Origin of the sequence: Pseudomonas sp. 2,4-D, assembly GCF_030418155.1 — a bacterium.
GTDB classification, from domain to species: domain Bacteria; phylum Pseudomonadota; class Gammaproteobacteria; order Pseudomonadales; family Pseudomonadaceae; genus Aquipseudomonas; species Aquipseudomonas alloputida.
Map to the genome: position 1 here is coordinate 56206 of NZ_JAUHUI010000001.1, position 56960 is coordinate 113165.

Here is a 56960-nt window from a genome sequence, read left to right on the forward strand (position 1 = left end):
TCATCGCATGCAGACGACCACCCTGGAGGGTAAGGCCCTGGATGCTGGTGTTCTCAACGGTCACACCGCGGAAACTCTCTGGCAGCAGGCGAGAGTCACCCGATGCGACGACCGGGGTCGATGGGAAGACATCACCCACTTTCACGATGGTATCGAACAAGCGGACTTTGGCTGCGCCGCCGACCTTGGTGTATTCGTCGCGAGCTTCACCCTTGTTATCAACGGGCAGCACGTCGAAGGAGCTACGGCCGCCGTTGCGCCCATCACCGGTGTCGAGCTTGAGGCCGATCATGGCAAAGGCATCAACGCCAAAGCCAACGGTACCTTGGGTAAACCCGGAGTTGAATTTGCTGATGATCGCGTGCGCCCAGGCTTCGGAGTAGCCGTTCGTATTGCCCTTGCCACTGTTGTAAGTGGGGGCGGTGCTGTCGCGGTTATCACGGTTGAAGTAGAAGTTACGGTTCAACACTGTAAGGCTGCTGCCTTCAATGAAGCCTTCTGGCTTGTCTTCAGCTTGTGCCGAAATAGCATAGCTTCCAGACAGCGCAGAAACTGCCGCCAAATACAGTGGTACTTTGATTTTCATCCGATGCTCCTTTGATTCACGGCAGTTTTTATTATGTTTACCGGCGCGGGTGTCGTTAATTGTTCTGACCAGGCGGCGCGCCTAGCGTAGCGCGAGCTCATATTTGCAGGCCGAAGATAACGGGGGGGTGATAGGAAAATTACAATTTCGTCATCTACCTGTTGTTCGGGCCTTCGCACCGCGTGTTTGCCATCTCCGTTGCTTGTAACGAAATCATCGTGTCGGGTTTGGTTTCCCAGTATTTTCGGGCATTACAGGACATTCTTACGGAATTGTAATTTTCTAGCCACCCCTCTGATAGCTACCGCTCATTAGAGTGCCATCACCTAATCAAGTGGGGCTTGGCAGCTGTTTCGGCGTTCTCGCCAAGCTTTATCGAAGTTTGTGCACGAGGACCATCAAAGTGCCCCGGTATAACCGCAATGTCTTACCCAAGACCCCCGTCTCGCCCTGGAAGATCGCTGCACTCTGTGCAGTCATCTCTGGGTTGATGGCGCCTGCAGCCCTTGCCCAAAGCATCAGCTTGCCCCAGGCGCTTTCGACGGCCATGGATGCCAACCCAGACCTGGCCGCGGCCAGGCAAGAAATTGGGATCGCTGATGGTGCTCGCAAGCAGGCCGGGCTTATCCCCAACCCCACAATCTCGTATGACGTGGAAGACACCCGTCGTAACACCAGCCAGACGACTGTCTCTCTCAGCCAGACCCTTGAGCTGGGCGGTAAGCGGGGGGCTCGTGTTGACGTCGCCACATACGGGCAGACCGCCGCACAGCTTGAGTTAGACCGTCGCGTTAACGGCCTGCGTGCAGATGTCGTCCAAGCCTTTTACGCCGCGTTGCGGGCCCAGACAGGTCTCGACCTGGCCAAGCAATCTCTCGAACTGACTGAGCGCGGTCTTCGCATCGTCGATGGCCGTGTTCGCGCAGGTAAGTCGTCCCCAGTGGAGGCGACCCGCGCTCAAGTGCAACTGGCCGAAGCCCAGCTGCAAGTTCGACGTGCAGAAACGGAAAAAGCGACCGCTTACCAACAGCTCGCTCAAATTACCGGGAGCTCAGTCACCGTGTTTGATCGACTCGAATCGCCAACCCTCTCCCCGGGCTTGCCACCTCGCACTGAAGATCTGCTGGCTAAGCTCGACCAAACAGCAGAAATGCGTCAGGCCGTGGTGCAGATAGACAAGAGCGATGCCTCGCTCGGCTCAGAGAAAGCTCAGCGTATCCCGAACCTTACTGTCAGTGTAGGTAGCCAGTACGACCGCTCTGTGCGCGAGCGGGTCAACACTGTGGGCCTGTCTATGCCTTTGCCGCTGTTCGATCGTAACCAGGGCAACATTCTTTCCGCTTCTCGTCGTGCAGATCAGGCCCGGGACCAGCGCAATGCTGTTGAGCTGCGCCTGCGCACCGAAACCCAAACCGCGTTGAACCAATGGTCCACCGCCATGCAGGAGGTCGAGTCCTACGACAAGACCATTCTGCCTTCAGCCCAACAAGCCGTAGAGACCGCAACCCGCGGCTTCGAGATGGGCAAATTCGGTTTCATCGAAGTGCTGGATGCCCAGCGCACCTTGATCGTCGCTCGTGGCCAATACCTCGAATCGTTGGCAGCGGCGACCAATGCGCGTGCGCAGGTGGAAAGGGTTTATGGCGAAGTCGGCTCAACCGCCGGCACTCGCTGAACGGGCCAAACATTTTCTTCGGCACACAGCCTTGAACAAGCCGGTGCCTACGATCAGCAGGAGTAGCAATGGATAACAAACGCAAGATCGCCCTCGCGGTAGCCGCTGTGGCAGCCCTCGGATTTGGCAGCCTTGCCTGGAACAACAGTTCCGGACAGCAGGCCGCCAGTACTGCCGAGCATGGCGCTAACGATGGCCATGGCGACGAAAAGAAAGCCGCATCTGCCGCCAAAGAGGAAGGTGATGAGGGCCATGGTGAAGAAGGCCACAGCGAAGAGGGCGGTGAAGAAGAGGGCAAGCTGACGCTCAGCGCTGAACAGATCAAGGCCGCTGGTGTTGCCCTGGAAGCTGCAGCGCCTCGTGACCTCGGTACCGTCGTGAGCTTCCCTGGCGAAATTCGCTTCGACGAAGATCGTACTGCCCACGTGGTTCCTCGTGTTCCTGGCGTTGTTGAGGCTGTCCAGGCCAACCTGGGCGAGACGGTCAAGAAAGGGCAAGTCCTCGCGGTAATCGCCAGCCAGCAGATCTCTGACCTGCGCAGCGAACAACAGGCCGCACAGCGTCGCGTCGAACTGGCGCGTGTGACCTTCGAACGTGAGAAGCAACTGTGGCAGGACAAGATCTCTGCAGAGCAAGACTACCTCCAAGCACGCCAAGCGCTGCAAGAAGCGGAGATCTCCTTGGCCAACGCCAAGCAGAAGGTCGGCGCAATCGGTGCCTCGGTTAACTCCGTTGGCGGTAATCGTTACGAGCTCCGCGCTCCCTTCGACGCCGTGGTAGTGGAGAAACACCTGACCGTCGGCGAAGTCGTCAGCGAGGCGACCAACGCCTTCATCCTTTCCGACCTGAATCAGGTCTGGGCGACCTTCGCAGTTCCGCCGACAGATCTGGGCAAGGTCACGACTGGCCGTGCAGTGAAAGTCTCTTCGCCTGACATGAACGTCGAGGTCGAAGGGAAGGTGGGTTATGTCGGCAGCCTGCTGGGCGAGCAAAACCGTGCAGCTACTGTCCGCGTCACCTTGACCAACCCCAACGGCGCCTGGCGTCCAGGCCTGTTCGTAAACATTGCGGTCACCTTCCAGACCGATCGAGTTGCCGTAGCGGTCCCTGAGCACGCTGTGCAGACCGTTGAAGACAAACCTTCGGTATTCGTACGCACCCCAGATGGCTTTGACACCCGCCCGGTAAAACTGGGTCGCCGCGACAATGGGTACGTGGAAATCATCGACGGTATTGAAGCCGGCGCCCAGGTAGCAACCAGTGGCAGCTTCACACTCAAGTCCGAGCTCGGCAAAGCTTCTGCCGAACACGGTCACTGATGCGAACTGACAGGATGATTTCTCATGTTTGAACGTATCATCAGATTCGCCATCGAGCAGCGCATCGTAGTAATGATCGCCGTTCTGATCATGGCGGGTATCGGTATCTACAGCTATCAAAAGCTGCCCATCGATGCGGTACCCGATATCACCAACGTCCAGGTGCAGATCAACACTGCAGCGCCTGGTTACTCGCCCTTGGAAACCGAACAACGGATCACGTTTCCAGTTGAAACGGCCATGGCCGGTCTCCCGGGCCTTCAGCAGACCCGTTCCCTGTCTCGCTCTGGCCTGTCTCAGGTCACCGTGATCTTCAAGGATGGCACTGACATCTTCTTTGCCCGCCAGTTGATCAACGAGCGGCTGCAGGTTGCGAAGGAACAGCTGCCAGAAGGTGTAGAGGCCGTCATGGGTCCGGTATCTACCGGCCTCGGCGAGATCTTCCTGTGGACTGTTGAAGCCGAAGATGGCGCGGTCAAAGAGGACGGTACGCCGTACACCCCGACCGACCTGCGCGTGATCCAGGACTGGATCATCAAGCCTCAGCTGCGTAACGTCCCGGGTGTGGCCGAGATCAATACCATCGGCGGTTATGCCAAGCAGTTCCTGGTTGCGCCGGATCCAAAGCGCCTGGCTACCTACAAGCTGACACTCAATGACCTGGTCGCAGCGTTGGAAAGTAACAACGCCAACGTCGGTGCCGGCTACATCGAGCGTAATGGTGAACAGTTGCTCATCCGTGCACCGGGTCAGGTAGGCAATATCGAAGACATCGCCAACATCGTGATCACCAGTGTGGATGGTGCACCGATTCGCATCAGCAGCGTTGCTGACGTCAGCATCGGTAAAGAGCTCCGTACAGGTGCTGCTACTGAGAACGGCCGCGAAGTCGTGCTCGGTACCGTGTTCATGCTGATTGGTGAAAACAGCCGCACCGTATCTCAAGCTGTCGCCGCCAAATTGGCGGACATCAACCGCACCCTGCCAAAGGGCGTGGTGGCTGTGACTGTTTACGACCGTACCAACCTGGTTGAAAAAGCCATCGCGACGGTGAAGAAGAACCTGGTGGAAGGCGCGATCCTGGTTATCGCCATTCTGTTCCTGTTCCTCGGCAACATCCGTGCGGCTCTGATCACCGCGATGGTGATTCCGCTGTCCATGCTGTTCACCTTCACAGGCATGTTCAACAACAAGGTCAGTGCCAACTTAATGAGTTTGGGGGCACTCGACTTCGGCATCATCGTCGACGGTGCCGTGGTTATTGTAGAAAACGCGATCCGTCGACTGGCTCATGCGCAACATAAGCATGGCCGCATGCTCACCAAAACCGAACGCTTCCACGAGGTCTTTGCCGCGGCGCGAGAAGCTCGCCGGCCGCTGATCTTCGGTCAGCTGATCATCATGGTGGTGTACCTGCCGATCTTCGCCCTCACCGGCGTCGAAGGCAAAATGTTCCACCCGATGGCCTTCACCGTTGTGATGGCGCTGCTGGGTGCAATGGTCCTGTCCGTTACCTTTGTTCCTGCAGCTATTGCCATGTTCGTCACTGGCAAGGTGAAGGAAGAGGAAGGCGTGGTCATGCGCACAGCTCGACTGCGCTATGAACCGGTTCTGCAATGGGTGCTGGGACATCGGAACATCGCTTTCTCGGCCGCAGTAGCCTTGGTCGTGCTCAGTGGTTTGCTGGCAAGTCGTATGGGTAGCGAGTTCATCCCAAGCCTCAGTGAGGGTGACTTTGCGATGCAGGCCATGCGTGTGCCTGGAACGAGCCTCACTCAATCTGTCGAGATGCAGCAGCGTCTGGAGAAAGCGGTGATTGCGCAGGTGCCTGAAGTTGAGCGGATGTTCGCACGCTCGGGTACCGCAGAAATTGCATCTGACCCGATGCCGCCGAACGCCTCTGACGCCTACATCATGCTCAAGCCTCAGGATCAGTGGCCTAACCCGAAGAAGCCTCGTGATGAGCTGATTGCTGAAGTGCAGAAGGCCGCAGCGGGTGTTCCAGGAAGCAACTACGAGTTGTCGCAGCCAATCCAACTGCGTTTCAACGAGCTGATTTCGGGCGTGCGTAGTGACGTCGCTGTGAAAGTCTTCGGCGATGACATGGACGTGCTCAACAACACCGCCAACAAGATCGCGGCAGCGCTCAAAGCGGTCCCGGGCTCATCGGAAGTGAAAGTTGAGCAGACATCCGGCCTGCCGGTGCTGACCATCAACATTGACCGCGAAAAAGCAGCACGCTACGGCCTGAACATCGCGGATGTTCAGAACTCGATCGCTATCGCCGTGGGTGGCCGTCAGGCCGGCACGCTGTATGAGGGCGACCGTCGGTTCGACATGGTAGTACGCCTACCAGAGACCGTTCGCACCGACGTAGCGGGTATGTCCAGCTTGCTGATCCCGGTACCTGCCAATGCGGCACAGGGTGCCAATCAGATCGGCTTCATCCCGCTGTCCCAGGTCGCCAATCTGGACCTGCAACTGGGCCCGAACCAAATCAGCCGCGAGAACGGCAAACGTCTGGTTATCGTCAGCGCCAACGTTCGAGGCCGCGATCTGGGGTCCTTCGTTGAGGAGGCGACCGCATCGCTGGACAAGAAGGTGCAAATCCCTGCGGGCTACTGGACGACTTGGGGGGGCCAGTTCGAGCAGCTGCAGTCGGCTGCCAAACGCCTGCAGATCGTTGTTCCAGTCGCCTTGCTGCTGGTCATGACCTTGTTGTTCCTGATGTTCAACAACCTGAAGGACGGCATGCTGGTCTTCACCGGTATTCCATTCGCACTCACCGGTGGTGTTGTGGCGTTGTGGCTGCGGGACATCCCACTGTCGATCTCGGCAGGTGTCGGCTTCATTGCACTGTCCGGCGTTGCAGTACTGAACGGCCTGGTGATGATTGCCTTCATCCGCGGGCTAAGGGAGGAGGGACGAACGCTCAGACAGGCAGTCGATGAAGGTGCATTGACCCGTCTGCGACCTGTTCTGATGACAGCCTTGGTAGCGTCCCTGGGCTTCATCCCGATGGCTTTGGCCACCGGCACCGGTGCCGAAGTTCAGCGGCCATTGGCGACGGTGGTGATTGGCGGGATCCTGTCCTCCACCGCACTGACCTTGCTGGTACTGCCTGCCCTGTATCACTGGGCACACCGCAAGGATGAAGACGGCGACGAGGCCGAAGTGGTTAGCTAACAGCCTCCGCTAAAGAGAAGCCCACAACACGTGTTGTGGGCTTTTTTGTTTAAAGTGAAGTAGATGCACTTACCTTTCAAAATTGTAAGTTTCTCGTCATGCCGGTGATGCCTATGCATTGCTAAGGTTACGCCCGAGAAGTTTTGAAATTGAGAGGGTTTTATGAAAAAGCTAATTATCGCTGCTGCACTTGTTGTTTTCTCGGTGGCTTCGCAGGCCAACACTTTCTCCGAGAGCAAGCAGCTTCAATACACCAAGGAACACCAGACCGCAGTGGCCAAGTACGCGGAGAAAAATGGCAAGCCAATGCCAGAGATTCAGGATTACAAATATGGCATGAAGATAGACGTTGCGAAATTCGTACGTCAGTCGCAGGACCCCCGTACCTGCCAGGTCTATCCACGGTTGATGACCTTCGAGGACTCCCAGGGCACGCTCAAGACTGTTCGTTACTCGATGTATTCGCAATGCATCAACAACAAGTAGTAAACGATTTGAACAGAACAATTAGAGAATTCATAAATGCCAGGCAGTGCCTGGCATTTTTTATTACGCCCGATACCCCATAGCTTCGAAATGTTAACGCCTGGGCTCGGGCAAACCGTGCAATAGATCTTAGCCAACCAACAGAGACGGCTCCCCAACTGCAGAGGGCAATTGGAAGCCTTGACCCCAGAAGGGACGAGTTATGAAGAGTTTGCTTGAACGCCCTGATGACCAAGCCGGGCATGAAGGTCATAGCCATGAGCATGGCGGCATTTTTGGAATGAACACAGAGCTGATTTTCGCGCTGATCTGTGGTGCTCTCCTGGGTGCCGGAGCTCTCGCAGGAAAACTTGGCCTGATTGATCGTCTGCCTCTGATTCTGTACGTGTCGGCCTACGTGTTCGGTGGATGGTTCACCACTAAGGAAGCGGTTACCAACATCCGTCAGAAACGCTTCGAGATCGACTCGCTGATGCTTCTCGCCGCAGTCGGTGCCGCGAGCATCGGCGCCTGGGCGGAGGGGGCTCTGCTGCTGTTCCTGTTCAGTCTGGGGCATTCCCTTGAAAGCTACGCGATGGGGCGGGCCAAGAAAGCGATTGAGGCACTGTCCAAGCTCGCACCAGCCACCGCGATCGTACGCAGAGCAAATGGCACGGTGGAGATGCCCGTGGAGCTGCTGGTTCCCGGTGACGTTGTCATCGTGCGCCCCAATGACCGCCTGCCGGCCGATGGTTTTGTAGTCGTAGGCTCCTCAAGTATCAACCAGGCGCCAGTAACCGGTGAGAGCGTCCCCGTGGACAAGCAACCTGTTCCTGATGCCGAACTCGCACGCAGCAAGCCAGATGCAGTGGATGCAGCCTCGAAAGTCTTCGCCGGTACCATCAATGGCGAAACGCTCATCGAGGTTGAGGTAACCCGGCGCTCTACGGAGAGTACCTTGGCGCGGGTCATCAAGATGGTCAGTGAAGCCGAAGTCAGGAAGTCACCGACCCAGCGATTCACGGACCGCTTCCAACGCATATTCGTCCCGTTGGTTTTACTGCTGGTAGTCGGGCTGCTATTTGCCGGCATTTTCCTTGACGAGCCGTTCCGTGACTCGTTCTACCGGGCGATGGCCGTACTGGTTGCAGCCAGCCCCTGCGCGCTCGCGATCGCTACACCAAGCGCCATTCTCTCTGGCATCGCCAGGGCAGCCCGAGGTGGCGTGCTGATCAAGGGCGGTGCGCCACTTGAAGAGCTTGGATCATTGAATGCCATGGCATTCGACAAGACCGGTACCCTGACCGAAGGGCGCCCACGTATCACCGATGTAATACCCATAGGCGGCACGCAGATCGAGGATCTGCTAAACGTCGCCATCGCTGTGGAGTCGATGAGCGACCATCCGCTGGCTGCGGCAATTGTGCGTGACGGTGAAGAGATGATTGGCACACGGCGCCGATTCCAAGCCAAGAACATGAGCAACATGATTGGCCGCGGCGTGCGTGCTGAGCTTGATGGGCAGTTCGTCTGGATTGGCAAGGTCGAGATGTTCGGTACCAATGGTATTCCCGCACTCAGCAAGGCAGCCCTGGAGGCTGCGGAGCGTCTACGTCAGTCAGGCCGTACCACCATGGTGGTACGGCGTGCTGACAAGGATCTGGGCGCTATCGGGCTATTGGACACACCCCGGGAGGGGGCCAAAGAGGCACTCCAGAAGCTTAGAGAGATGGGCATCGAACGCATGGTCATGATTTCTGGAGACCACAACCGCGTTGCAGAGGCTGTAGCCAAACAAGTTGGCTTAGATGAAGCGTGGGGAGACCTGATGCCGGAAGACAAGGTCAAGGCCATCAAAAACCTGCGCCTTAGCGCCAAGGTGGCCATGGTGGGTGACGGCGTCAATGATGCCCCTGCCATGGCCAGTTCGAGCGTTGGTATCGCAATGGGGGCTGCTGGATCTGATGTTGCCCTGGAAACGGCTGATATCGCGCTTATGGCTGACGACATCAGGCAACTCCCATTTGCGGTGGGGCTGAGCCGTCACACGCGATCGATCATCCACCAGAATCTGTTCGTCAGCTTGGGGATTGTGGCCATCCTGGTTCCGTCCACCATCATGGGCTTGAGCATTGGTGCCGCTGTTGCGATCCATGAGGGCTCCACACTGTTGGTCGTCTTCAACGCCTTGCGCCTGTTGGCCTACCGCAGAAGCACCTGATCCCTGAGCTTCAATCATGAAGCTAAGCAGGGAAATGACCTGAAGTAGAAGTACGGGTCGTGCGCGATCAGCGCACGACCCGTACTTTTCTCTCACTCGTCGATCCCGATGCGCTTGAGGCTTTCAAGGGCCTTTCCGCACTCAGGTGAGCCATGCCGTAAGCCGCAGGCCAATGCAGCTTTGAGGCTCATGACACCGGCTACGAAACCGACTTGATTGCCGACTCCGTGTCCGTCCGCAAATCCCTGATCATACGCAATCTCGACAAGCGCATTGATCGCCGCCAGGGTGTCCTGTTTGTTTTTACTCTTTTGCATATCTACTCCGCGAGCATTCAGCTCATATCGCTCGGTTAGGTGGCGGCGCCTTCAGGTTTGGGGTGAGCGAATCCCGCTCCCATAGCCAATCCCTAACGGGGGGCTCAGCCCGCCACCGTAAGGAAAATCAGCTATTGAGAGCAGATGACTCGTTTTGGTCACCCGTGCTGCTCGCCTCACCGCATTGGCACTGAGTGGGTACATCCGGGTAGTCGCTGTGATTCTCAATGAACAGCGTTCGGCAGGTTTCGCACCCATAGATCCGGGGCAGGGATTTAAGGCCGCTCGGAAGCACGTCACTCAGAGGCTCGTTATGCCAAGGAGCCCCGTCAAGGATTCTTGAACGCAGGATGTTTCCCAGGCGCCAGGTGTCACTTTGTGCGCGCCAGGACCACATCGGCGCAGAAAGCGAATACTGGATGAAGGTCTCTTGTGACTGCCTGGATAGCGGGTACTTGGGGCGGGTCCAGCCGGAATCGATGATGCTGAACCCCATGCCCATTTCTGCGCTCGGGTGGGTCTTTTCACCAAAGAAACGGTCATGCGTCGCTGGAGCCGTCGCATGATGGTCAGTCGGTGGGAATACCCACAGATAACACTCATCCCGGTTGACCATGCTGATGAGCTCGCTTGGCCCCCGCATGGGGGAATTTGCAGCCAGGGCGAAGCGATCCTTCCACGACATTTTGGGAGGCGGCGCAATACCAGCAGCGATGGCCAACGTGGCAGTCTTGGGGACGAAGCGATCGCCTAGCTCGTTCAGATCCAGGTTCTTGCAGAGAGCCTTGAAGGCCTTTTTGCGAGTCTTCGAGCTGAAGGAGGGGTCAAGGAGCAGGCGAACCTGGTTCACGCCGATTCCCGCAGTTCGTAGCACCTCAATGACTTCTTCAGCCACACCGACTGCTTGAAGATCGGTCAATCCTAAGCACGTTTTCGCCCGCTCGACCGCCGCGTAGAGGTTGTACTGCCGTGTCTCGTTGTCACGACAGACCTGAATTGGCAGCTTGTCTTGGATGGCAACTTGCGGTGCAACGGAGCCGATGGCCGCGTGGAACAGCTGGTGGAGGTGCAGATGAGAGTACGGGCGGCCAGAAGCCGAGAACGAGGCGTGCAGCTGAGCAGCGAGAGGTTGAAGCAGCTTTTTTGCAGACATGACTATCCCCTAATGAGCGACGTTGGGGTAGCTGCGCTTGTAGGGCCGTTAGACGCGAAGCTGGACGTCGAATCAGGTTCAATCATGAATAGGAGTCAGGTTTGATTTGCTTGCACGGCCACCATGCAAAGCCCGACGCGGCAATCACATCAGATTCGCCGAGCTTTGGCAAGAGCGGTCATCGGTAAGCGAAAGCAGGTAGGAGGAGGGCGCTCCATGCTTGATCACCTCCAGAAACAGGAAAGCCGGAAGCACGTTGAGCGCTTCCGGCTTTCTCACGTCAGACTGATGAGAGGGATCAGAAGACGTATTGCAGGCGGGTCACGATGGCATTGCCGCTGTCGTCGCCCACGGTGTTCTCGTTGTTGTCGGTGCGCACGTTGATGTAGTTGGCACTGACTTTCACCGCCTCGTTGACGTACCAGTTCACACCCACCGTGTGGCTCTTGGCCTTGCGCTCGTTCGATTGGTCCGCCGCGGTGACCAGGTTGCCGTCTTCGACCTTGATATCGTCAAAGCGGTAGAAGACTTCCCAGGCCCCCAGTTCCTTGTTCTCTGGTTTGATAGTGTCGAACTTGGCACCATCGAGCTTGTAGATACGCGGCTCGCCGGTCAGGGTGTAAGCCATCTGGGCGTAGTAACCGGAGGCCTTCATGTCGTTGTTGGCCTGGTCAGCTTTCAGCTTGCGGCGAAGGTATTCCGCTTGAACCGAGAACGGGCCGGTGGCCCAGGCACCTTCGAGACCCCAGACCGAGTCGTCCTTCCACAGGCCATCTTGTGCAGCAGCACCGCCAAACAGCATGCGGTTGCCGTTGGTGCCGGCATCGCCGCCGCCATTGGTATCTACACCGCGGACGCCCAGACGCGAACGAATCCGGGTATCGACCGCACTGTTTTTGAGGTCGCGGTAAGCGTACTGAGCACCGACGTGCAGGACGTTGCCATCACTGTGCAGCGGTGCGAACACGCCACGTACGTTGTAGCGCTTGGTGCTGTCGCCATCCGAGTTGTTATTGGTTTCGCTGAAAACGCTACCGGAAACATAAGCCATGTCAGCGATGGTGCTGGTGGCTTGAACACCCATGCCGGCGTTGTCGTTGATCCAGTCCGCCAGGTCGTACGAGAGGTTCCGCTCCATGGCGGTGGTCCACTTCGAACTGGTGGCTTTCTCAAGACCGAAGTCGGTGTAGAAACGGCCAAAGCGCAGTTGCACCGGCTTGAAACCCGTGTAGGTCAGGCTGGCTTCGTCGAAGTAGCCGTCGGAGTCGTTGCCCGTGTTGCGGGAAAGGTCGTAGTTGAGCTGATACTTCCAGTCGCGGTACAGCACGCCACCGAGCTCAAGGTAGGCGCGACGGAAGTAGCCTGCGTCAGCGGTATCGCCATTCTTGGTGAAGACACCATCGAAACGGCCGTAGTCGGCCTGAACTCGGCCGCCCAGTTTGAAACTGAATTCCTTGTCAGAAGTCGATACTTCAAGACCGCCCTTGGTCTTCAGAACGATGTCAGCTCCGTCAGTGGTTACTGTTCCGGAGAATGCTTGCGAGGAAAATGTGCCTATTATTGCGGCAGCCAACAGCTTTTCCCGCATGTTCGAAGAACGGATCATTGCTTGCCTCTCGTATGTTAAGTGCTTAGCTACCGACGTTATATTTCGCCCTGCGCCGGCCTAAATTTATCTTGCAGATGGGAGCAGGCCACGGTTGTCACCCGCTGTAACAAGATGCCTTTGTTCTAAGCACTCTGACTAGGTTGCAAGCGAATATGACAGTTGTGTTTCTGTAGTGTTAACGGAGGAGTTTGAAACCTAACAAAACTGTTACCGAACAAGCCAGTCCTTCTTATCAAAGAAGCTCTTCTTGATCAATCTTCGAATTTCCAAAACCTGCGGATTGCGGACAAGCTTCGTTTTGATAACAAGATAGACATCTTTCTCCTCCAGGTCGTCCAGGAAACCCGGCACGGGTAGGATATTTCTCTCCAGTTTTCGGCTGTAGTCGGGCAGCACTCCAATACACGCACCGCCAACGACAAGGCCTCGTGATAGGTTGTAGCTCTTGACCCGAGTGGTACCGCCCTGATGCTCAGCCATTATCGATGCCCACTTTCGTGAGCCCGCCAAGATCTCTTCATCCCAAGGGACAACGAGCATGAAGTTGTGCAAATCCAAGCTCTCCACTGGAAGGGTGACGCTTCTTGAATAGCGGCTGGAAATGAACAGGGCGTGCCCAATCCGGCCAAGCCTTTCAAACCTATACGTAGGATGGCGATCAAGCGCGCCTTTATCATCTGGGCTCACCAAAGCGATACCCACATCGACTTCACACTCAGAAAGCATCTGCGTTGTGCATTCTGAATGGATTTCCAGCTGCATTTCGGCATGATCACGCACGTAGGCGACTAGATCGCGGTTTACGATGTCGTTCAGCACTGGCTCTGTGATCGCGATGGTAAGCCTGGGGACTTCCTTTTCACCGGACTTGCCAAGGCCGTCTGGGCCGAAGAGCTGGCACAGGTAATGGCTGACCCTCTCGCCTGTGCGGGTCAGGGCAAGCTTGTTGTGTTTGTAGACAAACACGGGAGCACCAATGTGCTCTTCCAGTTTCTCCAAGCGTTTCCGCAGGCCTACCACTGGCACATTGAGCCCTCGGGCAGCCTGTTTGAAACTGGCACAACGTGCTGTTGCGAAAAACTCTACGGCCAGCTGATCATCAATTGGCAAATCATCCAATATGTCAGGGCTGTAAGGAACAACGCTGCTTGTATATGTTTCATTTTGTGTAACCATTAGGTCCCCCTTAATTCGGGGAATCTATCTCAATGCCACCCGGTGTTTCCTTATCTTGTCAACATTGTAATCCACGGGTCATGCATGCGTTATCGGAAGGCTTTTATTTCGAAAGCGTAATTTTCAGGCAATCCCTCTGATATTGTAGCGTGCTAGCCTAGTGCGCCGACTTGTTACTTACCATATATAGATTCGGCTAATTACGCATTTACATTTAGTTCACTATTTTTTCACCTTTGCCTCCATAGGCTTTGGGCATGGAAAATCAAACCCCACCTCTTACTACCTTACTGATTCGTTATCTGGGGATCGGCTTCATAGCAACGGGAGTCCATTATGCGGTGTTCCTATTGCTGGTTACGACAGAATTCGTTACTCCGTTACTGGCCAGTATCTGTGGCGGCATGGTTGGCGCAATCGCGAGCTTCATTGGAAATAGGGCGCTCTGTTTTGTGGCAGATGGCTCTCGTAAGTTTCAGCCTGTCAGGTTTGCACTGGTCGCGTTAACCACAAACTTCGGCAATGGCGTGGGTATGTGGTTCCTCATCAAGTCGAATCTGTCACCGCTCATCTCCCAAGTCGTAGTGACCTTAAGCCTCACTGCACTTGGATTCATTGCACATCGTTTTTGGACATTCAATCATGCAGACATTACATCGCTTTCCCGAGCGCCCTGATCCCTTGTTAACCATCGTGGTCCCTTGCTTCCAGGAAGAGGAAACCATCCCCGAGTTCCACCAGCGAATCACCCGCGTGGTGAAGCGCTTACCCGTCTCCTGCGAAATCCTCTATGTCGACGACGGCAGTAATGACCGGACGGCCGACATTCTTCGCCACTATCAGGATGGGTCATCTGTACGTTGCCTGTCCCTGAGTCGCAACTTCGGCAAAGAGGCTGCACTGAGCGCCGGGATAGACCATGCCCGTGGCAGTGCGCTGATCTTCATTGATGTCGACCTGCAGGATCCACCAGAGCTCATCGCGGCCATGGTGGACTACTGGCAACGCGGCTACGACGTGGTGAACATGCAGCGCAACCTGAGAATCGGTGATTCGTGGTTCAAGCGCATGAGTGCCCGGGCTTACTACTGGGTCATGCAGCGCCTGGTGGAGAAGGTGGACATGCCGGCCGATGTCAGCGATTTCCGATTGATTGGGCCTGCGCCGCTGGCAGCCCTGCGGGCCCTGGATGAACGCTCCAGGATTCTCAAAGGCATGATCGGCTGGGTAGGCTTTCGTACCATCGAACTCCCCTACAATCGCACTGTTCGCCATGCCGGGAGCACCAAATGGAATGCAGCTGGCCTGTTCAATCTGGCCATCGAGAGCATCGTCAGCTTCTCTCGCAAACCACTGCGCATTTTCAGCCTCATCAGTTTCGGTCTTTTCGTCTCCAGCATCTGCTACATGCTTGCGTCGCTTGTGGCAGGCAGTTTCGACATCCATCACCTGATCGTCGGAATGGCTTCATTCATGTGCGTCGGTGTCGCCATGGTGGGGGAGTACCTGGGCGTGACACTCGCGGAAGTGAAGCGCCGGCCTCTCTATTTCCTGAAGCACAGCAACAAGGCAGATCCCGTGTCACTCCACCCTTCGATGGCTTCGATCGAGGGTAAGAAATGCTGAACCTGAAGAACGAGAGGACGCTGTGGTGGGTCCTGGGTTCGATTTTGCTATTGCGTTTGGTGGGGCTGGGCATCTACCCGCTGATGGACACATCTGAGGCCCGTTACGCTGAAATGGCTCGCAAGATGGTCGAGTTGAATGACTGGATCACGCCCATGTTCGACTACGGGGTACCGTTCTGGGGCAAGCCTCCGTTGTCCTTCTGGACCCAGGCCGCGAGCATGACGGTCTTCGGCGTTAACGAGTTCGCTGCGCGCTTCCCAGCGTGGCTACTCCACCTGGCAAGCTGTTTCATCATCATCAAACTCGGCACGCAGCAGATTTCTCGTAACGCCGGCATCTGGGCTGCCATTATTTTTTCCAGCACCACACTTGGCCTGGTCTCCAGCGGTGTTGTGCTGACTGACCCTGTTTTGTCGTTCTCGATTCTGCTGGCCAGCTACGGTTTCTGGCGTTGGATGAAGTGCGCCAGCAAGGCGGATGCCTACCTGATGTTCGCAGGTCTCGGGCTGGGCTTGCTTGCCAAAGGGCCGCTGACCCTGGTGCTTATGGGGGCGCCGGCATTCGCCTGGTTCGTTATCTACAAGGAATGGGGACGGGTACTGAGGCTTCCCTGGATTAGCGGCCTTGTACTCATGTTCGGTATATCCGTGCCATGGTATGTCGCGGCCGAGATGAAAACGCCCGGCTTCATGGAGTACTTCTTCGTTGGTGAGCACTGGAGCCGCTACGTCGTCAGTAACTGGGCAGGGGACCTCTATGGTAGTGCTCATGCCAAGCCGTACGGCAGCATCTGGATCCAGCTCGGATTGTCGCTACTGCCATGGGCCTTGTTTCTACCACTGTTGATCCGCAAGCGTGGATCGATGCAGCGCTTCAAAGCCTACCTCTGGCTGTGGGCCTTGGCGACACCGGTCTTCTTCACATTTGCAGGCAACATTCTGTGGACCTACCTGCTACCCGCGCTGCCAGCGTGGGCATTGCTGCTGTCTGCACGGGTCAGCGAAGTTGGCCCGAAGACCACCTGGGCTGCCGCTGCGAGCGCATTGGTGTTGCCAATCATCGGTGCGGGCATCATCTACGCCGGGGTACTAGAGGAGCGCCCTCAGAATCAGCGGGATGTGGTTCAAGCCTGGCTCAATGTGCAGTCTGCTCATTCCGCTCCCCTGATCTATCCTGGCCGCCGCTCATACTCGTCGGAGTTTTACAGCAGCGGGAAGTCCGAGAACATCAAGGATCCTGCCAAGTGGCCGCGGGATGGCTCGTTCTATCTGTCCAGGCGCTTGCGAGACAGCAAGGATGGTCTGCCCGCTGATCTAGCTTGCACATCGATCACCGAAGCGAACGCCAGCCAGCTCCTGCTGTGCCATTGGAAACGCCCCGCACAAGGTGCCGAGGGTCTGGCCGGAGAAAGCAATGCGGAAACGCCTCGCAAGAACGAAGGCTAAATTCCAAGCACAAAAAAGCCAGGTTTTACCCTGGCTTTTTTGTCGATTTCTTTCGTCATTTGAAGTCCTATTTAACCGCCGATTAATTGTCGGCTTGTTCCTTACCATCCTTGCTTTCTTTCTTTTGCTCTTGAGCGACTTGTTGTTTGTTCTGGTCCGAAGAGTCATCGCTCCATAGGCGAGCCTGTTCGGTTCGGAAGTTCTCGTTGAACTGTTTCGTTCGCTCGAAGCCGCCTTCAGCGTAAGCGGTACCCATGAGACCCAGCAGCAGGCTGCCAATAGCGATAGATTTGACAAATTTCATTGTGAACCTCGGTTCATACTAGGCCAACCTGATTAGCGGCCTTTGTTGGTTTGTAGTTTAGGAACGCGAAGCTAACGACAAGGTGAGTCAATAATTACAATTCCGTAATTTTGGCTGCAGATAGGATGCGTTAAATCTTCAAATCTGGAAGGATCATGTCTATCTCGGCACTGTCGAGGGCGACTTCGAATTTTCTCTTAAATTACAATTTTGATATCTAGCGCGTTAATTCAGCGCGGCGTTGTTGGCCGCCCTAGGAGATAGCCATGAATGACATAGAGCCCTGGGCAGTTGCTATCGGTGACTTTCGCCGCTGCACTGAAAAACTCACTGTCCAGCTCGATGAGCTGACCTCGCAGACGCGCACCTCCAGCGCTGTTCTGGAGAGGTCGAACGAACTGGTGGAGCAGGTGGACGCTGTCGGCCGGCAGATTCAGGAGGAGGTGCGAAAGGCGGAGAAGGCTTGGTCGAACGCGGAGGAGGTTGCCTTGCGCGCCGCTGCATCAGCGTATTCAGCTGCATGCCGCGGAGTCGACACCGCCATCCAGCCACTGATCTCGGAGCTTACAGCAGCGACAAAGGCGGCGGACGCCTCTATCCAGGAGCTCAAGCGGGCACCGGTGCTGGCCAAGCGTTATGTGATGGTGGTCGCCACGGCGTTCTTCATTCTGGCGCTGATCTGTGTCTACTCGACCATGCGCCTGATCGATGCCGCCGGCAGCGTAAGTGCTCAAGAGAAAGTGAATGCTCAGTACTTCTCACACCTGTGGAAAAACGCCAATCCTGACGAACAGAAGATTATTAAGTCGGTGATTCTGCGGTCGCCCATGGACCCTGTGGTCCTTCGGCACTGATGCATTGAGGCAAACAAAAGGCCCGTCGATTGACGGGCCTAATCGTGTCTGCGCAATTTAAGCGGCGGTCATTGCCGGCTGCATTTGCTGGGCTTCCGGAAAGTGAAGGTGGAACCAGGTGAAGTTTTCTTCGGTCACCTCCACGCTCGCCGATCCCTGGTGCAGACTCATGATCGACTGCACAATGGCCAAGCCAAGACCGGTACCGCCTTCGCTCCGTGCTCGGCTCTTGTCCACACGGTAGAACCGCTCAAACAAGTGCGCGTGGTGTTCCTTGGCAATACCACGGCCGGGGTTGCCGACACTCAACGTCGTACCGCTCGCACTATGCTGCACCTTAACGTAGACCGTGCGGCCGCGAGGGCAGTAACGGATCGCGTTCGAGACCAGATTCGAGACGGCACGTTGAACCATCAGGCGATTCCCGCGCACCACGTCATCACTGCCGGAGATCTGCAGCTGAATCTCGCCTTCTTCTGCTGAAATGCTGAAGAGCTCGCACACTCGCTGAACCTCGTCGACCAAGGAGACGGATTCGAACTCCACCATTGATGCTGGATGACTGACCTGGGCCAAGAACAGCATGTCGGAAACCATGCGGCTCATGCGGTCCAGCTCTTCTGTGCACGACTCCAGAACCTCCCGGTACTCGGAAAGCGATCGTTCTCTGGTCAAGGCAACCTGGGCCTTGCCCATCAGGTTGGAAAGCGGTGCTCGAAGTTCGTGAGCAAGGTCGTCAGAAAACTGCGAGAGCTGCTGAACCCCATCATCCAGGCGAGCCAGCATGATGTTGATGCCGTCGGCGAGCATTTTGAGTTCTGCCGGCATCCCATCAGTTGGAAGGCGATGGTCGAGGCTCTCGGTTGAGATTTTCGAGGCGATCTTGAGGAACTTGGTCAGTGGTAGCAGGCCTCTGCGCACAGTCCACCAGCCAATGGCCAAGATCAGTGCGAGGATGACGGGGGACATCATCAAGGCCCAGGTCAGCAACGCATCGAGCAGCGCCTCACTGGATGACTGGTCCATGGTCATATAGACGCTGACCTCTGTTCCATCGCCCAAACGCATGATTCGAGAAGCACTCAGCAGAGGACGGTCCTGCGTATCACGCCATTCGTGCTCTTTGGGCTGGGCCGCCGGCTGAAACTTGTGCACCTCCAGATTGACCTGTTTCGAGCCAATCGAGAGCAGGGGAGTCTGATTCTGTGAGGTATCGAATATGCTCACATACAGGTTGTTGTGGCCCATGACCAAATCGACAAGCTGATGCGCATCCGCGTTGACGCCGGAGATGTCCGGGATGGTGGACAGGTTGTGAGCCATCCCCGCCATCTTTACTTCCAGGTCTGCTCTGGCATTTCTTTCCAGAGCCTTGCCTACCATCAGATAGCCAAAGGTGGCGAACAGAAGCAGCAACGCTGCGCTCATCAACCCAACTTTTAACCCCAGCTTTGCAGCCAGGCTGAATGGCCTCATGCGCGTTCCTCAAAAACGTACCCAACGCCACGAAGCGTGTGAATGAGCTTGGTTTCAAACGGGTCATCGATCTTCGAGCGCAAGCGCCGGATGGCTACATCGATGACATTGGTGTCGCAATCGAAATTCATATCCCAGACCAACGAGATGATCTGAGAGCGAGTCAGCGCTTCGCCCGTTCGGCTCATGAGCAGGTGCAGAAGCGCAAATTCCTTGGTGGTGAGATCGATGCGTGTGCCACCGCGGAAGACGCGATGGCGGACGGAGTCGAGTTCCAGATCGGCAATTTTCAGCGAGCTCTTCTCGACTAACTCATCACCACGGCGTTGCAGCGAACGGATGCGAGCAAGCAGCTCAGGGAATTCGAATGGCTTCACAAGGTAGTCATCCGCGCCGCCGTCCAAGCCCTTGAGCTTGTCATTGATGCGTCCGCGGGCGGTCAGCATGATGATGCGGACCCGGCTGGTCTTACGGATGGTTTCCAGCAGGTCCCAGCCGTCGATACCCGGGAGGTTCACGTCCAGGAGGACCAACGAATAGACATTAGTGTTGAACAAGTGCAGAGCATCTACACCGTTGTGCACGATATCTACGACATACCCGCTTTCGGATAGGCCCTGCTGAAGATATTCGGCAGTTTTAATTTCGTCTTCCACAACTAGAACGCGCATAACTTATCTCAAGGTGTGAGGAAGGAGTTGGCCTAATCCGCCAAGATTATGGTTGCAGGCTGTTCGAAAGTTTGGCTGAGGGTATGGCATGTGGTAGTCGCTACCTCTGTCCATACGCCGGGTCACCTGAGGACGCTTGAATCTTAACGCGAAGAAGCTGGCCGCGGCGAAATCCTACAAATTTGTAATGTAGCCGCAAGATTTCTGACAGTCATGCAGGCTCCACCCCTAAGCATAGCGGATTCTGGGGCCTGCGGCGGTGTATGACAGATTCGCCTGGCAGGTGGAATCGGCCAGGACAGGCAGCATTTCGGTCGTTAGCTTGCAAGGACTGGTACTGGCCTTGGATCGAGGGCGCCACGCAGGCAGACCCCATGCACGGCCGCAAACCGCAGCGCCTTTCTGCAAATTAGTTCACGTGGCGGCTCGATATTCTCTCGAATAATTATCTTACAATCTATTACATGTCCAAATTGTAATTGCCCGATCATCTTGGTGTTAGCCTCCTTTGCTAGTTTAAGGGCAGCGGAAGAGGCATCGCTGCTTTGGAAATTGTCTCATTTCAAAGCAGCTTGGCAAGAGCACCGAGCAGTTGTTCGCGCCAGTGCATTCACCTGTAAACCATACGCTCCTTTGGTAGGTGAATTTTAGCGCCCCCCTACGGGCGCTTTTTTATTAAGGGACTTCTTATGAACACTACTGTATCAGCGATCGCCGTGTTTTTGCTCTTTACATCACTAACAGCCAATGCCCAAAGCGGTATGGAGATCAATAAACGCATCGAGCGTACTGCTAGAGAGGCTACAGCGGATTATGCTCAACGCGTAAAAAAGCCCATGCCTCAACTAGAAGACTACGCCTATGGCATGGACCTGGACGTTGGTAAGTTGGTGTATGTATCACCCAGTGTGCGGTACTGCGGTAATGTAAGAAGCATGATGACCTACGAAGACTCGAAAGGCGAACTGCACATGGTTCGCTACCTGGTGAAGGGCGAGTGTGTTAATAGCCGTTAAGACTCATCAAGATGATCCCTGCGGCCACCGGATCATAGAAGCTCAATGCCGAACCGGCGCAGCAGTATGGCGAAGCCTCCGAAGCTGGCCATTGTGATGAGGATGCTGCTGATCAGTGTCGGCCAAAAGCCGAGCTTAGGTAGCAGCAATGGAAAAGCAATAAACATCGGTAGGGTCGGAAGCACGTACCAGAACGTGTACCAAGCATGGTTGGAGATCTTCTCCATGCTCTGGTTCTCTAAATAGAGCCAGACCAACGTCACGACCGTGACCAAGGGTAGGGCGGCGACCAAGCCGCCCAGCTTGTCGCTGCGTTTCGCCAGCTCTGACACGAGAATCACTATACCGGCAGTGAGTAGGTACTTCGTGATGATCCAGGCCATCGCTGAGCCTTCTGGAGGTTGTTGACGAGGGCAGGCGAAGCCATTCACCAACCCCCTTGAAGCGCTCCTGCCGTTTACGGCATCCCTCACCGCATTTTTTTTGCAACATCACCCTCAGCCAGGAGGGTGATGTGTTTGCATGGTGTTTACCGATCGGTCAGTGCGAGGGTGAGGGAACGCTCTCGTGGAAAGCTGCCCGCTCGATCTGGATGGTGCAGTGATGGATTTCGAATGCATCGCTGACAGCATCCACGACGGCCGCCAACACAGCATCCCCATCTGCAGAATCCCGAACCACTACGTGCGACGTCATCACGTTACTGCCACTGCTGACAGCCCACACGTGCAAGTCATGAACGTCCGTCACGCCATCTACTCCGAGGATGGTGGCCTCGATTGCCGTAACGTCGAGCCCCCTCGGGACACCCTCCATGAGGATCCCCAGGCTTTCGCGAAGCAACTGCCACGTCCGCGGCAGAACCCAAAGGCCGATCGCCACAGCGACAATCGTGTCGACCCAGGTCCAGCCGGTGAAGCGGATGATAAGTGCCGCGATGATTACGCCAAGCGAGCCGAGCATGTCGCTCCAAACTTCGAGGTAGGCTCCTTTGACGTTGAGGCTTTCGTTGCTCGCAGATGCCAGAAGGCGCATCGAAATTAGGTTGATGATCAGGCCGGCGATTGCGATCCACATCATCGCTCCGGTAGCGATCTCCGCCGGCATGAAGAAGCGCTGGTAGGCCTCATACAAGATGTACATCGCCACCAGGAAGAGCAGCACGGCGTTGAACGTCGAAGCCAGAATTTCCAGGCGCGCATAGCCGAAGGTTCTTTTCTGATCCGCCGGCCGCTTGGCTATCTGAAGTGCAATCAGTGAGATCGCCAAGGCGGCAGTATCTGTGAACATGTGAGATGCGTCCGACAGCAGCGCCAGGCTGCCGGTAATCCACGCACCGATCACTTCTGCAATCATGAAGCTGCCAGTCAAGCCGAGCGCCATGATTAGCTTCTTCTGATGCCCCTCGCGTACTGCAGCGCTGCCATGGTCATGATTTGAACCCACGTATTTCTCCTTGCGCAGGGTTGTGGTCTCGTTGGCCTTCCTGTCTACCTAGCCTTAGAGCGTCGCTTGGCCACAGTGACTGCAAAATCTTGCTCCTGCACTCAGCAGCGAGCCGCAGGCGGTGCAACCACTCGATAGCGGTGTTCCGCAGTTTAGACAAAAGCGTGCTGACGGATCGTTGGCCGTCCGGCACTGCCTGCAGCCCTGCAGATCTTTGATGGGGGCAGGAGTGGGAGGGCGCCCGCCGTCATACACCTGATTACCGCCGTCGCAGCCCTGCTGCCGGCCATGGCGATCATATTGCTCGGCCCCATGTCCCCCGCTGTGGTGCTTGCCTCCACCGTGGTTTCCACGGCCATGGTGCCCGCCCAGGATGTTTTTGAAAAAGCTCATGGTATTCGCCCCTCATTGATGGGTGACATATTAACGAGCAAAAGTTGAAAATAATATTCTGCTCGCGAGAAAGACTTGTAAGTTGAATTGAAAGTTCAAAATTAGCCTACGACAAAACGAAACCGTTTTGTTTGTGAAATTAAATTTATCTAGCTGAGCGGAGCATTGCTTTTGGTGGGTAGTATCCCCCTAATTTTGATCATAGCGTGATCAATGACAATCAAAACAGCAGTAATTGGATTTCTGTCAGCATTGTAATCCCGAGGTCATCGTGTCGTTATCAGGTCCCGGAAATAATGCGCTCAGCGAGATTCATTTCTCTTTTTATCCCTATGCCTCACACATACTAAGCGTCCCCAACGCCTAGGGGCCTAAGGCCTCTGACGCTCCGCACATTGCGCAATCGCTCAGCATCTGTCGACGGTTTGCCTTGTAGCTCCCGCTAACTCCATAGCTACCGCCATGGATAAGCAGCTTCCAGAGTTTGATAATGACACCTTCCAAATCCATTGTTCACACCCTGTTAAGCAAATGGATCTTTGCTATTCGCAATGCGCGGCAGAAAGGCATCAGTACTAATTTGCTAATCGGCCTGGTGACTTTTTGGTTACTGCTATTCGCGAACGCTGAGCTCTGGAACGTGCTCTGGAAGCTGGTATTCAAAACCGATGAAGTGAACTGGCAGCTAGCGGCTAGCCTTCCAGTCATAGTATTCGCATGGGTGTTTACCGTTCTGAGCTTGCTGTCATGGGGGCGGCTGGCCAAACCCATACTGTGCCTGGTACTGATCAGCGCGTCTTTTGCGAGTTACTTCATGAATGCCTACGGCATCGTGATCGATTACACAATGTTCACCAACGTTGTGGAGACCGACGTCGCTGAGGCAACCGAGCTGCTGAATTGGAAGCTCGGTCTTTGGGTCGCAATGGTTGGGGTGTTGCCCGTCTACCTGATTGCCCGGGTTCCCCTCCGGCGCAAGCCTTGGGCCAAAGCTTTGGTCAGCAGGTTCATTGCTCTGTCGCTCGCTCTGTTGACCTTATCTGGCATCGCGTTGAGTCAGTACCAGTCGTATGCCTCCTTGCTGCGCAACAATCGGGAGATCCGGCTGATTCTGGTACCTACCAACTTGTTTGCGGCTGGCCATGGGTACCTGAAGCGTCAGCTGGCCTCACCTAAAACGCTGACGGCCATTGGTACTGATGCGGTAGTTAATCGACAGGGTGCGGCTCGTAAACCCAGGCTGCTGGTACTGGCAGTAGGAGAGACCGCTCGCTCCGCCAACTTCTCCCTCAACGGCTACTCCCGTGAAACGAATCCGGAACTAGAAAAGCGAAATGTCATTAGCTTCACGAACGTGAGCTCCTGCGGTACCGCTACCGCGGTCTCGCTGCCATGCATGTTCCTGGACGTGGGTAAGGCCCAGTACAAAGATGGCTTGGCCAAGAGCCGAGAAGGGCTGCTCGACGTGCTTCAACGCGCTGGCATCAGTGTCATGTGGACTGACAACAACTCGGGGTGCAAAGGGGTCTGCGACAGGGTTCCCAACCACAAGGCTGCCTCTCACGCGGATTCCCAACTGTGCACCAGCGAGGAGTGTAAGGACGGGGTGCTGCTCACGGAGATGCAAGACTTCATCAAGCGCCAGGAAGGCGATGCTGTCCTGGTGCTCCACTACAAAGGCAGTCACGGCCCGGCCTACTACAAGCGCTACCCCTCGCAATTCAAGAAATTCGCACCGGTGTGCGAGACCAACGAGCTCGACAAATGTAAGCAGGAGGAGGTGGTCAATGCCTACGACAACTCAATCCTCTACACCGATTATGTGACTGCAAATCTCATCGATATCCTGGCGGCCAACACCAAGTTCGACACTGCGCTGATGTACGTTTCGGACCACGGCGAATCGCTGGGGGAGGGTGGGCTCTATCTACACGGGCTGCCTTACGCGATGGCTCCTGACGAGCAAACAAAGGTGCCGTTGGTACTTTGGATGTCTGACTCGCTCGCGAAGAGCGAAAAGGTCAACGTGGGTTGTTTGAAAGCTCAAACCACGTCACCGCTGAGCCACGACAACCTGTTCCACACCGTGCTCGGCATGATGAACGTCCAGACGTCTTCGTATCGCTCAGCGCTGGATTTCACTGCCCCTTGTAAGCCCTTTGTCGGAGGCTCTTATTCTGGCCTCTGAATGTTCGATGTGGACCGGATCATCGGCCAGGCGGTTCTGCACCAGCCTGCTTTGACAGCTGAGAGAAGCTGGACTAATTACATAGCTGCATTCAACAACCCAAGCGGAAAAGGAAGTTTTGCATGAGCATCAAGCCAGGCCCAAAGCGCACCAATGAAGATGGCACTCCGGACAAAAGGCAGCGAGTCACCCCTGAAAAGCAGAAGGACCATCCGGACCTGAAACCCCACAAGCACAAAAAGGGGGAGTAAGAAAAAAGCAGCTCTCGGGAGCTGCTTTTTTTTTGGGGCTGTGTGCAAACCCTCCCGACCGTCTCGCTGATCAATCGGACCGCGTCGTGAGTCTTCCGCTTGGCTTGATGGATTCTGAAGCTACCTCCGGATCGGTTATCCCTTCAGTGCGGACGACGAGACTGATATCCCAGAGCGTTGAGCTGATACTCGCTGACAGCCCGAAATTGTGATTCTGCGATTTGACGCAGGCGCTCAACCTCTTCGGCAGATGAGCCAGAAGCCTGCGCCTCGTGGTATTGCTTCATCGCATCCACTGCGTCGGTATACATGGGGTGGTCGGGGAGAAGAGCTGGTATCTTTTTCGTCATGTAGCGGCAGGTCCTCACTGGATAGTCGACGGTGGTTTACCTGCTTTGAGGAGCTGAAAATCAATGACCGCCTGATAGAGCGAATCTGCCAATAGGTGAAGACGCTGTACCTCAAGGTCTGGCAATCCAGCAGCCTCCGCTTCGTGGGCCTGTCGGATAGCTTCAAGCGCTTGCCTCATCAGTGGCTCACCAGCCTCGACCATTCCAATGAATGTGCGCTTCACAACATTTTGCTCCACTCAGCTGAAGATGAATTATAGGACACCGCGGCGTGGCAAGGCCCCGAGCAGCACAGGTGTTCGACGTCCGGCTGAACGAACCAATGAGGAGCGCGCTGGCCTGGGGAGTGGCCAGGGCGCGTGTCATAGCTACGTTGTAAACCACTTTTTTCACTGTAAACCACTGTGGTTTACAGTGAAAAAAAGTGGTTTACAGCAGGCCTCCTCAGGCCTGAGTCAGCTCCAGCAGATCGCCCAGTTCCTCCCGGGCCATCTTCACTCTATCCATTCTGCGATAAGGATGATCAACCGGCATCCGGATAAGAGATTCGAACCAAGCCGAATCGAATTTGATGACTTCCTTGTGAATGTGCTCAAGCTCACCTCCGCGAGGCTGTGACACTACAAACTCCATGCTTTCAACCAAGCCAGACGCTTCACTGTCTTTGACGATTCGATGGCGGATGAAACTCATTTTGAGATCAAAATATGCCGCCTTCGAACCAGGCACCTTCTTCGATTCCAGCCGACCAGTGCTGCTGATTTCCGCCCCCGGCACCTCAGCGGCAATAGCTTTCACCAGCTCAGCATTTCCACTGACCTTCTGGCCAAACAGGCGGGTGGCGTCCGACATGTAAGCAAAGATCCATGGCACATTGCGAAGCGTCGCGCCGGTATAGAGGTAGCCACGCTCTCCCTTGTAACGCTGCAGCATGCCTCTCAACGCGTTCTCGGAAAGGACCAGTTGGGTCTCTTTCTCCAGGATGTAAACCACGCGATCGAACTGTTCGATCAATAGCTTGAGAATCTTCCGCGGGACGCCGTCAAACCTGGTTTTTCGTTCTGTTTTCTTATGCTGGCGAGGCTTGAAGTACGGGCAATCGTTACGGGCCTCACTATCAAATGGAGCGATGCCGCGAATGCTCTTAGTAGCATGTTTCCCGAATGGGTTCTTCACGTTAGGCGGTAGCTCATACAGCCCAACCAGCTGGACAGGGTTGTCGCATGCCGGGCATACAGCAAACTGAGCTAGCTTGCCCGCACTTCCAGGCTGGTACCACGGATCTCTGCGGAAGGTCTCGGCCTCGAAACCTTCCTGTCGATGATCTTGCTTTCTGTGTCTTCGATGCGGAGCTTATAGACATCCATCTTTGCTGAAACCGTATCAATAGAGGGTTTCTGGATGGTAACGAGCGAGGATAGGCAGCAGTAGGCCTAACTGACCCTTTTGGTGGTCACCCACTGGTTTGAGGCCAGCCCAAAGCATGCCTGATCGACCTGGGCGGGCCCTAGAAACAACTAACCCCCTGATGCGCAGTACAGGTCTGGGACCTGCCCGAGGCGTGGGGGCTATTCTTGGAGCGACAGTGACACCGGCTCCGGAGAAAATCAATTGGTTTGTAGAGCAGCCGGTCAGCTAAGGTCAAACCCAGATCCTAAAGGGGAGGCCGATAGCAGCTCAGTCAGCATCATCGGCACCTTCTTCATCTTCATCGGTATCCCCAACACTGAGCCAGTCGTGAAGGTTGTACCGCACGAAGTCTTCCGCATCGAGCATGGTAAAGTCTTGTAGCACCGTGACGTCTGCTCCACCGAAGTACAGCCCATCGTTGAGATTTCTGGCCACCCCGAGCACTTCATTCAGCTGGTCGTGCAGCTCATTTGCGCGCCTGGCGTGCTCTCGTTTGGTCAAAAACCGGAACACCACCTCGTAGGGCTCAGGGGTGGTATTACCCGCTTTGCTTCAAGCCGCAGGAGTTGCAGGTCCGTTGCAGCTTGATGGTTTTACTTAAGGAGCCAAGCCAGCTCTCCAATCCGCAGATGCTGTGCACATTTTTTTGCACATATCTCACGCCACGATACCCCAGTAGATTCAGGCTTTTCGCAGCCTTTGCATAGGTGAGTCGCGATGGATTTCTACACATCTCAATGAGGAAACCTAAGCTCCGTTTTCCACGTATTCCTCCGCTACAGAACGCTTTTCTGCGGTGTGTCCCCTGACATTCGCTTTTCAGGGCGAGCTATGGGGGCCACTCAAGACGGCTATCTTTTGCCTGGCACCAATGAAAAGGCCCTCAATATTGAGGGCCTTAAATTCAATGCGGATCCGTCACGCGGGCATTTTTTGCAGCTGTCGAACTCGATCATGGACCACAAATTTAATGATTCCTTTGACATCGTTGGTGCAGTTTTCAAAGGCAAGGCGCGATACCACCTGGCGACCCTCCTTCAGAATCAGCGCCCCGATCAACTCGTCGACGAAGGACTGAGTGACATCGTTCCCAGCGAAATCTATGACAACGCTCTCACCACTGCTGAGCGAGCGTTCGATTTCGGTACGGTAGGGGATCGCTGAAGCTCGCATTCCGTACGTTCGGATAGAACTATCCCTACTTAATCGAATTTGAGTTTGCATGTCGTAACCCCTTGTATTGCATAATCCTTTTTTGCAGCCCGAGAGTTTCAGTTGACGCTGAATCTCCCATTTACCGCTCCTTGCATGATCGACTCTAGCCCTCGAGCTATCAAAAAGCCAGAGCTAGCGGAAATTCAGATCTAGGTCGAGATCGTCGTCAACCTGTCCTGCATCGTCCTTCGGCAGCAAGTCACTGATCGAAATGGTGGGCAGCAGCTCACGGGTACAGCTAAACGCGATCGATACACCATTCCACAGCGCATCATGCAGCTCCTGAGACTGCCGACGCTTTGTGTCATGTATGCCATTGCCGCTCACGATGATCAAACCACCGCCCGCCGCGTCTGCAATTTTTGCGGTAGTTGTTAACCCGATACCTTGGTTCTCGCTACCCAGGATCTGGGCCATCGCACCCCGGTTGCAGCTCACTCGCGGTTTGAGTGCCGCCTCGATCGCGTGCAAATGCGTGCGGTCATGAAGCTCAGGGTGATTCCTCAGTGTCGCGAGAAACCCACACCCATTATCGACGATGGCCATGCGTACAAGGTTCAATTTTGGATAAAACTGACAGGTCAGCCAAACGGCGGCGTCACCACGTCCCTCTCTGCGGGCGTGAGTAAGCGAGTTTTCCAATAGCTCCTTGAGCGAATACTCCAGAGGGCCCCGGTAGGAGTCAAACTCATTCCGTCCCGTGTGCTCGTCGACTGGGGCATCCGGGTCCGATTGAGTCAACCTTCCCGTAATAGCTCTAGCGAGGCGAGAGGCTGCAGCCTCTGCTTGATGGTGTTCGCTGATTTTGGTGATTTCCACCAACGAGGTGCTTCGGTCGTTTCGACGTCCTACCCCCGATAGATCTACACCCTCTACATCAATGTCCTTGAAAAAATCCATCCTGGCCAGGTAGGAGGTCAGGTCTCTGCTCAAAAACTGCATCGAAACTCGCTTCTGGACCAACTGGTTTTCAAACAACGCTCGCAGCGTGGCCATCCCTAACGGATCGATATACGAGAGGTTGCTAGCGTCTAAAACGATGTCACCAGGGCAGTTAATGATTTCTGCGCACACAGAAAACAGGTCATGGGGCGATCTTGAGCCAAGCCCCCAAGGAAGAACGATCGCGTTTTCAATATCGATGGCCTGCATGCAATTCCCTGGCAACGGAGCTAACCCTTTCGGATAGATATAGGGCTCGATAGTAGCCCATTGCCTGCCGGGTAAGCACTCACCTATTTTTTGACGAGTAGTGCCGGCATAGAATTGGCGCGCGGCAGTAGCGGCCTGTGGATGGTGGATCGCGCTCGCCTTGGGCTCAACACGCACGAAGAAAACACGGCCAACGCCCTGCCACGGGTCAGCCATTCAAGCAAAGATGGCCAGATCAAAGCCTTGTGCGAGAGCACTGGAGCAGGTTTGTGAGTCCGCCGAGCAGTTTCATCTCCGACGTCTGCTGTGGGCAAAGGCAAAGCTGGAAGGGGAACAGCGAAGAGTGACCCGATCAGCGCTGTACCGCACCGCATGTATCAGGTCTGGGGCTTGAGCTGTTAGATCGCATAAGGCTACCTTGGCCGGCAACTGGAGAACGAACTGCTCCTCGTCTTCCAATGCGTTGGCGTGGAAGTAACTGAGGAAGTACTCGCTTTGACGGAACTGGTCAGAAGCGATCTCCTCCAGGCGTTACAGCCCACTGGGCAGGCCTTCCTGACAGGCCTGGTAGAAGGGGTCGAGCAAGTATAGGCCGTCCAGGCAGGAAAGCATGGACGGCGTTCCCCACCGGGAGCCGGCGTCGTACTCCTCCAGCGGCTTGGGCACTCCCTCGCCGGGGTACAAGGCAGCCAGCGCATTGTCGAAGGGCAACCACTGGTGCAGCAGCAGGATCAGCAACCTCCAGAAATGATCTATGCCATGACGCTACACCACAACAATAATCGACACGCTTACAGGAGCATTGATTGGCGTCACAGCTGTTCAAGGAGATGTTGTCTAGGCTGGACAATACGGCAGCGGCCGATATTTCCCACCCAGCTTGGGAGTTGATCATGATGGAGCCCATCGCCGTGGTACAGATCTGGCAATACCTTTTTGGCGGACTAAAGGCGGTATTGCACTGATCATGCTGGCCATATTTGGCCTGTTTTATGTGGCTCGTGCACTATGGCCACCTGTCACAGGCACTACAGTTATTTAATTTTGTTGCTCTGTCCGCTGACGCAACTCTTCGGGCACAACCATGGCGGGTATTCTCACCAGAAGGGTGAAAACTCGTCCAAACCGGACAACAAAGGGAACTACTTCATGCACACCGAATCGTGCCAGCATGACCATGACCATGACCACTCGCACCCGTATGAGCAACCGGATGGTAGTCAGCGCGATTTGGTATGCGGTATGACGGTGCCACCGGATAGTCGCTACTTCGAGCTATACGAGGGAAGGACATACCGCTTCTGCAGTGAAAAGTGCCTGACGAAATTCCGCGCAGCGCCTGTGCATTATCTTAGCCCTCCCCAGGACCAAGAACACGCGGGCCATCTCCACTCGGCTGCCCCGCAGCCAAGCAACGCGGCGGACGCCGAATACACTTGCCCGATGCATCCCCAAATCCGCCAGCGTGGGCCGGGCAGTTGCCCAATCTGTGGCATGGCCCTAGAGCCGGTAATACCGGAGCTTGAGGAAGACGAGAACCCGGAACTCAAGGACTTCTCCCGCCGCTTCTGGTGGACCTTGCCCCTGACGGTCATCGTGACCGTGTTGGCCATGACTGCCCACCAACTCCAATTGCTGCATGGTGCCACACAGAATTGGGTGGAGTTGATTCTGGCCACTCCCGTGACACTATGGGCTGGCTGGCCGTTTTTCGTGCGTGGGGTCGCATCGATTCGTAATCGCAGCCCGAATATGTGGACCCTGATAGGTTTGGGAACGGCTGCGGCGTACCTATACAGCGTTGCGGCCACAGTGTTCCCGCAGGTTTTCCCGACGACTTTCATGCAGGATGGCCGCATCGGTGTCTACTTCGAAGCGGCTGCAGTCATCATCTCATTAACGTTGCTCGGCCAAATGCTCGAGCTCAAGGCGCGCTCACAAACCTCCGCCGCCATCAAGTCGCTCCTGGGTCTTGCCCCCAAGACGGCCCGTCGCATCGGGGCCGATGGTCAGGAGGAAGATATTCCGCTCACCCACGTGCATACGGGCGACCACCTGCGCGTTCGCCCTGGCGAGAAGGTGCCGGTCGACGGGGTGGTCCTGGAAGGCGAAAGTGCTATCGATGAATCCATGCTGACAGGCGAGCCCGTGCCAGTGATGAAGAAAGCTGGGGATGCACTCATCGGTGCCACGCTGAATACCCACGGCAGCCTTGTGATGGCGGCGCAGAAGGTCGGCGCCGAGACAGTGCTCTCGCAAATCGTGCAGATGGTCGCGCGGGCTCAGCGCTCGAAAGCCCCGATGCAGCGGATGGCGGACACCGTGGCCGGCTATTTCGTCATGGGGGTGATTCTGGTCGCGCTGGTCACGCTCTTCGGCTGGGGGCTTTTCGGACCGGAGCCTGGCTGGGTCTTCGGCCTGATCAATGCGGTCGCGGTCCTGATCATTGCCTGCCCCTGCGCGCTCGGCCTAGCCACTCCCATGTCGATCATGGTCGCTACCGGGAAGGCTGCCAGCAGTGGCGTGCTCTTCCGAGACGCCAGTGCTATCGAGAACCTCTGCAAGATCGACACGCTGATCGTCGACAAGACCGGGACCCTCACCGAGGGCCGGCCAGTGTTTCATAGCGTGGTCGGTACCGGGCAGTTCATGCCACCCGAAGTCTTGCGCCTTGCCGCCAGCCTGGACCAAGGCAGCGAGCATCCGCTGGCACATGCGATTGTCGATCATGCGCGAGCGCATGGACACAGCTTGTCCAAGCCAGAGGCGTTTGAGTCGGGCTCTGGGATCGGTGTACGTGGCCAGGTGAACGGCAAACGGCTGCAGCTTGGCAACACGACCTTGATGGAAGAGGCTGGCCTCGACACCAGTCCGTTGCGAGACCGCGCCGAGCAGCTGCGTCTGGAAGGCATGAGTATCATGTACTTGGCCGTCGATGGCGTGCTCGCTGGCCTGCTAGCGGTGTCCGATCCGGTCAAACCCACCTCCAAGGAGGCGGTAACCCGGCTACAGGCAGAAGATGTGAAGGTCATCATGGCCACCGGCGACGGCCTGACTACGGCACGTGCGGTCGCGAAACAACTCGGCATCGAGGAAGTCCACGGAGAAGTGAAACCCGAGGACAAGGAGCAACTGGTGGCGCTCCTGCAGGGCGATAAGCGCCGGGTTGCCATGGCAGGAGATGGGATCAACGATGCCCCTGCGCTGGCCCGGGCTGATGTCGGGATCGCCATGGGAACTGGCACCGATGTTGCCATGAACAGCTCCCAGTTGACGCTGGTCAAGGGCGACCTGATGGGCATCCTGCGGGCCAGAACACTATCCGTGGCCACGGTGAAGAACATGCGTCAAAACTTGGGCTTCGCATTCTTCTACAACGCTATGGGCATACCGCTGGCGGCAGGTTTGTTCTACCCGCTTACCGGCCATCTATTGTCACCGATGATTGCGGCATTGGCCATGAGCGTAAGTTCGGCTTCCGTGGTATTCAACGCACTGCGGCTGAAGCGCGTAGTCACAGACTGAAATGGGCACACCGCAACCTATGAGAGGAAGTTCCGCCATCAGCGTTTCAACGCCTGATCCATATGACTGACTGTCTAGGGCTTTGGCCTTAGCGGGTATGTCCGCGAGTTCGGCGCCAATCTGGTCCTGATGGAGGACATCGGGCAACTGCGACGTCCGCCATCTTCTGCCAAGATCGTAAGGGACAATTGTGATGCAGCAGGGGCCGCCGCCAGAGGAGTTGGACAAGATTTCAGGGCGAAGATAAATCCTTTGACCGGGCCTTGACCTTGTCATCGTGTCAAGGTTGAAGCTGTAAATGCGGCGAGAAAAGCCGTACCAGCATGAGAGGCCCGCTATGTTCGTTTTGGAAGTTTCCGGTATGGGATGTGGCAGTTGTGTCAACAAGATCACCAAGGCCATCCAGGCTGCCGATGGCGACGCGAAGGTGATCGTTGATCGTGCTGCCGGTACAGTGAGTGTCCAAAGCAACATCGAGGCGGAACGCGTCGGTGCACTGGTCCAGGCGCTTGGTTACCCAACCAAAGTCAGTCGCTAAGTCTCGTTACCGCTCAGATGGCAAGCCGCCGTGCCATGTTTCATGGCGCGGTTTCTTCATATACAGCCTGATGTCGACTGACTCCGGGTCGGGATAGCCAGCAATACTCCCCAAGAAATGGACGGCCTTCGATCACCCAGTGCCGAGTCAAGCTGTGGACGTTGACGCTGATCAAGAAAATGCTTCGCGATTGGTGTTTATCTTGAGTAAATGTATAGGCCAGCCTGGCTCACATACCCCGGCCCCTCGTTGGAGCTCATTCACAATGATGACTGCCAAGCGGTTTAGTTCTATGGCCTTGGGGATATCCCTGCTCATCCCTCTGGGGCTGGTCATGGCAAACCCTACGGGTAACGTCTACACGGCCAATGAACGGTCCGCTTCCATTAGCCAGGTAAATCTTGCGACAGGTGATGTGAGCACGGTCGCCTTGCCGATCGCACCCCACAACCTACAGGTTTCGCCCGACGGCAGCTTGCTTCTGGTTGTTGGAGTGGCTGGACATGCGGGGCATTCGAGCGGTGAAAAGCCCGGTGGGCAGTTGCTGGTGTTCAGTACCAGCGCGCTGGACAGGCCACCGTTCAGCTTCCCGGCAGGCGATCACCCGGCTCATGTGGTCACCGACGTCACCGGGCTGCGAGCTTTTGTGACCGATTCCGCTGCCAACCAGGTGCGAGTATTTGACCTTGAGCAGCGAATCGAGTTGCCCGGTATTCCAACTGGGCGTTATCCCCATGGGCTGCGCTTGAGCCCTGATGGCCGGACACTCTATATCGCGAACATGAAGAGCGACAGCGTATCGCTTATCGATGTCGTCACACTCAAAGAAACCGCGCAGATTCCCGTGGGCAAAGGCCCTGTCCAGGTCGGCTTTGCCCCTGACGGTCGCCTGGCATTCGTCTCGCTCAGTGCGACAAATCAGCTTGGCATCATCGACACGGCCAGACGCAAGGTGATCAGCAAGGTTGATGTCGGCCGCACGCCAATCCAGATGATGGCCACCGTTGACGGTCGCCAGGTCTATGTCGCGAATCAGGGCAGTGGCCAGAATCCGGACGACCGAGTCTCCATCGTAGATCTCCAGACGCGTAGCAGCCTGGGCACCGTGACCACCGGCAAGGGTGCCCATGGTGTGGCCATCAGCAGCGACGGCGCTTATGTGTTTGTCAGCAATATTGAAGCGGGCACCGTATCTGTCATCGATACGAGCAGCCGAAAGGTCGTTGCTACCCATAAGGTTGGCGCCGGGCCAAACGGGATCAGCTTCGAGCCGCCGAGTGCCCAATAATAGCCCGTCGGTGTACAACCCGAGCACGACGCGAAAAATGAGCATTCACGCCGGCGCAGTAATTTGCTTGTCGTGCCAGGTGAGGCCTAGCGCCCAGACCAAGGCATCCGGCTTTAAAACAGTGCTAAGGAGATGATGATGAACAACGTTCGAAATTTACTGATCGGACTTTGTTTGGCCGCAGCGTCCGTGGGCGCCATGGCGCAAAACACCGATGAACACTCGACACATCACCCGGCCGATGCGCCAAGCGCGGCGGCTACCGAGAAGACGCCTTCTCAGCCAATGGACAAAGGGCAAATGGCGGCGATGGACCAGCAAATGAAGGCCATGCAAGCCATGCACGAAAAGATGGCTGCAGCCAAAACGCCGGAAGCCCGTCAGGCGTTGATGGCCGAGCATATGGCGCTGATGAAAAATGGCATGGCCATGATGAAGTCCATGGAGGGTGGCATGCCTGAAATGGGGGGCATGCATGGCGGCATGGGCGGGGATATGGCCGCCCGCCACCAGATGATGGAAAAGCGCATGGACATGATGGAGTCGATGATGCAGATGATGATGGACCGCATGCCATCTGCTGCATCGAAGTAACCCATCTCCTTTCCCAGGAGTCGCTATGAACCCTCACTTCGATGAAAACGGCTCACCACACAGTTTCTGGCGTTCACGCTATGCAATCGGCCTGGTGGTAATCGGTGGGATCGCCGTCTACTTCCTGCTCACCGAGCACCTTGCCCATGTCGTTGGAGCCCTGCCTTATCTGTTGTTGCTCGCCTGTCCGCTGATGCATGTCTTCATGCATCGAGGACATGGGGGACACCATCACCAGGGCCAGAGCAAACCGGCCCCCTCCGATAAGGCTGATATCCATAAGCCGGGAGATCCATCATGAATCATGGTGAAAGCGCGTATGGCCTCTGGTCGCTGGTTTTCATCAACTCCGCGATCTTCATCATGTTTGCCTTCAGTTTCTTCAAGCCGGCAACGGCGAGAGACTGGAGGAGCTTCGGTGCATTCTCGGCCTTCATCGTTGCCCTGTTTGTGGAAATGTATGGCTTCCCCCTGACGATCTATCTGTTGTCAGGCTGGTTGCAGGCCAGGTTCCCCAACCTCGATCTGCTTTCCCACGAATCCGGCCATCTGTGGTCGACGTTGCTCGGTGACCAGGGCAACCCACACTTCAGTGTTTTGCACATTGCCAGTTACCTATTCCTGGGTTTCGGCTTCTATTTGCTTTCTGCCGCCTGGAACGTGCTATATCACGCGCAACGCCGCCGTTCACTTGCAACGGTCGGGCCCTATGGCTGGATCAGACATCCGCAGTACGTGGCATTTGTGCTGATTCTTCTGGGCTTTCTCCTTCAGTGGCCGACGCTGCTGACGCTGGCAATGTTCCCGGTGTTGCTGGTGATGTACGGGCGTTTGGCGGTTTCCGAAGAGCGGGAAATGCACAAGCAGTTTGGCGCTGCCTACGAAGCTTATACCCGCGTTACGCCTAGGTTCGTTCCGCACCTGCGCGAAAGGTTGGGTGGGGGTCATAGAGGCTGAAGCGTAGGACGAAGGAGCTACATGCCAGGAGGGTTTCAGCGGCAGTGTTTCTAGCGGGAATAGGGTATCCAAAGTCTGTTTGCTCGGATAACACTCTGAGTTGTCGCGGGTTTTCTTGTCGACAAGCTCGGTGGAATCCTTGTTGGCGTTCGGATAACTCAGGCAGTTGGATGACTTTGCGATGCCCTGTCCGCTTTCGACCCATATAGATCGTGATGCACGAAGATCTCTGCTCAAACGTCAGCTACTACTCTGATCTGAATGCATCCCGGCTACAGAGCGCAAAGACCAACTAGCGTCCCGAGGCACAGAGCTGAAGGCGGCGCGGTCAGGAATTGCGGCAGCACTTTTTCCAAAGTTTGGCTAAATGACCCTGCCTATCAGCTCTAATAGGCAGGGTTAGAAGTCAATCCGTCACTGCTTGCGAATGCCTACGATCGTCGCTGTGCCCCCATTCATTCGGAAATCGAAGCTGACCTTGTCGCCTACCTTGAGTCCCTTGAGTTGCTGCTCGGTAGCGCTGAAGCCCATGGTCATTGCCGGCCATTTCAGGGCTGATACTGGTCCATGCGCCAAGGTAACTTTACCTGGTTCCAAAGCTTTGATGGTTCCCTCAGCCGATGCAGTCGGAGCCGCCTGGCTGCCTTGGGTCTCGTTGCCTTCCATGGGCATATTCTTCATATCCGTGCCATACATGTCTTGGGCCTGCACCGCCGCCGCAACGGCGAACACCAGGCCAGCGCTGATCAGTAGCTTCTTCATCGGGTTACTCCTGTTTGGGGGTTATCGTGTACAGCGAGTCCGCGGCGCCTGACGAGCCAGTAAGCCGCAGGGATTACAAATAGTGAGAGCAAAGGCGCGGTGAGCATGCCGCCGACCATGGGTACAGCGATCCGGCTCATGACTTCGCTGCCGGTACCGCTACTCCAGAGGATTGGCATCAAGCCTGCGACGATCACTGCTACGGTCATGGCTTTGGGGCGGATGCGCTGCACGGCCCCTTCGCGGATAGCATCCAGAAGCGCAGGTTGCCCCTGCGTACCGTTGCCGTTTCGTTCAGTCCAGGCATTGTTGAGGTAGATCAGCATGATGACTCCAAACTCTGCTGCGACCCCAGCCAAGGCGATAAAACCGACACCCGTGGCCACCGACAGGTTGTAGCCCATCATGTACAGCAGCCATACGCCGCCGGTTAGCGCAAATGGCAAGGTAGCCATGATCAGCAGCGCTTCACCGAGGCGGCCAAACGTGAGGTAGAGAAGGACGAAAATAATGGCCAGCGTCGCCGGTACTACCCATGCTAAGCGCGCATTGGCGCGCTCCAGGTATTCGAACTGCCCGGAATAGCTCAAGCTTATGCCAGGATCGAGCTTCACCTGCTGATCGACTAGCCGGCGCAGGTCGGCAACGACGGAGGACAGGTCCCGTCTCCGCACGTCGATATACACCCAGCCCGAGGGGCGCGCGTTTTCACTCTTGAGCATGGGTGGACCGTCCGCAATACGCACCCGTGCCACGGTTCCCAGTGTGATTCGCCCCCCTTGGCTGGTGTAAATCGGTAGCTGCCGCAGGGCATCAACAGAGTCACGCCACTCCCGTGGGTACCGAACACTGATGGGATATCGCGCCAGGCCTTCTACGGTTTCGCCGATGTTTTCGCCCCCAACGGCGCCGGCAACAATCGCTTGGACATCAGCAATGTTCAGGCCGTAACGCGCTGCGAATTGGCGGTCGATATCCAGATCGATGTAGCGTCCACCGGTTAATCGCTCGGCGAGGGCGGAAGTCACCCCTGGAACCGTTTTGGCCACCTTCTCGATAGCCAGAGTCACCCGGTCGATCTCATTCAAATTGCTGCCGGCAACCTTTACGCCGATCGGGCTTTTGATACCGGTTGCGAGCATGTCGATACGGTTTCGAATCGGTGGGATCCAGATATTGGTTAGCCCAGGTACCTGCACGGTACGGTCCAGCTCTTCGATCAGCTTCTCAGTGGTCATCCCTGCTCGCCACTGATCCTTCGGTTTAAGTCGGACAGTCGTCTCGAACATCTCCAGCGGGGCCGGGTCGGTCGCTGATTCAGCCCGGCCCGCTTTACCGAAGACACTGGCGACCTCCGGTACCGTTCGGATCAGCCGGTCCGTACGTTGCAAAAGCTCAGAGGCTTTCTGCGCCGAAAGACCTGGCAGGGCAGTCGGCATGTACAGCAAATCGCCTTCATCCAGTGGCGGCAAGAATTCGCCGCCGAGCTGGCTCAGGGGCCAGACACTGCTGAGCAAAATCAACAGTGCACCCGCCAACGTGAGCTTTGGCCGGCGTAGAACGATCTCCAATGCTGGGCGATAGAGCCGTATCAGGGTTCGATTGAGTGGGTTGCGCTCTTCTGCCGGTAAACGACCCCGAATCCAGTACCCCATCAGCACGGGTACCAGGGTAACCGAAAGGCCCGCTGCTGCTGCCATTGCATAAGTCTTGGTGAATGCGAGGGGCGCAAACAGCCTTCCCTCCTGAGCCTGCAAGGTGAATACCGGTATGAAGGACAGCGTAATGATCATGAGGCTGAAGAACAGCGCAGGCCCGACCTCGACTGCTGCCTCAGTCATCACTTTCCAATGATCTTCGCCACGCAACGACTTTCCAGGGTGCCACGTATGCCAAGCCTCAACCCGTTTGTGCGCGTTCTCAATCATCACCACAGCGGCGTCCACCATCGCACCGATTGCAATGGCTATGCCCCCAAGCGACATGATGTTGGCGTTGATGCCCTGGTGGCGCATGACGATCAGGGCAATGAGGACACCAACCGGAAGCGAGACGATGGCGACCAACGATGAGCGCAGATGCCAAAGAAATGCAGCGCACACCAGTGCGACCACGATGAACTCTTCAATCAGCTTCTGGCTCAGATTTTCCACAGCACGATCGATCAACTGGCTACGGTCGTAGGTAGTGACCAGCTCGACCCCGGCAGGCAGGCTTTTTTCCAGCGATTCAAGCTTGGATTTGACGTGAGCGATGGCATCTTTCGCATTCTTGCCACTGCGCAGAATTACTACGCCGCCCACCGCTTCGCCCTGTCCATCAAGCTCGCCGATGCCGCGACGTGCCTCAGGGCCCAGCTGTACAGTGGCTACATCGCCCAGTGTTACGGGTATACCCTTCGCAGCCAGGCGCAGGGGAATGGCTCGGAAATCATCGAGTGACTTCAGATAGCCGGAAGCCCTTACCATGAACTCAGCTTCGCCTTGTTCGAGCACGCCGCCACCGGTTTCCTGATTGGCCTTGGCGATGGCGTCCGAAACCTCAACTTGAGTGATTCCCAAGCTGGCCATGCGCAGCGGATCGAGCACTACCTGGTACTGCTTGACCATCCCGCCTATCGTCGCCACTTCGGCAACGTCCGGAAGAGTTTTCAACTCGAAGCGCAGGAACCAGTCCTGAAGGCTGCGCAGCTGTGCCAGGTCATGGGTACCACTGCGGTCCACCAGCGCATACTGGTAGATCCAGCCTACACCAGTGGCATCGGGTCCGAGCACTGGCTTAGCGGACGCCGGTAATCGAGACTGAACCTGGCTTAGGTATTCGAGCACCCTGGACCGCGCCCAATAGAGATCTGTGCCGTCCTCAAACAACACATATACGAAGCTGTCTCCAAATGCTGAAAAGCCCCGCACTGTCTTGGCTCCGGGTACGGAAAGCATTGTGGTGGTCAGGGGATATGTCACCTGATTTTCCACGATCTGCGGTGCCTGCCCTGGGTAGGAGGTGCGGATAATCACCTGCACATCTGACAGGTCAGGCAACGCGTCGATCGGCAAACTGCGCAGAGAGAAAACGCCCCAAGCTACGGCAAACAGTGTTGCCAGCAGGACCAGGACGCGGTTGCCAACCGACCAACGAATCAGGTTCGCGATCATGGCTGGTTCTCCTGCTGGGTTATTTGCTCGATGACCATGCCTTCATCGCGCTCGCGCACTCCAAACCGGATGCGTTCGCCAACCTTGAGTCCGGCAATCAAGCGGGGATCTGCCACAGGGAAAGTCATCGTCATACCAGGCATGCCCAGCGTCACGAACGGTCCATGAGCGATGGTCAGCTGATTACCTTCTATTTGAACGATGCGCCCATTGGCCTGATGTAGAGCCGGCTGTACAGGTTGCGCAAGTGGAGCATCGCCAGCAGTAACGGCCTCGATACCTTTCAAGCTCGCTTCGGAGTCCAGCAGAAACTGCCCGGACGCCACAACGCGCTGGCCCGCCTGAAGGCCTCGCAGCACGACCACCTGGCCAGCACTTTCCTGGCCGAGCACTACTTCCACCGGCCGGAATCGACCTCCGTCTTCTGACACCATTACGAGATCGCGTTTCCCCGTCCGAATGATCGCCTCGGCTGGCACCAGTAGGCTGTCATCCTGTTGCCCGGACGGATGGAGGGAAACCTGCGCGGTCATGCCTGGGCGCAACCGGCCGCCGGGGTTGGGCAGTTCTATACGAAGCCGCAAGGTGCGGCTTTGCAGATCCGCATCAGCCAGCAATGCGGTCAGCTTGCCGGGAACAGGTTCGCCTGGGAACGCTGCCAGATTCGCCTGCACTGCCTGTCCTTCCTGTAGGCCTTGGGCTTGCGCTTCAGGTACTGCGGCCTCAAGCCAGACGTTCGCGATACCATTGATCTTCGCCAACGTTGCACCCGGTGTCATTGTCATGCCTGGCCGCAATTCCAGAGCCTGAAGGACGCCTGCTGTTGGGGCCAAGAGCGTTACCGAATTCTGGACCCTTCCCGTACGGTCAATCCGGTTGATAAGATCGGCAGGCATACCCGCCAGCAGTAGTCGTTGCCGAGCTGCAGCGCGCAATTCATTGTCCCCAGATCGCTGAAGCGCCAGGTACTCTTCCTGCAAGCCCGCCCATTCAGGCGTCAACACATCTGCCAATGGGGCGCCCTTGGCAACCACGTCGCCTGTAGCGCGGCCATAGGTGCGTTCGACGTAGCCACCGGTACGAGCCTGCAGAACGCTAAAATCCCGCTCATCGAAGGTAAGCACGCCGCTCACCTGGAGGGTTCGAGCAAGCTGCCCTTTCGCTACGGTAGCCAGACGGACCCCCAGGTTTTGTTGGAGCCCCTGTGAAACTTGAACTGCGGGGCTCACCTCAGCAGCGGTGCTTTCCTGGTACTTCGGCACCAGTGGCATGTCCATGAAGGGCGACTTGCCCGGTGCTGGAAAGTGCTGCTGGGGGTACATCGGGTCATACCAATACAGCACCTTCTGTAGCGTTTCAGGGGAGGCAGTGGACACCTGCCCACGCTTTGCTAGCTGATAGCCAACGCCACCGCCGATAGCCAACGCGGCCAATACCACAAGGCTGATAGTTGAATTTCTCATGCGCGCACCTCTCCATACGCGAAGTGCAGCCGTGCAGCTGTCGCGGCCAACTGTCCTTGCAGATCGATGTCTTGCAGTCGTGTTTCAACCCGCTGACGTCGAGCGGTGAGAACCTCACTTAAGGGTGATTTACCGGCTCGATAGTCAGCAAGGGCGAGGCGGACTCGATCCTCCGCTAGCGGTAACAATGTTTCACGGCTGCGCTGCACTGCTCGCTGCAATCGCTGGTAATCCGCAAGATCTGTCTCCAGCTGCGCTTTATGCTCACGCAATGCCGCTTCCTGTTCGTCCTCCAGTTGCCGGACTTGTGCGCGACGTGCCGCGATCATCGGGTCCTGCCGTGAGCCAGCGAACAAGGGCAGTTGGAAACTTACCTGCAGGCTCACCATATTGCTGAATTCAGGCCCGCGCCGCTGGTAATCCACCTGCCACCCCCAGTCCGACTTCTTTTCTGCCAAGGCTTGGTGCACTTGAGCTTGTGCTTCCCGCGTAAGGGCGTTGTAGGTCGCCAATTCTGGATGTGCATGTATAGCGTGTAGATAGTCCGGCGCGCTCACTGGCCAGCGCGGAAATGCTTGAGCTTGCGGATCAGCATCCTCTCCAATCCATCGCTTGAGTGCAGCCCGTGCCTGAGCGGCCTGTGTGAGCAGAACATCTTTTTGCTCATCGAGTTGCGCAGCTTCCTGGTCAGGAGCAAGTGCGTCGGCCGTCGCGCCGGTACCGCCGGCCAGGCGTGCGCGGATTGCTGCGGCCAACAGACGGTTTTCTTTGTAGAAGTCCTCAAACTGCTGCAGTTTCCGTTGAACGGTGTACGCCGCGACCCAAGCTTGGGCTGTGGCAGCACGCACTTTTAAGCGCTCGAACACCGCCTCTGCATCGGCTCGCTCAACGCTCGCTCGTGCCGTCTCAACTCGTGCCTCCCGCTTGTCCCGGTTTGGTACTTCCTGGGAGAGGCCGACAACCTGCATCGTCATGAAATCGCGGTTCATGCTCCAACGATCACTGCCGTCAACAGGAAGGTTCTGCACTCCTAGGTTGAGACGTGGATCAGGCAGCTCGCCTGCTGGGATCACAGCGTGTCGAGCGGCCGTCATTTGCTCTTGCCTGGCCTGGAGGATGGGGGCATTGCGTTCGGCAAGTTGAAGCGCTTCCTCCAGAGACAACGGTGTAGCCTGAGCCGGTAACGTCGACAACAGGCTGATCAGAGCGGCCAGACATGCCATCCCTAATCGGTAACGTGGGGGAGTCATGGAAATGATTCCTCAAAAAATCAGCGCGCAAGCGCATGCCATCATCCGGCTGCAAAACAGGACGATGGGGTGAATTTAAGAGGTAATCAGGCGCGGGGTGGCCGCCAAGGGTCAGGAGGCGCCCTGTTTACGAGGCTCACCGCATAGGTATCTACTGGCCTAGGCGCAGAATAGGTGAGCGTGGGGTTAATTATTTCGACCTGAACTGTGCTCGCGGTTCTACACTCCTGGCCCACTTTGCAGGCTTTGGAGTGGTCGGCAGCTGATCCTGGATCAGTATCCTGGCAACAATCGTGATCCATCCCCGCCATCATCTCCATCCCCATGGTTTGCATGGGGCATGGTTCAATGGCTGAGTCGACTCCCGCCATGCCGTTGAGAGGAAGCGATGCGATTAGAAGCAGGATGGTGAACAGTCGTAGGAGCCGGTTCATGATGGCCGAGTATAGGTTACACGCATGAAATGAGCATTAAGCCGTTTGAGGCTTGGAAGTGGATTGTTTGGCGTGCGGCAGAGCGATGTGAAAACTCGTCACGCCGTCAGCGGAGGTACACCAAATTCGCCCACCATGAGCCTCGATGATCGAACGCGTTATGGCCAGACCCAAGCCGGCGTTGCTTGGGCTTCCTTCCCGCCTTGCAGGGTCAGCGCGATAGAACCGGTCGAAGATTTTGTTGATATGTTCCGGATCAATCGTGGCCCCATTGTTCTGGACGGACAGGTTCACTTGATCAGCCGCCTCGACAATCCGGACGGCGATATCGTGGCCTTCGGGGGTATAGCGCAAAGCGTTGGATAGAATGTTGGAAACCGCCCGGTCAATCATTAGCCGGTCACCACGGATCGTACCTTCGCCTTGAAGGGCAAGCCGAATGCTTCGGTCTTCGGCTGCAAGCTGGTAGTACTCAATCAGTCTGGACACTAGCCCGACCAGATCGATATCAACCTGCTCGGGGATGATCAAGCCGTTATCAGCTTTTGCCAGGAACAGCATGTCATCGATCATGCGCGACATGCGCTTGAGGTCTTCAAGATTGGAGTAGAGGTTGTCTTCGTAGGCATCGAGGTCGCGTTTTTTGGTCAGAACGACTTCGGTATGCGTCAGAAGATTACTTACCGGAGTCCGCAGCTCATGTGCGATGTCGGCTGAGAAGTTTGATAGCCGGACGAACGCGTCTTCCAGGCGTGCAAGCATTCCGTTGAAGGAGAGGATCAGCTCCTGCAATTCAAGCGGCACGGGCTCCAATGGAATTCGCTCGCGAAGGGACCGGGCAGACATGGATGTCGCCACCTTGGTGATCTGCCCAACCGGCCGAAGACCGCTCTTGGCCACGATCCACCCCAATCCTGCACTAACCAGAGCGCTGATGACCAAGCCAATGCCGAACCACCATTGCAGCGTCTTGAAAAAGTGGGCATGGCTGGTGACATCCAGCATCAACATGACTGTTACCGGCGCCTGCGCCTGCGCTATAGCCAGTTGAGAGGTAATCCCCCGGAAGTTCCGCGAGTCGATTTGCCAGTCCCAAACGGCGCCAGAAGAGGCCTGCTTAAAGCGCTCAGGGATGCGGGATGCCTTGGAGTCCGAGAACAGGACAGTACCGTCAGCATCAAGAATCTCCGCAGAAAGGTCCTGATGAGCCCCCAACAAAGCACGCAGTTGAGGCTCCTGATCCTCAAGTTCATCACGTGCTGCTGAAAGTGAAAGGATGTGCCGGGTGGATTCGAGTTTCTCGGCCAGGGCTTGCTCATCCAGCATCTGGAAATGGTGCTGACTGAGCATGTAGAAGCTCACGCCGGCAACGACCAATACGGCGATGACCGCGAACATGAACATGAGGGTAAGGCGTTTAACGAGCGACGATTGGGCGCGCATTACTCGGGAACATCCATCAGATAGCCCATGCCACGAACTGTATGTATGAGCTTGGGGGCGAAATCGTCATCAATCTTGGCCCGCAACCTACGAACAGCAACCTCGATCACGTTAGTGTCGCTGTCGAAGTTCATATCCCACACCTGCGATGCGATCAGGGACTTCGGCAGTACCTCGCCGCGTCGGCGCATGAGTAGTTCCAGTAAGGAGAACTCCTTGGCTGTGAGGTCGATCCGCTTGCCATTTCGGGTGGCCCGGCGCTTAAGCAGGTCTACCTCCAGGTCAGCCATCTTCATAGTGGTCTGAGCATAGCCACTGCTGCCTCTTCGCAGCAAAGTGCGCACACGCGCTAGCAGTTCCGAGAATGCAAAGGGTTTGACCAGGTAATCGTCAGCCCCGAGTTCTAACCCTTTCACGCGATCGTCCACGCCATCACGGGCCGTCAAAAACAAGACTGGGACCTCTTTCCCTGCCGCACGTACCATCCGCAGCACCTCCCAGCCGTCTAGCCCCGGCATCATTACATCAAGAATCAGCAGGTCATACGCCTCGCTCAAAGCGTATTGCAGCGCGTCGGTCCCTGTGACCACACGATCGACGGTAAAGCCTGCCTCCGTCAGCCCTTGCTGCAGGTAGGCCCCGATTTTTGGCTCATCTTCGGCTACGAGTAATTTCATCTGCTGCGCCCCCTTGGATGCCCTTCAGTGTGCAGCAAAAAAGGCACCCAACCAGAAGCTGACGGAAAAGTAATGTCGGGCTCAGCTTGCTGACAGTGCCGGGTAGCTAGCTTGAGCACTGTGAACGGCGCCAATCAGGCGAAACTGACCCTTAGAGGAAACGCAAATGAACATGATCAAAGCGATTGTGATGGTAGTCACCTTCGGCATGGCGAGCCTCGCCCTGGCTGAAGGCGGCGCGGATCGCACCTTCGCCAGGATGGAAGCTGCACGTGCATCTTCCATGCAGGCTTACCAGGTTGCTCAGGAGAAAAAAGCAGAGGCTCCTGTTACCGCCCAAAGCCAAAAGCACCCCGGCCACGAGAGCTGCTGAGCTTAGCTTACAGAAATGTAATCACCCCGGAATCTGAACTATGTCAGCTTTCGGGGTATTGCCTCCCGCAATCCTTGTGCTTTGGCGAAAGTCTACGAGGCTTGGGGGAGCTCAATTGAAACCAGATGGCTGCGGATCCCGCAGTCTGGATATCAGCGATCTACCTGATTGGACGCAACGGCATGCAAAGCAAAACCACGAGACGTTCATTCGTCAAAGGCCTGGCTGCTACCGGACTACTGGGTGGGCTGGGCATGTGGCGCGCGCCGGTCTGGGCCGTAACCAGCCCTGGCCAGCCTAACGTACTGACCGGCACCGATTTTGACCTGTACATCGGGGAGCTCCCGGTGAACATTACCGGGGCAGCTCGAACGGCGATGGCCATCAACGGTTCGCTGCCAGGACCAATACTCCGTTGGCGCGAAGGCGACACGGTCACGCTACGGGTTCGCAACCGCTTGAAGCAGGACACGTCCATCCACTGGCACGGCATCATCCTGCCGGCGAATATGGACGGCGTGCCGGGTCTAAGCTTCCATGGCATCGCTCCCGACGGCATGTACGAGTACAAGTTCAAGGTCCACCAGAACGGCACCTACTGGTACCACAGCCATTCGGGCTTCCAGGAGCAGGTCGGTGTTTACGGTGCGCTGGTGATTGATGCCAAGGATCCAGAGCCTTTCACCTACGATCGTGACTATGTCGTCATGCTGAGTGATTGGACCGACGAAGACCCGGCGCGGGTTATGTCCAAGCTCAAAAAACAGTCGGACTATTACAACTTCCACAAGCGCACCGTTGGCGACTTCGTCGACGACGTGAGCGAGAAAGGTTGGTCTGCTGCTGTGGCCGATCGAAAGATGTGGGCCGAGATGAAGATGAGCCCAACCGATCTCGCTGACGTGAGCGGGCACACCTACACCTACCTCATGAACGGCCAGGCGCCAAATGGGAACTGGACGGGAATCTTCAAGCCAGGGGAGAAAATCCGGCTTCGCTTTATCAATGGCTCGGCGATGACCTATTTCGACGTGCGGATCCCCGGCTTGAAAATGACGGTTGTCGCAGCCGACGGTCAGTACGTTAAGCCAGTGTCGATCGATGAATTCCGGATTGCCGTTGCTGAAACCTACGATGTCATTGTCGAGCCTGAAAACGAGCAGGCTTACACCATCTTTGCTCAATCCATGGATCGCACCGGCTATTCAAGGGGTACCTTGGCTGTCCGTGAGGGCCTGCAGGCACCGGTGCCGGCTGTAGATCCAAGGCCTCTCATCTCCATGAGTGATATGGGGATGGACCACGGCAGCATGGGTGGCATGGATCACGGCAGCATGGCCGGTATGGACCACAGCAAGATGGCTGGCATGGACCACGGCAGCATGGCCGGTATGGACCATAGCAAGATGGCTGGCATGGACCACGGCAGCATGGCCGGTATGGACCATAGCAAGATGGCTGGCATGGACCACGGCAACATGACCGGTATGGACCAAAGCAATATGGCCGCCAGCGGTGCCATGCAGAACCATCCCGCCTCCGAAACAAACAACCCTCTGGTCGATATGCAGACCATGACCCCTACGCCAAAGCTGAGCGATCCGGGGATCGGGCTTCGCGATAACGGGCGTCGGGTTCTCACGTATTCGGATTTGCGTAGCACCTTCATCGACCCTGACGGCCGGGAACCTGGCCGGACAATCGAACTGCACCTTACCGGGCATATGGAAAAGTTCGCTTGGTCCTTCGATGGGATCAAGTTTTCTGACGCAGAGCCGCTGCGGCTCAAGTACGGCGAGCGCCTGCGTATTACCTTGGTCAACGACACCATGATGACTCACCCCATCCATCTGCACGGCATGTGGAGTGACCTGGAGGATGAGGACGGCAATTTCATGGTGCGAAAACACACGATCGATATGCCGCCTGGCTCGAAACGAAGCTATCGCGTAACCGCAGATGCACTCGGGCGCTGGGCCTATCACTGTCACCTCATGTACCACATGGAGATGGGCATGTTCCGAGAAGTCCGCGTGGACGAATGAACTGGAGATACGAGATGAGCAAACCAATGAAACGAAGCGCCTTTTTCCTCTCTGCCGCGATGGTTGGCCTGCTCGCGGTGTACGCCCCGTCTTCCTGGTCCAGTGACAACCATGATCAGCACTCTCAAAAGTCGTCCAACGCGGCGCAATCGAACGGCTCGAAGAGCAAGCAAGCCCAGGGCATGAACCATGAAGGCATGGATCACGGCTCCATGAAAGGCATGGATCATGGCTCTATGGAGGGCATGGATCATGGTTCCATGGAAGGAATGGATCACAGCAAAATGATGGAATCGCATGGCAGCGACAAAGCTAAGGCAGGGAAAAATGGCCAATAGCGTTGCACGACCATCGCTGCTGGCATTCGCCGTTTCTTTAGGTGTGCTGGGCGTTTCGCCCAGCTTCGCCGCTGAAATGGATCATTCCGGAATGGACCACTCGGCAATGGGCCACGGTGCCATGCAGATGGACCACGCCTCATCACAGGCTGCGATGCCGGGCATGGACCACAGCCAGATGGGCGCGAGCAAGCAACCCACGCAACCTGCACCCGTTGATCACAGCAAAATGGGCCATGGCCAGCCCAAAGCGAAACCCGCCTCGATGGACCACAGCAAGATGGACCATGGAAGCATGAAAGGCATGGATCACGGGTCCATGGAAGGCATGGATCATGGCGCGATGGGTCATTCCACGATGGGAAACGGGAACGCTGATTCGCCGACCCCGACCAGCCGTACGCCAATCCCGGTGCTGACTGATGCCGACCGGCAGGCTGCCTTCCCCCCGCTTGACGGGCACAAAATGGATGACAGCGGGTTCAACAGCTTTTTCTTGCTAGACCAACTGGAATACCAAGATGCCGATGAAGGTAGCACGCTTGCTTGGGATGCATCCGGCTGGGTGGGCGGCGATATCAATAGGCTCTGGATTCGCTCGGAAGGTGAACGAACCAATGGTGTGACTGAAGATGCTGAGCTGCAGCTCCTCTATGGCCGCTCGGTAAGCCCGTGGTGGGATGTTGTCGCCGGCGTCCGGCAGGATTTCAAACCGGAGGATCCGCAGACCTGGGCTGCGTTCGGTATTCAGGGCCTGGCCCTGTATGACTTCGAAGCTGAAGCCACCGCCTTTATCGGCGAGAACGGTCAAACCGCTGCCCGTCTGGAGGGCGAGTACGACATCTTGCTAACCAATCGTTTAATTCTTCAGCCAACCGCTGAGGCCAACTTTTATGGCAAGAACGACCCGGAACGCGGCGTCGGCTCTGGCCTGGCAAACACCGAAGTCGGGCTGCGGTTACGGTACGAGATTGTTCGCCAGTTCGCGCCATACATAGGTGTCACCTGGAGCCGTTCCTACGGCAAAACCGCCGATTTCATTCGGGATGAAGGCGGGGACGTGGACGAAGCTCGTTTTGTGGCCGGTATTCGGATGTGGTTTTGAGAACTCAACATGAAAAAAACAATTACAACGCTGGTGGCGGCAGGTGCTGTTACTAGCGCAGCAGTGCTAGGTGCTGCTTACTTCGGTCTCGTGAACGTTGGTGCGGACGACCCACACTTCCCCGCTGTGCATGCGTTTTTGGCCATGGCGCGGGATCGCTCGATTGAAGTCCGAGCAAGCGACATTGAGGTGCCAAACCTTAAAGATCCTGCTCTCATCCAAGCAGGGGCAGGCAACTACAACGCCATGTGTATCGGTTGCCACCTCGCGCCAGGGGTGGAGAAAACTGAACTCAGCCAAGCCCTATACCCATCCCCACCAAACCTCACCGAGATAGGTGTAAGCGGTGACCCTGCTGCTGCGTTTTGGACCATCAAGCACGGTATCAAAGCGACAGGCATGCCAGCCTGGGGTAAGAGCATGGACGACCAGTACATCTGGGGAATCGTCGCGTTCCTGGACCAGCTACCGCAACTCAATGCTGAGCAGTACCAGATGATGGTCGCTTCCAGTGGTGGTCACCAACATGGCGGTGGCGAAAGCGATATGCATAACCATGAAGGCCAACACGGTGGTGCGAAATCAGGTCATGGAAATCATGATGATTCCGCAGCAAACGGCGTGGCTGAGGAAAGTCATGATCATGGCAGTTCGCATTCGGAGTCTTCATCAGTAGCGGAGCACCACGGTGAACACGAGTCCGGCGAGGCGCACTCGGACCACCACACAGGTTCTACTCCCAAAACCCATGTGCACAAAGACGGGAAGGAGCACACTCATGACAAGTAAGCGCCGCTTCCTCGGTTTAAGTACCGCAGCGTCACTTCTAATCGCCTCAGCCGCCTTTGCTGCGGAGCCCCTGACTATCGATGTGCACCGGGACGCTAATTGCGGTTGCTGTAAGAAATGGATAGCGCACTTGGAGGCAAACGGCTTCAAGGTCGTCGACCACGTTGAAACGGACATGAGGGCGGTGAAGCAAGAGCTAGGAGTAGCTCCGAGGCTGGCTTCGTGTCACACCGCGGTTATCGATGGCAAGTTTGTGGAAGGTCACGTCCCCGCAGCCCAGGTGCAGGAGCTCATAAAGCGCAACGACCTGGCAGGCGTCGCGGTACCTGGCATGCCCGCTGGCTCACCAGGTATGGAGGTTGATGGCATGAAACACGCCTATCAAGTCATCGGCCTCACCAAGAGTGGGGACGATCAAGTAGTTGCCAGTTATCCTGACACGTAATGCAAGATGCCCCGGGGGAAGGGCTTCTGCCGGCCAGCCGACCAGCTGCAGCGCTGGTCGTGGTCAGCTTACTCCAAGACTTACCCTGTCCCTTCGGTCAGTTTTGACCTCTACAGTTAATTCCAGCAGAGCGATATTCGAGGATTTTCAACTCACCTGTTGAGTCCTCGTAATTCATCTGTGTCGGCATCACGTCGCAGCTACCTTTGAGCGAAGTCATACTGATAACTCTCGCCACATCCAGTTTCATTCCGTAGCGATAATGGATCACTTCAGGTGGTTTTTTTCCATTGGCAGCGGCGTAGGCACGCATTGCTTGCTCATTTGCCTGAATCATCTTTCCGTGTAAGCGATCAGATCCTCCTTCAGCTAAAGCGGATGAGGAGGCGATTACGAGCATGAGGGCGGCAATGCTTTTAGCGGTGTTCATTTCTGTTACTCCATGAAGACATGAGTGAAGCTTACCGACTGGGAGCTGTCATCCACGTGATCCAGGAATTACATGTTTGTAAGCAGGCTATCGATAATGATGGCTCTGAATACACGTGAAAGCCGCGTCGTTTCAGGCTGCGACAGTTTTAATTCTCTAGCGAATCAGTCTGAACCGGCGTTTTGGGTGATTGCGACAGTTTTGCGTTTCCTCTCCAAATGGCTGCAGGCCGCGAAAGACGGGACCCTCTAGCGACAGTTTTAATTCTCTAAATCCACCACCCGCAGAAAATTTCGTCACGCCCCAGAATGGGAATTTGCATTCGGGGCGCACCACGATTCATCTCGTGCCAGAAGCCGCCTGCAGTGCAATCAATTGGCGAGCCAAGACTCGACTACCTCAGCGCCATACTCGTTTTTCCAGGCCTTAAGCGTACGCTGATTACCACCCTTGGTCTCAACAACCTCTCCGCTGTGTGGATTCTTGTAGACCTTCACTTCGCGTGGTTTCCGAGAGGTTTTTGGGGCCATATCAGTGGAAGCCACCGCTTGCGGATCGAGGATCAGCACCACTTGGCGCAGGCCGTAGCCATACTCGTTGAGCAAACTGCGCAGCTTCGTTTCAAATTCCATTTCCTGCTTCAGGGCAGAGTCATTTTTCAGCGCTTCCAGCTCCGCCAGTTGGGCTGCGAGCTGTTGTTCGAGCAGGCGGAATTCAGCGAGACGGGACATAAGATTCTCCAAAATGGGTTCGATGATTTTAGCAATCAAGAAAGAAAGCGTGCTAACTATCTTGATCCCACATGCCTGAATCGGCAATCACGAGGCTGAGCGATCGGTGTGGATAAAAACGTGATGGCTTCAGGATCGTCGATCTGGGCGGCTTCACTTGCGAGGTAATCGATCAGCTTTTTGCTTCTTACCCAAACGTACTGCCGGCAAGCCGCGTTTGGAATGGATGGCCCCGCAACGGGGCGAAACCTGGCCTCCCAAAGGTGCTTGAACGCCTCCCTGGTCGACTTCCCCAAATACACCGCAATCTCCGGTCCCAAGATATAGCCACGCCTGAATCTGTCGATGGCTTGAGGCTTAACCATCAATTGCGTACGCCGGCCTCGTTCGACAGCAGTGCTCCATAGCAGACCCAGTCGAACGAACGCGTATGCGCATTGTTCTTTGACGCCTAACAGCGCAGCAGCCTTGACTACCGACAGGCCGGGAAAGACCGGACTCTTGTTCTCAGCTCGGGCTTGTTGCCACGCTGCAAAATCTTGCGGCTTGAGTAACCACGCCCCTACCGCAACCGAGCCATTCTCAGCTGGGCCGTAAGCGCGAAGTTCACCTGCACGTATTGCCTGAACCAACTCGACCAACCCACCCCCCTTGGGCAGAGAATGCTTGGCCAAGTAGTTGATCGACACCAGGCTCTGGTCAGAGCTGGTAGGCAGCTTCTCATCAATCAATTCGTTGATCGAGCGGCAGTCAATCAGCCACCTTTCGCCTGGGCGCGGTTCTCCACCAAAGAACTGGAGGGTACCACCAGCTAGCAGCTGCCTAACCCGATTGCGACAGAGGCTTAGCAAAGTCGAGGTTTCTTTCATATCAGCCACGCCCTGGAGATGCTGCGAGATTGCCTTCAAATGATCCAGGTCCACGACCGTAAAGACTCGATCTTCATGGACCTTCTCCCGATAGGCGATTTGTCCCTCCTGATGAAGGCGTTTTATGACTGATACCCCGAGACCACAAGCTTCAGCAGCAGAATCGAACGACACCCAACGATGTCTCTCAATCGTCTCCTCACTCAAATTGCGATTTCGCTTCGCTAACGGTGCTTCCCACGCATGCTGCAGAAATGATTCGAACTCTCGACGAAGAAAGTCAAAACAAGAGTCATCCAGATCACGGTGGATGTCGTGGTATATCGGGCCGAACGATCTGCTGAGCGTCCAATGTTCGTTATCGGAATGGACTGCCTTGAGGCCACTCAGCAGTTCTCTGAATGCGAGAGGCCAGTTCATGAGAACCACGCCCGCCGCGTTTGCCATAAGCCGCGATATCTCTAGCGAACCCGAATCAGCAACCTTCAGCGGCTGGGTTCTTTCCGTAGGCAAACTTCTGACAGCGAGACGCGATGACAACTCGTGAAACTGTTCGTAGGTGAGGGCCGCCAATCCCGCGTCAGCTGGCAACGAGTCGGCGTAAAACCTATCTTCAAAGCCAGAGGTGAGCCAGGCGGCCGTATCACTCGCCGGCGCGATCTCAAAATTGGTCCCACTCAATGAGGTGCCACACGCTTGGCAACTATTCGCACTCATTGCGCTTGGATCGGTTTCCTTCAGACAGTTGGGGCACCGCCCGTGGAGTTCAGTGCCGTGGACAGAACACGTCGTAACCAGGGTCAAGCCCCAGCTTTCTCTCCAATAACCGGCTTCGCCCAAACAGATCGGACAGTAACGAGCGTGATGAGTCGTCCATAACTTGACCCCCTTGGGCCTTGGATCACGAAACTCAGCAGATACCGCAGGCCAGCTCAGTGGTCCTTCCATCATCTGCAGCCAGTCCGCAACATCGGTCTCGTCGGCTCGTGCAAAGGCGGTGAGCAGTTCCTTTCTGGGTAATCCGTTGGCTTTCGCCAGGCGCTGCAGGTACCCCAAAAGACTTTCGTCTTGGTGTGGTCGTGGGTTGATTAAAAGACCAAACATTCCTACACATCCATGAAATCGAAGACATAAAAATCAGGGGAGTAGAGCCGGGCCGATAAGCCCGGCCCTTGGCCGTCAGGTACTGCTCTCTTCGAACGTCTCAAACGGCTCCCGCTTCCCGAACAGAGGCTGGAAATTGAAGCTCGCACTGAAGGGGTTTCGATCCTCGGTGGCGTAGCTCCAAACCTCGTCTTCAAAAGCCTGGGCCAGCACAGGAAGTTCAATCCCGACAAGGTCCTGGACTTGAACCAGCCAAACAGCCCTGTCCACAATCTTGATGAGGTAGTCGATCAATCCATAGGAAGCCAGGTAGAAGCGTTTAATCATCGCTGGCTCTACAAAACTGATGGTTTGAACAGGCAGTTCGCCCTCGATTGCCTGCAACAACATCACGAAATGAAGAGACGTATTAGCGGAGAAGGTGAAGCGATCGTATGCCACCGTGGCCGAAAACCTGCGTCGCAGTTGCTCGTTTGCTAGCAGGAGATTTTCGGTGCGCTTCAGCCCAATCAGAACAAACGCGATACTGGTTTCATTCATCAGACTCTTGATCCAGTCTGCTGCCTCATACGCACCATTACGACGATAATCGACCAGGTGCTGCGCCTCATCGAGGACCAACATCTCCACGCCAAGGTTCTTCAGCAGCAGGACTACTCGCGCAAATTTAACCTCTGCCGAATGTCCTCGTGCCTCTGCGAAGGGATCCTTCAGCTCTGCCAAAATGGCTGCTGCCAGGTTCTTTTTGGTTGGAGACGAAGGCATCTCGACGAACAGAACTGTCCGCTTCTGTGGGTCATGGCTCTCCAATTCCTCCAATGACCGAATGTACTCCTTGACCAATGTGCTCTTGCCCACTCCGCTTGGACCTTGGATCAGCAACCCTTTACTTGCTCTGGTACGCCGACTATCGCCGTGGATATCGCCTAGTCGCGTCAACGCTCGCTCGACTTGAGGGCTGTGAATAAAACGATCGCGGAGCGTAAAGCTGTATTCACCATGCTCGTAGCATTCGTACAGATTGATGGCGTTCATGGCTTAGAACTCCCAGCAGGGCGACGAACCGAGACCTTGAAGGCTGCTGGCGGAATGTTAGGAATAGAGTCACCGGTCCATTCCACTTCAGCGAGTACCTTGGGTGGAGGCGTGCTTTCGGTCACTCGACCCTCCTTGTCGATTTTCGCTATGGCAGCTGCGCGTCGTTTTCTGAGCGTCTGCGAACGGCGGGCCTCGTCTGCATCTTCCATAATTTCCTGGTAGCACCTGTGCGTAGCCTCGAAGCTAGGCTGCTCATTATATTTTTCTCGCAGCGCTTTCTCGGCAGCCTTCCACACCTCCCTGCTCTTACCGGCCATTCGCTCATCTTTGGCGGGCACTTTGAAGAACAAGTTTCTGAAGCGGTCGTGAACCCAAACGTGCCCGGCTTCGTCTCGATAGCGGACGTTTACCTTTTCTCCGTCTGCCAAACGCATACGGAGCTCAGCAAGTTCCGTAGAGTGGTAGCCCACTTTGGCAACCTCGATGCCGTAATGGTGAACCTTCACCGAGGCCCGCTTGGCCAGAATGCACTCCAACGAGTCCAGGTCGACGGGAAGGCTGATGACATGGTTCGCCTCGCTAGTCCCCCAGACTTGAGCCGGTGTTCTGTTGTCCAGCCCCCGATGAGGAGTCTGGTGGTAACCATCGACGATCCATTTCACTACCACCGCCTCCAATTGAGGGAGCGTGAAACATGCATTCTTCTCCGAGTCGTAATCGCCACGCTGCTGGATATTCGAGAAGGTGGTACCCGGGAGGTTGTGGATAAGCCCCAGGTTCTGTGTGCTGAAAAAGCGTTCGACGGCACCTTTCCTTTGAGGGGCCCTTGAAGCGGGATACATGATCTCGATACCCAACTCGTTGAATCCCATGATGAGATCGCCCGCGTGAAATTCCGCTGCGTTGTCTGGGACTATTCGAGCCGGCAGCCCACGTGCCCACCATTCATTTCTCACTTTCGGAAAGCGCTTCAGCAATTCGGCTTTTGGACGGATTGAGCGTTCGATCACACGAAGCACGGTTTCCGTATTTGGCGCCGACAGGTGGAGCAAATATCCCATCACCATTCGAGAGAAGCGGTCGAGGACGATCGTCAGATAGGGGCGCCCAATGCACAGCCCCGAGGTTTCATCCACAAGCTGGACGTCCAACAAGGTGTGATCAATTTCCCAACGTTCCAAAATCTCATGGACACGTAGGACACCCGCCGCAACACGGTGCTTCTTGTCTGCTGCGTGTTTTCCGAGCCTCTCCTTATCCACAAGGTACGGATCCAGCTTGGCGATGTACCTTCGGACAGTCATTCCGCTTGGGATCTTGAGCTGATCCGAAGGCAAACGACTTTTGTTCCTCTCTTTTATCTGATCCTCGAATTCTGAAACGACCACGCTGACCGCTGGAATCGTATCCTGCAGGTAGGTTTTATTAATCACCCCTTCAAGAATAACTTCGAGCTCTCCCTGTATCGCGGCAGCCCGACCCTTTTTGGCATGCTGAGGGATAAGCTTTACTACGTTCTGGCCAATGTATTTGGCTGCCCAACGTCGAATAGTGGAAACCGAGGGTGCGCACGCATCCCCAATCTTTTTGGCGATATCTCTAAGCTTCTTGATCATGTCTTCGTCACCCGGTAGCTTGTATTTACCGCGCTTAGTTAGGTCGTCCAGATACTTGCGTCGACGCAATGCCTCATCTCCATGTTTTTTGGGGAAGCATGAAATATCTGGAGGGACGTTCCGCACATACGGAACCCTCCCAAGGTATGGCTGATCAGCGGAGATCTCGATCTCGCGCTTCTCGTAGGCCTCATAGAACTCCTTCTCGGATAGCTTCGTGGGCTCACCAAGCTCATCGAAAAAGAGCAGCTTCCGGTCAATAAGCCTCTTCTCAAGCACCATCAGTACGCCACGAACGATGACGACCAATTTCACCCTAAGGGAAAAGGTTTGCATGACGGTGCCCCCCTTGCAGGAAGACCGGGGAGTCAGTGTCAATTGACCTATCAAGGTCAATGCCCACCACCCCAAGGCCTAACAAGCGCCAGGCTTTCCCCTCACCAACCACGTAGAGCAGATCTGCAACGGTCATAGGCGGCCATTC

53 protein-coding genes and 3 pseudogenes (2 of these 56 only partly in view) are annotated in these 56960 nt (G+C 56.1%); 25 read left to right on the plus strand and 31 right to left on the minus strand.

What is annotated here, in order from left to right; all coding sequences use genetic code 11:
- A protein-coding gene (locus QYE47_RS00290; RefSeq protein ID WP_003253422.1) for an OprD family porin crosses the window boundary here: on the minus strand, positions 1-586 show its 5' end (the start). It extends 758 nt beyond the left edge of the window; only the first 586 of its 1344 coding nucleotides appear in the window; the start codon lies at positions 584-586; its stop codon lies off the left edge, out of view.
- A 403-nt stretch (positions 587-989) separates the two neighbouring features.
- On the opposite strand from QYE47_RS00290, the gene QYE47_RS00295 reads away from it, so the two are divergent.
- From QYE47_RS00295 to QYE47_RS00315, 5 genes are all read left to right on the plus strand, one after another.
- On the plus strand, positions 990-2261 hold the full coding sequence (locus tag QYE47_RS00295) for a TolC family protein (RefSeq protein WP_010951456.1): 1272 nt from the start codon (positions 990-992) through the stop codon (positions 2259-2261).
- Positions 2262-2329: 68 nt separating this feature from the next.
- Complete coding sequence (locus tag QYE47_RS00300; protein WP_012269854.1) at positions 2330-3580, plus strand: efflux RND transporter periplasmic adaptor subunit; 1251 nt, start codon at positions 2330-2332, stop codon at positions 3578-3580.
- 24 nt (positions 3581-3604) lie between these two features.
- Positions 3605-6766 (plus strand): CusA/CzcA family heavy metal efflux RND transporter, encoded by a 3162-nt coding sequence (locus QYE47_RS00305; protein WP_010951454.1) that lies wholly within the window; start codon positions 3605-3607, stop codon positions 6764-6766.
- A gap of 162 nt (positions 6767-6928) precedes the next feature.
- Entirely contained in the window at positions 6929-7252 is a 324-nt protein-coding gene (locus QYE47_RS00310) for a DUF2790 domain-containing protein (RefSeq protein WP_003253432.1), read from the plus strand.
- A gap of 202 nt (positions 7253-7454) precedes the next feature.
- Positions 7455-9452 (plus strand): heavy metal translocating P-type ATPase, encoded by a 1998-nt coding sequence (locus QYE47_RS00315; RefSeq protein WP_010951452.1) that lies wholly within the window; start codon positions 7455-7457, stop codon positions 9450-9452.
- A 92-nt stretch (positions 9453-9544) separates the two neighbouring features.
- Here QYE47_RS00315 and QYE47_RS00320 read toward each other — a convergent pair whose 3' ends face one another.
- From QYE47_RS00320 to QYE47_RS00335, 4 genes are all read right to left on the minus strand, one after another.
- On the minus strand, positions 9545-9769 hold the full coding sequence (locus tag QYE47_RS00320) for a hypothetical protein (RefSeq protein ID WP_010951451.1): 225 nt from the start codon (positions 9767-9769) through the stop codon (positions 9545-9547).
- 127 nt (positions 9770-9896) lie between these two features.
- The gene (locus QYE47_RS00325; protein ID WP_011953109.1) at positions 9897-10922 is read right to left on the minus strand and encodes a hypothetical protein; all 1026 of its coding nucleotides are present in this window, start codon (positions 10920-10922) and stop codon (positions 9897-9899) included.
- A gap of 298 nt (positions 10923-11220) precedes the next feature.
- Entirely contained in the window at positions 11221-12528 is a 1308-nt protein-coding gene (locus QYE47_RS00330; RefSeq protein ID WP_009395904.1) for an OprO/OprP family phosphate-selective porin, read from the minus strand.
- A 210-nt stretch (positions 12529-12738) separates the two neighbouring features.
- A complete protein-coding gene (locus QYE47_RS00335; protein ID WP_011953108.1) occupies positions 12739-13707 on the minus strand; it encodes a LysR family transcriptional regulator in 969 nt (322 codons plus the stop codon).
- 257 nt (positions 13708-13964) lie between these two features.
- Between QYE47_RS00335 and QYE47_RS00340 the strand changes: the two genes are divergently transcribed.
- Genes QYE47_RS00340 through QYE47_RS00350 form a run of 3 tightly spaced genes read left to right on the plus strand, consistent with a single transcriptional unit; the run spans position 13965 to position 16781 of the window.
- Positions 13965-14384, plus strand: a complete 420-nt coding sequence (locus QYE47_RS00340) for a GtrA family protein (protein WP_010951446.1) — start codon at positions 13965-13967, stop codon at positions 14382-14384.
- Positions 14350-15333, plus strand: coding sequence for a glycosyltransferase family 2 protein (locus QYE47_RS00345; RefSeq protein ID WP_010951445.1), 984 nt, complete (start codon positions 14350-14352; stop codon positions 15331-15333). The genes QYE47_RS00340 and QYE47_RS00345 overlap by 35 nt, the downstream gene beginning before the upstream one ends.
- Positions 15327-16781 carry a phospholipid carrier-dependent glycosyltransferase gene (locus QYE47_RS00350; protein WP_010951444.1) on the plus strand — a complete coding sequence of 485 codons (1455 nt, stop codon included), beginning with the start codon at positions 15327-15329 and terminating at the stop codon, positions 16779-16781. The genes QYE47_RS00345 and QYE47_RS00350 overlap by 7 nt, the downstream gene beginning before the upstream one ends.
- A gap of 82 nt (positions 16782-16863) precedes the next feature.
- Here the strand turns inward: QYE47_RS00350 and QYE47_RS00355 are convergent, their stop codons facing one another.
- On the minus strand, positions 16864-17085 hold the full coding sequence (locus QYE47_RS00355) for a hypothetical protein (RefSeq protein ID WP_010951443.1): 222 nt from the start codon (positions 17083-17085) through the stop codon (positions 16864-16866).
- Between the two features lie 266 nt (positions 17086-17351).
- Between QYE47_RS00355 and QYE47_RS00360 the strand changes: the two genes are divergently transcribed.
- Positions 17352-17939, plus strand: coding sequence for a hypothetical protein (locus QYE47_RS00360; protein ID WP_010951442.1), 588 nt, complete (start codon positions 17352-17354; stop codon positions 17937-17939).
- A 57-nt stretch (positions 17940-17996) separates the two neighbouring features.
- On the opposite strand, the gene QYE47_RS00365 is transcribed toward QYE47_RS00360, so the two are convergent.
- Together QYE47_RS00365 and QYE47_RS00370 are read right to left on the minus strand one after the other, a co-directional pair.
- A complete protein-coding gene (locus tag QYE47_RS00365) occupies positions 17997-19415 on the minus strand; it encodes a heavy metal sensor histidine kinase (RefSeq protein ID WP_011953107.1) in 1419 nt (472 codons plus the stop codon).
- Positions 19412-20086: a heavy metal response regulator transcription factor gene (locus QYE47_RS00370; protein WP_003253457.1), complete on the minus strand. Its 675-nt coding sequence runs from the start codon at positions 20084-20086 to the stop codon at positions 19412-19414. Before QYE47_RS00370 ends, QYE47_RS00365 begins: the two co-directional genes overlap by 4 nt.
- A 689-nt stretch (positions 20087-20775) precedes the next feature.
- Here QYE47_RS00370 and QYE47_RS00375 point away from each other — a divergent pair.
- Positions 20776-21102 carry a DUF2790 domain-containing protein gene (locus tag QYE47_RS00375; RefSeq protein WP_011953106.1) on the plus strand — a complete coding sequence of 109 codons (327 nt, stop codon included), beginning with the start codon at positions 20776-20778 and terminating at the stop codon, positions 21100-21102.
- Between the two features lie 32 nt (positions 21103-21134).
- On the opposite strand, the gene QYE47_RS00380 is transcribed toward QYE47_RS00375, so the two are convergent.
- The 3 genes from QYE47_RS00380 to QYE47_RS00390 form a co-directional block, all read right to left on the minus strand.
- Positions 21135-21485 carry a DUF3147 family protein gene (locus QYE47_RS00380; RefSeq protein WP_011953105.1) on the minus strand — a complete coding sequence of 117 codons (351 nt, stop codon included), beginning with the start codon at positions 21483-21485 and terminating at the stop codon, positions 21135-21137.
- A 157-nt stretch (positions 21486-21642) separates the two neighbouring features.
- A complete protein-coding gene (locus QYE47_RS00385) occupies positions 21643-22548 on the minus strand; it encodes a cation diffusion facilitator family transporter (RefSeq protein ID WP_010951438.1) in 906 nt (301 codons plus the stop codon).
- A gap of 54 nt (positions 22549-22602) precedes the next feature.
- Positions 22603-22941, minus strand: a complete 339-nt coding sequence (locus tag QYE47_RS00390; RefSeq protein WP_071890582.1) for a zinc ribbon domain-containing protein — start codon at positions 22939-22941, stop codon at positions 22603-22605.
- A 490-nt stretch (positions 22942-23431) separates the two neighbouring features.
- On the opposite strand from QYE47_RS00390, the gene QYE47_RS00395 reads away from it, so the two are divergent.
- Both QYE47_RS00395 and QYE47_RS00400 read left to right on the plus strand, forming a co-directional pair.
- Positions 23432-25129: a phosphoethanolamine transferase gene (locus QYE47_RS00395; RefSeq protein WP_003298414.1), complete on the plus strand. Its 1698-nt coding sequence runs from the start codon at positions 23432-23434 to the stop codon at positions 25127-25129.
- 122 nt (positions 25130-25251) lie between these two features.
- The gene (locus QYE47_RS00400; RefSeq protein ID WP_003253468.1) at positions 25252-25380 is read left to right on the plus strand and encodes a hypothetical protein; all 129 of its coding nucleotides are present in this window, start codon (positions 25252-25254) and stop codon (positions 25378-25380) included.
- A gap of 143 nt (positions 25381-25523) precedes the next feature.
- On the opposite strand, the gene QYE47_RS00405 is transcribed toward QYE47_RS00400, so the two are convergent.
- The 7 genes and pseudogenes from QYE47_RS00405 to QYE47_RS00435 form a co-directional block, all read right to left on the minus strand.
- Positions 25524-25730, minus strand: coding sequence for a hypothetical protein (locus QYE47_RS00405; RefSeq protein WP_011953104.1), 207 nt, complete (start codon positions 25728-25730; stop codon positions 25524-25526).
- Between the two features lie 14 nt (positions 25731-25744).
- Positions 25745-25954: a hypothetical protein gene (locus tag QYE47_RS00410; protein WP_015268418.1), complete on the minus strand. Its 210-nt coding sequence runs from the start codon at positions 25952-25954 to the stop codon at positions 25745-25747.
- 220 nt (positions 25955-26174) lie between these two features.
- A pseudogene (locus QYE47_RS00415) lies at positions 26175-27097 on the minus strand (hypothetical protein).
- A 310-nt stretch (positions 27098-27407) separates the two neighbouring features.
- Complete coding sequence (locus QYE47_RS00420) at positions 27408-27641, minus strand: hypothetical protein (RefSeq protein WP_156867445.1); 234 nt, start codon at positions 27639-27641, stop codon at positions 27408-27410.
- Positions 27642-28058: 417 nt separating this feature from the next.
- Entirely contained in the window at positions 28059-28364 is a 306-nt protein-coding gene (locus QYE47_RS27250; RefSeq protein ID WP_080516231.1) for an STAS-like domain-containing protein, read from the minus strand.
- Positions 28365-28487: 123 nt separating this feature from the next.
- Positions 28488-29507: an ATP-binding protein gene (locus QYE47_RS00430; protein ID WP_015268415.1), complete on the minus strand. Its 1020-nt coding sequence runs from the start codon at positions 29505-29507 to the stop codon at positions 28488-28490.
- A gap of 423 nt (positions 29508-29930) precedes the next feature.
- A pseudogene (locus tag QYE47_RS00435) lies at positions 29931-30266 on the minus strand (helix-turn-helix transcriptional regulator); the annotation flags it as partial.
- A 47-nt stretch (positions 30267-30313) separates the two neighbouring features.
- Here QYE47_RS00435 and QYE47_RS00440 point away from each other — a divergent pair.
- From QYE47_RS00440 to QYE47_RS00475, 7 genes are all read left to right on the plus strand, one after another.
- Complete coding sequence (locus tag QYE47_RS00440; protein WP_011953098.1) at positions 30314-30472, plus strand: hypothetical protein; 159 nt, start codon at positions 30314-30316, stop codon at positions 30470-30472.
- Between the two features lie 43 nt (positions 30473-30515).
- Positions 30516-33032 carry a heavy metal translocating P-type ATPase gene (locus QYE47_RS00450; protein WP_012269848.1) on the plus strand — a complete coding sequence of 839 codons (2517 nt, stop codon included), beginning with the start codon at positions 30516-30518 and terminating at the stop codon, positions 33030-33032.
- A 337-nt stretch (positions 33033-33369) separates the two neighbouring features.
- Complete coding sequence (locus QYE47_RS00455; RefSeq protein ID WP_004575963.1) at positions 33370-33570, plus strand: heavy-metal-associated domain-containing protein; 201 nt, start codon at positions 33370-33372, stop codon at positions 33568-33570.
- A 265-nt stretch (positions 33571-33835) separates the two neighbouring features.
- A complete protein-coding gene (locus QYE47_RS00460) occupies positions 33836-34858 on the plus strand; it encodes a cytochrome D1 domain-containing protein (RefSeq protein ID WP_011953096.1) in 1023 nt (340 codons plus the stop codon).
- A 138-nt stretch (positions 34859-34996) separates the two neighbouring features.
- Positions 34997-35452: a hypothetical protein gene (locus tag QYE47_RS00465; RefSeq protein WP_011953095.1), complete on the plus strand. Its 456-nt coding sequence runs from the start codon at positions 34997-34999 to the stop codon at positions 35450-35452.
- A 25-nt stretch (positions 35453-35477) separates the two neighbouring features.
- Positions 35478-35753 carry a DUF2933 domain-containing protein gene (locus QYE47_RS00470; protein WP_011953094.1) on the plus strand — a complete coding sequence of 92 codons (276 nt, stop codon included), beginning with the start codon at positions 35478-35480 and terminating at the stop codon, positions 35751-35753.
- Entirely contained in the window at positions 35750-36409 is a 660-nt protein-coding gene (locus QYE47_RS00475; protein ID WP_011953093.1) for an isoprenylcysteine carboxylmethyltransferase family protein, read from the plus strand. Before QYE47_RS00470 ends, QYE47_RS00475 begins: the two co-directional genes overlap by 4 nt.
- A 33-nt stretch (positions 36410-36442) precedes the next feature.
- Here the strand turns inward: QYE47_RS00475 and QYE47_RS00480 are convergent.
- The 7 genes and pseudogenes from QYE47_RS00480 to QYE47_RS00515 all read right to left on the minus strand — a co-directional run.
- Positions 36443-36592: pseudogene (locus QYE47_RS00480) on the minus strand (polyamine ABC transporter substrate-binding protein); the annotation flags it as partial.
- Between the two features lie 231 nt (positions 36593-36823).
- Positions 36824-37171 (minus strand): copper-binding protein, encoded by a 348-nt coding sequence (locus tag QYE47_RS00485; protein ID WP_011953092.1) that lies wholly within the window; start codon positions 37169-37171, stop codon positions 36824-36826.
- Complete coding sequence (locus QYE47_RS00490; protein WP_011953091.1) at positions 37168-40326, minus strand: efflux RND transporter permease subunit; 3159 nt, start codon at positions 40324-40326, stop codon at positions 37168-37170. Before QYE47_RS00490 ends, QYE47_RS00485 begins: the two co-directional genes overlap by 4 nt.
- Positions 40323-41789, minus strand: coding sequence for an efflux RND transporter periplasmic adaptor subunit (locus tag QYE47_RS00495; protein ID WP_011953090.1), 1467 nt, complete (start codon positions 41787-41789; stop codon positions 40323-40325). The genes QYE47_RS00490 and QYE47_RS00495 overlap by 4 nt, the downstream gene beginning before the upstream one ends.
- Entirely contained in the window at positions 41786-43039 is a 1254-nt protein-coding gene (locus tag QYE47_RS00500) for a TolC family protein (RefSeq protein WP_011953089.1), read from the minus strand. Before QYE47_RS00500 ends, QYE47_RS00495 begins: the two co-directional genes overlap by 4 nt.
- Before the next feature lie 470 nt (positions 43040-43509).
- Positions 43510-44916 (minus strand): heavy metal sensor histidine kinase, encoded by a 1407-nt coding sequence (locus QYE47_RS00510; RefSeq protein ID WP_011953087.1) that lies wholly within the window; start codon positions 44914-44916, stop codon positions 43510-43512.
- Positions 44916-45593, minus strand: a complete 678-nt coding sequence (locus QYE47_RS00515) for a heavy metal response regulator transcription factor (protein ID WP_011953086.1) — start codon at positions 45591-45593, stop codon at positions 44916-44918. The genes QYE47_RS00510 and QYE47_RS00515 overlap by 1 nt, the downstream gene beginning before the upstream one ends.
- A gap of 166 nt (positions 45594-45759) precedes the next feature.
- On the opposite strand from QYE47_RS00515, the gene QYE47_RS00520 reads away from it, so the two are divergent.
- The 6 genes from QYE47_RS00520 to QYE47_RS00545 all read left to right on the plus strand — a co-directional run bounded on the left by QYE47_RS00520 (position 45760) and on the right by QYE47_RS00545 (position 50688).
- Complete coding sequence (locus QYE47_RS00520) at positions 45760-45966, plus strand: co-regulatory protein PtrA N-terminal domain-containing protein (RefSeq protein ID WP_011953085.1); 207 nt, start codon at positions 45760-45762, stop codon at positions 45964-45966.
- Positions 45967-46148: 182 nt separating this feature from the next.
- The gene (locus QYE47_RS00525) at positions 46149-48011 is read left to right on the plus strand and encodes a copper resistance system multicopper oxidase (protein WP_031314465.1); all 1863 of its coding nucleotides are present in this window, start codon (positions 46149-46151) and stop codon (positions 48009-48011) included.
- Positions 48012-48025: 14 nt separating this feature from the next.
- Positions 48026-48349 carry a hypothetical protein gene (locus QYE47_RS00530; protein ID WP_012269845.1) on the plus strand — a complete coding sequence of 108 codons (324 nt, stop codon included), beginning with the start codon at positions 48026-48028 and terminating at the stop codon, positions 48347-48349.
- Positions 48339-49454 carry a copper resistance protein B gene (locus QYE47_RS00535; protein ID WP_011953082.1) on the plus strand — a complete coding sequence of 372 codons (1116 nt, stop codon included), beginning with the start codon at positions 48339-48341 and terminating at the stop codon, positions 49452-49454. Before QYE47_RS00530 ends, QYE47_RS00535 begins: the two co-directional genes overlap by 11 nt.
- Positions 49455-49463: 9 nt before the next feature.
- Positions 49464-50243, plus strand: coding sequence for a cytochrome c (locus QYE47_RS00540; protein ID WP_011953081.1), 780 nt, complete (start codon positions 49464-49466; stop codon positions 50241-50243).
- The gene (locus QYE47_RS00545) at positions 50233-50688 is read left to right on the plus strand and encodes a DUF411 domain-containing protein (protein ID WP_011953080.1); all 456 of its coding nucleotides are present in this window, start codon (positions 50233-50235) and stop codon (positions 50686-50688) included. Before QYE47_RS00540 ends, QYE47_RS00545 begins: the two co-directional genes overlap by 11 nt.
- Before the next feature lie 97 nt (positions 50689-50785).
- Here the strand turns inward: QYE47_RS00545 and QYE47_RS00550 are convergent, their stop codons facing one another.
- From QYE47_RS00550 to QYE47_RS00575, 6 genes are all read right to left on the minus strand, one after another.
- Entirely contained in the window at positions 50786-51118 is a 333-nt protein-coding gene (locus QYE47_RS00550) for a DUF2790 domain-containing protein (protein ID WP_011953079.1), read from the minus strand.
- Between the two features lie 371 nt (positions 51119-51489).
- Positions 51490-51849 carry a histone-like nucleoid-structuring protein, MvaT/MvaU family gene (locus tag QYE47_RS00555; protein ID WP_010951431.1) on the minus strand — a complete coding sequence of 120 codons (360 nt, stop codon included), beginning with the start codon at positions 51847-51849 and terminating at the stop codon, positions 51490-51492.
- A gap of 56 nt (positions 51850-51905) precedes the next feature.
- Entirely contained in the window at positions 51906-53822 is a 1917-nt protein-coding gene (locus QYE47_RS00560) for a TniQ family protein (RefSeq protein ID WP_010951430.1), read from the minus strand.
- A 75-nt stretch (positions 53823-53897) separates the two neighbouring features.
- Positions 53898-54857: a TniB family NTP-binding protein gene (locus QYE47_RS00565; protein WP_010951429.1), complete on the minus strand. Its 960-nt coding sequence runs from the start codon at positions 54855-54857 to the stop codon at positions 53898-53900.
- Positions 54854-56812, minus strand: coding sequence for a DDE-type integrase/transposase/recombinase (locus QYE47_RS00570; RefSeq protein ID WP_011953078.1), 1959 nt, complete (start codon positions 56810-56812; stop codon positions 54854-54856). The genes QYE47_RS00565 and QYE47_RS00570 overlap by 4 nt, the downstream gene beginning before the upstream one ends.
- Positions 56793-56960, minus strand: the end of a protein-coding gene (locus QYE47_RS00575; protein ID WP_011953077.1) for a TnsA endonuclease N-terminal domain-containing protein. Its footprint extends 471 nt past the window's final position; 168 of the gene's 639 nt are visible here — the last part of the coding sequence; its start codon lies beyond the right edge, outside the window; it ends in the stop codon at positions 56793-56795. Before QYE47_RS00575 ends, QYE47_RS00570 begins: the two co-directional genes overlap by 20 nt.

What these genes read in the sequence shown, in the direction of transcription:
- QYE47_RS00310 (WP_003253432.1), top strand. Translation starts at nt 6,929, where the DNA reads ATGAAAAAGCTAATTATCGCTGCTGCACTTGTTGTTTTCTCGGTGGCT.
- QYE47_RS00380 (WP_011953105.1), bottom strand. Translation starts at nt 21,485, where the DNA reads ATGGCCTGGATCATCACGAAGTACCTACTCACTGCCGGTATAGTGATT.
- QYE47_RS00540 (WP_011953081.1), top strand. Translation starts at nt 49,464, where the DNA reads ATGAAAAAAACAATTACAACGCTGGTGGCGGCAGGTGCTGTTACTAGC.
- QYE47_RS00500 (WP_011953089.1), bottom strand. Translation starts at nt 43,039, where the DNA reads ATGACTCCCCCACGTTACCGATTAGGGATGGCATGTCTGGCCGCTCTG.
- QYE47_RS00490 (WP_011953091.1), bottom strand. Translation starts at nt 40,326, where the DNA reads ATGATCGCGAACCTGATTCGTTGGTCGGTTGGCAACCGCGTCCTGGTC.
- QYE47_RS00520 (WP_011953085.1), top strand. Translation starts at nt 45,760, where the DNA reads ATGAACATGATCAAAGCGATTGTGATGGTAGTCACCTTCGGCATGGCG.
- QYE47_RS00375 (WP_011953106.1), top strand. Translation starts at nt 20,776, where the DNA reads ATGAACACTACTGTATCAGCGATCGCCGTGTTTTTGCTCTTTACATCA.
- QYE47_RS00530 (WP_012269845.1), top strand. Translation starts at nt 48,026, where the DNA reads ATGAGCAAACCAATGAAACGAAGCGCCTTTTTCCTCTCTGCCGCGATG.
- QYE47_RS00345 (WP_010951445.1), top strand. Translation starts at nt 14,350, where the DNA reads ATGCAGACATTACATCGCTTTCCCGAGCGCCCTGATCCCTTGTTAACC.
- QYE47_RS00450 (WP_012269848.1), top strand. Translation starts at nt 30,516, where the DNA reads ATGGCCACCTGTCACAGGCACTACAGTTATTTAATTTTGTTGCTCTGT.
- QYE47_RS00525 (WP_031314465.1), top strand. Translation starts at nt 46,149, where the DNA reads ATGCAAAGCAAAACCACGAGACGTTCATTCGTCAAAGGCCTGGCTGCT.
- QYE47_RS00335 (WP_011953108.1), bottom strand. Translation starts at nt 13,707, where the DNA reads ATGGTTACACAAAATGAAACATATACAAGCAGCGTTGTTCCTTACAGC.
- QYE47_RS00390 (WP_071890582.1), bottom strand. Translation starts at nt 22,941, where the DNA reads ATGAGCTTTTTCAAAAACATCCTGGGCGGGCACCATGGCCGTGGAAAC.
- QYE47_RS00320 (WP_010951451.1), bottom strand. Translation starts at nt 9,769, where the DNA reads ATGCAAAAGAGTAAAAACAAACAGGACACCCTGGCGGCGATCAATGCG.
- QYE47_RS00550 (WP_011953079.1), bottom strand. Translation starts at nt 51,118, where the DNA reads ATGAACACCGCTAAAAGCATTGCCGCCCTCATGCTCGTAATCGCCTCC.
- QYE47_RS00300 (WP_012269854.1), top strand. Translation starts at nt 2,330, where the DNA reads ATGGATAACAAACGCAAGATCGCCCTCGCGGTAGCCGCTGTGGCAGCC.
- QYE47_RS00355 (WP_010951443.1), bottom strand. Translation starts at nt 17,085, where the DNA reads ATGAAATTTGTCAAATCTATCGCTATTGGCAGCCTGCTGCTGGGTCTC.
- QYE47_RS00405 (WP_011953104.1), bottom strand. Translation starts at nt 25,730, where the DNA reads ATGACGAAAAAGATACCAGCTCTTCTCCCCGACCACCCCATGTATACC.
- QYE47_RS00545 (WP_011953080.1), top strand. Translation starts at nt 50,233, where the DNA reads ATGACAAGTAAGCGCCGCTTCCTCGGTTTAAGTACCGCAGCGTCACTT.
- QYE47_RS00365 (WP_011953107.1), bottom strand. Translation starts at nt 19,415, where the DNA reads ATGAGGCCATTCAGCCTGGCTGCAAAGCTGGGGTTAAAAGTTGGGTTG.
- QYE47_RS27250 (WP_080516231.1), bottom strand. Translation starts at nt 28,364, where the DNA reads ATGCAAACTCAAATTCGATTAAGTAGGGATAGTTCTATCCGAACGTAC.
- QYE47_RS00565 (WP_010951429.1), bottom strand. Translation starts at nt 54,857, where the DNA reads ATGAACGCCATCAATCTGTACGAATGCTACGAGCATGGTGAATACAGC.
- QYE47_RS00535 (WP_011953082.1), top strand. Translation starts at nt 48,339, where the DNA reads ATGGCCAATAGCGTTGCACGACCATCGCTGCTGGCATTCGCCGTTTCT.
- QYE47_RS00325 (WP_011953109.1), bottom strand. Translation starts at nt 10,922, where the DNA reads ATGTCTGCAAAAAAGCTGCTTCAACCTCTCGCTGCTCAGCTGCACGCC.
- QYE47_RS00360 (WP_010951442.1), top strand. Translation starts at nt 17,352, where the DNA reads ATGAATGACATAGAGCCCTGGGCAGTTGCTATCGGTGACTTTCGCCGC.
- QYE47_RS00315 (WP_010951452.1), top strand. Translation starts at nt 7,455, where the DNA reads ATGAAGAGTTTGCTTGAACGCCCTGATGACCAAGCCGGGCATGAAGGT.
- QYE47_RS00570 (WP_011953078.1), bottom strand. Translation starts at nt 56,812, where the DNA reads ATGCAAACCTTTTCCCTTAGGGTGAAATTGGTCGTCATCGTTCGTGGC.
- QYE47_RS00370 (WP_003253457.1), bottom strand. Translation starts at nt 20,086, where the DNA reads ATGCGCGTTCTAGTTGTGGAAGACGAAATTAAAACTGCCGAATATCTT.
- QYE47_RS00515 (WP_011953086.1), bottom strand. Translation starts at nt 45,593, where the DNA reads ATGAAATTACTCGTAGCCGAAGATGAGCCAAAAATCGGGGCCTACCTG.
- QYE47_RS00555 (WP_010951431.1), bottom strand. Translation starts at nt 51,849, where the DNA reads ATGTCCCGTCTCGCTGAATTCCGCCTGCTCGAACAACAGCTCGCAGCC.
- QYE47_RS00330 (WP_009395904.1), bottom strand. Translation starts at nt 12,528, where the DNA reads ATGATCCGTTCTTCGAACATGCGGGAAAAGCTGTTGGCTGCCGCAATA.
- QYE47_RS00400 (WP_003253468.1), top strand. Translation starts at nt 25,252, where the DNA reads ATGAGCATCAAGCCAGGCCCAAAGCGCACCAATGAAGATGGCACTCCG.
- QYE47_RS00470 (WP_011953094.1), top strand. Translation starts at nt 35,478, where the DNA reads ATGAACCCTCACTTCGATGAAAACGGCTCACCACACAGTTTCTGGCGT.
- QYE47_RS00395 (WP_003298414.1), top strand. Translation starts at nt 23,432, where the DNA reads ATGACACCTTCCAAATCCATTGTTCACACCCTGTTAAGCAAATGGATC.
- QYE47_RS00455 (WP_004575963.1), top strand. Translation starts at nt 33,370, where the DNA reads ATGTTCGTTTTGGAAGTTTCCGGTATGGGATGTGGCAGTTGTGTCAAC.
- QYE47_RS00430 (WP_015268415.1), bottom strand. Translation starts at nt 29,507, where the DNA reads ATGCAGGCCATCGATATTGAAAACGCGATCGTTCTTCCTTGGGGGCTT.
- QYE47_RS00465 (WP_011953095.1), top strand. Translation starts at nt 34,997, where the DNA reads ATGAACAACGTTCGAAATTTACTGATCGGACTTTGTTTGGCCGCAGCG.
- QYE47_RS00510 (WP_011953087.1), bottom strand. Translation starts at nt 44,916, where the DNA reads ATGCGCGCCCAATCGTCGCTCGTTAAACGCCTTACCCTCATGTTCATG.
- QYE47_RS00340 (WP_010951446.1), top strand. Translation starts at nt 13,965, where the DNA reads ATGGAAAATCAAACCCCACCTCTTACTACCTTACTGATTCGTTATCTG.
- QYE47_RS00305 (WP_010951454.1), top strand. Translation starts at nt 3,605, where the DNA reads ATGTTTGAACGTATCATCAGATTCGCCATCGAGCAGCGCATCGTAGTA.
- QYE47_RS00560 (WP_010951430.1), bottom strand. Translation starts at nt 53,822, where the DNA reads ATGTTTGGTCTTTTAATCAACCCACGACCACACCAAGACGAAAGTCTT.
- QYE47_RS00495 (WP_011953090.1), bottom strand. Translation starts at nt 41,789, where the DNA reads ATGAGAAATTCAACTATCAGCCTTGTGGTATTGGCCGCGTTGGCTATC.
- QYE47_RS00475 (WP_011953093.1), top strand. Translation starts at nt 35,750, where the DNA reads ATGAATCATGGTGAAAGCGCGTATGGCCTCTGGTCGCTGGTTTTCATC.
- QYE47_RS00350 (WP_010951444.1), top strand. Translation starts at nt 15,327, where the DNA reads ATGCTGAACCTGAAGAACGAGAGGACGCTGTGGTGGGTCCTGGGTTCG.
- QYE47_RS00485 (WP_011953092.1), bottom strand. Translation starts at nt 37,171, where the DNA reads ATGAAGAAGCTACTGATCAGCGCTGGCCTGGTGTTCGCCGTTGCGGCG.
- QYE47_RS00460 (WP_011953096.1), top strand. Translation starts at nt 33,836, where the DNA reads ATGATGACTGCCAAGCGGTTTAGTTCTATGGCCTTGGGGATATCCCTG.